This window comes from Pseudomonas sp. MYb60 (assembly GCF_002979555.1).
Lineage (GTDB): Bacteria > Pseudomonadota > Gammaproteobacteria > Pseudomonadales > Pseudomonadaceae > Aquipseudomonas.
Window position 1 is genome coordinate 1 of record NZ_PCOZ01000024.1, and the last position, 46,752, is coordinate 46,752.

The 46,752-nt window shown below is 61.0% G+C and carries 42 protein-coding genes; 24 read left to right on the forward strand and 18 right to left on the reverse strand.

Annotated elements, in window-relative coordinates:
• The first annotated feature begins 51 nt into the window (after positions 1-51).
• Together CQ041_RS23930 and CQ041_RS23935 are read left to right on the forward strand one after the other, a co-directional pair.
• Positions 52-744: an ImmA/IrrE family metallo-endopeptidase gene (locus CQ041_RS23930; protein ID WP_177429419.1), complete on the forward strand. Its 693-nt coding sequence runs from the start codon at positions 52-54 to the stop codon at positions 742-744.
• Positions 737-1,804, forward strand: a complete 1,068-nt coding sequence (locus CQ041_RS23935) for a beta family protein (RefSeq protein WP_105524958.1) — start codon at positions 737-739, stop codon at positions 1,802-1,804. Before CQ041_RS23930 ends, CQ041_RS23935 begins: the two co-directional genes overlap by 8 nt.
• On the opposite strand, the gene CQ041_RS26260 is transcribed toward CQ041_RS23935, so the two are convergent.
• On the reverse strand, positions 1,785-2,402 hold the full coding sequence (locus tag CQ041_RS26260; protein ID WP_146116093.1) for a sce7726 family protein: 618 nt from the start codon (positions 2,400-2,402) through the stop codon (positions 1,785-1,787). The genes CQ041_RS23935 and CQ041_RS26260 overlap by 20 nt on opposite strands.
• A 695-nt stretch (positions 2,403-3,097) precedes the next feature.
• Between CQ041_RS26260 and CQ041_RS23940 the strand changes: the two genes are divergently transcribed.
• The 9 genes from CQ041_RS23940 to pqqE all read left to right on the forward strand — a co-directional run bounded on the left by CQ041_RS23940 (position 3,098) and on the right by pqqE (position 12,064).
• Entirely contained in the window at positions 3,098-3,544 is a 447-nt protein-coding gene (locus CQ041_RS23940) for an Lrp/AsnC family transcriptional regulator (RefSeq protein WP_105524959.1), read from the forward strand.
• A 146-nt stretch (positions 3,545-3,690) separates the two neighbouring features.
• Positions 3,691-5,382, forward strand: a complete 1,692-nt coding sequence (locus tag CQ041_RS23945) for an NAD(P)/FAD-dependent oxidoreductase (protein WP_105524960.1) — start codon at positions 3,691-3,693, stop codon at positions 5,380-5,382.
• A gap of 11 nt (positions 5,383-5,393) precedes the next feature.
• On the forward strand, positions 5,394-6,188 hold the full coding sequence (locus CQ041_RS23950) for a carbon-nitrogen hydrolase family protein (RefSeq protein WP_105524961.1): 795 nt from the start codon (positions 5,394-5,396) through the stop codon (positions 6,186-6,188).
• Between the two features lie 59 nt (positions 6,189-6,247).
• On the forward strand, positions 6,248-8,599 hold the full coding sequence (gene pqqF, locus CQ041_RS23955; protein ID WP_105524962.1) for a pyrroloquinoline quinone biosynthesis protein PqqF: 2,352 nt from the start codon (positions 6,248-6,250) through the stop codon (positions 8,597-8,599).
• 159 nt (positions 8,600-8,758) lie between these two features.
• Positions 8,759-8,833 carry a pyrroloquinoline quinone precursor peptide PqqA gene (gene pqqA / locus CQ041_RS23960; protein WP_003194766.1) on the forward strand — a complete coding sequence of 25 codons (75 nt, stop codon included), beginning with the start codon at positions 8,759-8,761 and terminating at the stop codon, positions 8,831-8,833.
• A gap of 66 nt (positions 8,834-8,899) precedes the next feature.
• Positions 8,900-9,811: a pyrroloquinoline quinone biosynthesis protein PqqB gene (gene pqqB / locus CQ041_RS23965; RefSeq protein ID WP_105524963.1), complete on the forward strand. Its 912-nt coding sequence runs from the start codon at positions 8,900-8,902 to the stop codon at positions 9,809-9,811.
• A 120-nt stretch (positions 9,812-9,931) separates the two neighbouring features.
• Positions 9,932-10,669 carry a pyrroloquinoline-quinone synthase PqqC gene (gene pqqC / locus CQ041_RS23970; RefSeq protein WP_163001960.1) on the forward strand — a complete coding sequence of 246 codons (738 nt, stop codon included), beginning with the start codon at positions 9,932-9,934 and terminating at the stop codon, positions 10,667-10,669.
• Positions 10,666-10,941: a pyrroloquinoline quinone biosynthesis peptide chaperone PqqD gene (gene pqqD, locus CQ041_RS23975; RefSeq protein ID WP_003194772.1), complete on the forward strand. Its 276-nt coding sequence runs from the start codon at positions 10,666-10,668 to the stop codon at positions 10,939-10,941. The genes pqqC and pqqD overlap by 4 nt, the downstream gene beginning before the upstream one ends.
• Positions 10,934-12,064, forward strand: a complete 1,131-nt coding sequence (gene pqqE / locus CQ041_RS23980) for a pyrroloquinoline quinone biosynthesis protein PqqE (protein WP_105524965.1) — start codon at positions 10,934-10,936, stop codon at positions 12,062-12,064. The genes pqqD and pqqE overlap by 8 nt, the downstream gene beginning before the upstream one ends.
• A 5-nt stretch (positions 12,065-12,069) precedes the next feature.
• Here the strand turns inward: pqqE and CQ041_RS23985 are convergent, their stop codons facing one another.
• From CQ041_RS23985 to CQ041_RS24000, 4 genes are all read right to left on the reverse strand, one after another.
• On the reverse strand, positions 12,070-12,228 hold the full coding sequence (locus tag CQ041_RS23985) for a YqaE/Pmp3 family membrane protein (RefSeq protein WP_003228885.1): 159 nt from the start codon (positions 12,226-12,228) through the stop codon (positions 12,070-12,072).
• A 95-nt stretch (positions 12,229-12,323) separates the two neighbouring features.
• Complete coding sequence (locus CQ041_RS23990) at positions 12,324-12,644, reverse strand: DNA-binding transcriptional regulator (RefSeq protein WP_105524966.1); 321 nt, start codon at positions 12,642-12,644, stop codon at positions 12,324-12,326.
• Positions 12,628-12,993, reverse strand: coding sequence for a type II toxin-antitoxin system RelE/ParE family toxin (locus CQ041_RS23995; protein WP_105524992.1), 366 nt, complete (start codon positions 12,991-12,993; stop codon positions 12,628-12,630). Before CQ041_RS23995 ends, CQ041_RS23990 begins: the two co-directional genes overlap by 17 nt.
• 236 nt (positions 12,994-13,229) lie before the next feature.
• Positions 13,230-14,498 carry an aspartate aminotransferase family protein gene (locus CQ041_RS24000; protein WP_105524967.1) on the reverse strand — a complete coding sequence of 423 codons (1,269 nt, stop codon included), beginning with the start codon at positions 14,496-14,498 and terminating at the stop codon, positions 13,230-13,232.
• A gap of 208 nt (positions 14,499-14,706) precedes the next feature.
• Here CQ041_RS24000 and CQ041_RS24005 point away from each other — a divergent pair, with 208 nt between their 5' ends.
• Entirely contained in the window at positions 14,707-15,606 is a 900-nt protein-coding gene (locus tag CQ041_RS24005; RefSeq protein WP_105524968.1) for a LysR family transcriptional regulator, read from the forward strand.
• Between the two features lie 227 nt (positions 15,607-15,833).
• On the opposite strand, the gene CQ041_RS24010 is transcribed toward CQ041_RS24005, so the two are convergent.
• The 10 genes from CQ041_RS24010 to bioB form a co-directional block, all read right to left on the reverse strand.
• Complete coding sequence (locus CQ041_RS24010; RefSeq protein WP_105524969.1) at positions 15,834-17,612, reverse strand: acyl-CoA dehydrogenase C-terminal domain-containing protein; 1,779 nt, start codon at positions 17,610-17,612, stop codon at positions 15,834-15,836.
• Between the two features lie 119 nt (positions 17,613-17,731).
• Positions 17,732-19,504, reverse strand: a complete 1,773-nt coding sequence (locus CQ041_RS24015; RefSeq protein WP_105524970.1) for an acyl-CoA dehydrogenase C-terminal domain-containing protein — start codon at positions 19,502-19,504, stop codon at positions 17,732-17,734.
• A gap of 90 nt (positions 19,505-19,594) precedes the next feature.
• The gene (locus CQ041_RS24020) at positions 19,595-20,887 is read right to left on the reverse strand and encodes a diguanylate cyclase (RefSeq protein ID WP_105524971.1); all 1,293 of its coding nucleotides are present in this window, start codon (positions 20,885-20,887) and stop codon (positions 19,595-19,597) included.
• 219 nt (positions 20,888-21,106) lie between these two features.
• On the reverse strand, positions 21,107-22,912 hold the full coding sequence (locus CQ041_RS24025; protein ID WP_105524972.1) for a phenylacyl-CoA dehydrogenase: 1,806 nt from the start codon (positions 22,910-22,912) through the stop codon (positions 21,107-21,109).
• Positions 22,913-23,243: 331 nt separating this feature from the next.
• Positions 23,244-23,525, reverse strand: coding sequence for a pyrroloquinoline quinone biosynthesis protein PqqE (locus CQ041_RS24030; RefSeq protein ID WP_105524973.1), 282 nt, complete (start codon positions 23,523-23,525; stop codon positions 23,244-23,246).
• A gap of 106 nt (positions 23,526-23,631) precedes the next feature.
• The gene (gene bioD, locus CQ041_RS24035; protein ID WP_105524974.1) at positions 23,632-24,312 is read right to left on the reverse strand and encodes a dethiobiotin synthase; all 681 of its coding nucleotides are present in this window, start codon (positions 24,310-24,312) and stop codon (positions 23,632-23,634) included.
• Entirely contained in the window at positions 24,309-25,121 is an 813-nt protein-coding gene (gene bioC, locus CQ041_RS24040) for a malonyl-ACP O-methyltransferase BioC (protein WP_105524975.1), read from the reverse strand. Before bioC ends, bioD begins: the two co-directional genes overlap by 4 nt.
• Positions 25,114-25,845, reverse strand: a complete 732-nt coding sequence (locus CQ041_RS24045; RefSeq protein ID WP_105524976.1) for an alpha/beta fold hydrolase — start codon at positions 25,843-25,845, stop codon at positions 25,114-25,116. Before CQ041_RS24045 ends, bioC begins: the two co-directional genes overlap by 8 nt.
• Positions 25,838-27,019, reverse strand: a complete 1,182-nt coding sequence (bioF, locus tag CQ041_RS24050; protein WP_105524977.1) for an 8-amino-7-oxononanoate synthase — start codon at positions 27,017-27,019, stop codon at positions 25,838-25,840. The genes CQ041_RS24045 and bioF overlap by 8 nt, the downstream gene beginning before the upstream one ends.
• Before the next feature lie 174 nt (positions 27,020-27,193).
• Positions 27,194-28,249: a biotin synthase BioB gene (gene bioB, locus CQ041_RS24055; RefSeq protein ID WP_016977842.1), complete on the reverse strand. Its 1,056-nt coding sequence runs from the start codon at positions 28,247-28,249 to the stop codon at positions 27,194-27,196.
• A gap of 92 nt (positions 28,250-28,341) precedes the next feature.
• Between bioB and CQ041_RS24060 the strand changes: the two genes are divergently transcribed.
• From CQ041_RS24060 to rarD, 5 genes are all read left to right on the forward strand, one after another.
• Positions 28,342-29,079: a ComF family protein gene (locus tag CQ041_RS24060; RefSeq protein ID WP_105524978.1), complete on the forward strand. Its 738-nt coding sequence runs from the start codon at positions 28,342-28,344 to the stop codon at positions 29,077-29,079.
• 58 nt (positions 29,080-29,137) lie between these two features.
• Positions 29,138-29,902, forward strand: a complete 765-nt coding sequence (locus CQ041_RS24065) for a TOBE domain-containing protein (protein ID WP_105524979.1) — start codon at positions 29,138-29,140, stop codon at positions 29,900-29,902.
• A 79-nt stretch (positions 29,903-29,981) separates the two neighbouring features.
• Positions 29,982-31,880 (forward strand): PhoX family phosphatase, encoded by a 1,899-nt coding sequence (locus CQ041_RS24070; RefSeq protein ID WP_105524980.1) that lies wholly within the window; start codon positions 29,982-29,984, stop codon positions 31,878-31,880.
• 168 nt (positions 31,881-32,048) lie between these two features.
• Complete coding sequence (locus CQ041_RS24075; RefSeq protein WP_105524981.1) at positions 32,049-33,023, forward strand: serine/threonine protein kinase; 975 nt, start codon at positions 32,049-32,051, stop codon at positions 33,021-33,023.
• A gap of 77 nt (positions 33,024-33,100) precedes the next feature.
• Entirely contained in the window at positions 33,101-33,985 is an 885-nt protein-coding gene (gene rarD, locus CQ041_RS24080) for an EamA family transporter RarD (RefSeq protein ID WP_105524982.1), read from the forward strand.
• A gap of 223 nt (positions 33,986-34,208) precedes the next feature.
• Here rarD and CQ041_RS24085 read toward each other — a convergent pair whose 3' ends face one another.
• Positions 34,209-34,721 (reverse strand): glycine cleavage system protein R, encoded by a 513-nt coding sequence (locus CQ041_RS24085; protein WP_105524983.1) that lies wholly within the window; start codon positions 34,719-34,721, stop codon positions 34,209-34,211.
• A 267-nt stretch (positions 34,722-34,988) separates the two neighbouring features.
• Between CQ041_RS24085 and CQ041_RS24090 the strand changes: the two genes are divergently transcribed.
• Positions 34,989-37,166 (forward strand): malate synthase G, encoded by a 2,178-nt coding sequence (locus CQ041_RS24090; RefSeq protein ID WP_105524984.1) that lies wholly within the window; start codon positions 34,989-34,991, stop codon positions 37,164-37,166.
• Between the two features lie 51 nt (positions 37,167-37,217).
• Here the strand turns inward: CQ041_RS24090 and CQ041_RS24095 are convergent, their stop codons facing one another.
• Positions 37,218-37,685, reverse strand: a complete 468-nt coding sequence (locus CQ041_RS24095; protein WP_105524985.1) for a hypothetical protein — start codon at positions 37,683-37,685, stop codon at positions 37,218-37,220.
• 351 nt (positions 37,686-38,036) lie between these two features.
• Entirely contained in the window at positions 38,037-38,483 is a 447-nt protein-coding gene (locus CQ041_RS24100; RefSeq protein ID WP_105524986.1) for a response regulator, read from the reverse strand.
• 246 nt (positions 38,484-38,729) lie between these two features.
• Between CQ041_RS24100 and CQ041_RS24105 the strand changes: the two genes are divergently transcribed.
• From CQ041_RS24105 to CQ041_RS24130, 6 genes are all read left to right on the forward strand, one after another.
• Complete coding sequence (locus CQ041_RS24105; RefSeq protein WP_305888144.1) at positions 38,730-40,652, forward strand: putative nucleotidyltransferase substrate binding domain-containing protein; 1,923 nt, start codon at positions 38,730-38,732, stop codon at positions 40,650-40,652.
• Positions 40,649-41,356 carry a PolC-type DNA polymerase III gene (locus CQ041_RS24110; RefSeq protein ID WP_105524987.1) on the forward strand — a complete coding sequence of 236 codons (708 nt, stop codon included), beginning with the start codon at positions 40,649-40,651 and terminating at the stop codon, positions 41,354-41,356. Before CQ041_RS24105 ends, CQ041_RS24110 begins: the two co-directional genes overlap by 4 nt.
• 100 nt (positions 41,357-41,456) lie before the next feature.
• Complete coding sequence (locus CQ041_RS24115; RefSeq protein WP_105524988.1) at positions 41,457-41,975, forward strand: RNA polymerase sigma factor; 519 nt, start codon at positions 41,457-41,459, stop codon at positions 41,973-41,975.
• The gene (locus CQ041_RS24120; RefSeq protein ID WP_105524989.1) at positions 41,972-42,940 is read left to right on the forward strand and encodes a FecR domain-containing protein; all 969 of its coding nucleotides are present in this window, start codon (positions 41,972-41,974) and stop codon (positions 42,938-42,940) included. The genes CQ041_RS24115 and CQ041_RS24120 overlap by 4 nt, the downstream gene beginning before the upstream one ends.
• 135 nt (positions 42,941-43,075) lie before the next feature.
• The gene (locus tag CQ041_RS24125) at positions 43,076-45,508 is read left to right on the forward strand and encodes a TonB-dependent siderophore receptor (RefSeq protein ID WP_105524990.1); all 2,433 of its coding nucleotides are present in this window, start codon (positions 43,076-43,078) and stop codon (positions 45,506-45,508) included.
• A gap of 64 nt (positions 45,509-45,572) precedes the next feature.
• Positions 45,573-46,667, forward strand: coding sequence for a PepSY domain-containing protein (locus CQ041_RS24130; protein ID WP_105524991.1), 1,095 nt, complete (start codon positions 45,573-45,575; stop codon positions 46,665-46,667).
• The last annotated feature ends 85 nt before the right edge of the window (positions 46,668-46,752 follow it).

Sequence of the window (46,752 nt, forward strand, 5' to 3'; positions counted from 1 at the left end):
ATCAGCTGTCACCGGTAGAGTTTGAAAAGCGTTACGCAGCGAGCCTGGAGAGTGTCTAGAAAACCCGGGGCGATTCATAACGCATTATTCAGGCGTAGTGATACAGGCAAAGAAACTGAGGTATTCTGCTGGCTTTCACAGGTTCAGCGCTATGCTGAAATTGTCGTTTCTACTGGGAAAGTTAAGCGATTCGAAGGTCTTGATAAAGACACCTTGAAAAATATATGCAGACTATCTCTGGACAGCAAAAACACCAAAAATATATCTAGTTCTCTATGGGCGCTTGGTATAGTTCTGATTTATCTGCCTCAAACCGCAGGAATGAAAACTGACGGAGTATTCTTCAAACTCGAAGGTGGCACCCCTGTAATAGGCATGACACTCAGATATGATCGATATGACTATTTCTGGTTCACACTAATGCACGAGCTATCCCACATTTCAATGCACTATGATCGATTTGAGGGTGCGCACTTCGATTCCCTTGAGGATATTGGCGAAGATATCACCGAGCTAGAAGCAAACCAGCTTGCTAAAGAATCATTAATTAGCCGTAGCGATTGGCGATCTGCCTCTGCTCGCAGGCATCGTAATGAAGAAGAACTATATAAAGACGCAGAAAAACTTTCGATACACCCTGCAATCCTCGCAGGCCTTATAAGGCACGAATCAGGGAATTTCTCTCTGTTCAGCAGAATTATTCACGAGATTAGCGTCACAAGGATGATAAGTGAAGATGCCTAAGTACATTCCGTTTCTCAAAGCCAAAGCTAATGAGTTTGGAGCAGTCAAATCTCTTAGCAAAGAAAGAAAACAGCTAATAGTCCCTTTTTTCGATCTTCCTCTGAAAAAAGATATGGATGCGACAAGTTTGACGAAAAACATAGAGACAGTTTCTCGAAAATTCTGCCTAAACACAAAGGGCATACCTGAGTATTTCGTAGACGATTACGATATCCCGGATTCGATCCTTATAGGAGGCCGCCCCAGCTATGAATATTTCGCCGCTCGCATGCACGCGCAGGGCCTCAGCTTCAACCCCGTTGTTGGCGTAGATCGCACCGTCGACCGAAATGCCTGCGTTTTCACGCCAGCGATCACTAAGGCTGGAAAAAACAGACGTATTGCTTTAAGAGTCTCTAGTGAAGACTTGATCAGCTACAACCTCATTAGAACAGACATTCTGCATCTCATAGCGATGGGGCAAGGTATCTACGATCACTGGGTACTTGTCATTGATAATAGAGTTTGCAAAGGGGTCGACGCGACAGTTCGGGCAGCTCAGATCAAGGCGTTTTGCCTCGCTGCCGCTTTAGATCACGCATATGAGGCCATCGTAATTACTGGGTCTAGTCTTCCACCCGCCATCGGTGGGATACTTTCAACCAACAATGAGATACACCTTTTACGCAACGAGACGGTCATTTACAAGACCTCTATTATAGGCCTCAATGGTCATAAGGTAATCTTTGGTGACTACACCATTGTAAGCCCCGACTACTCCGACTCTGACATCGACCCACGCAACATGTTAAACGTTACCGCCCCCAAGGTCGTCTATTCTTATGATGATAGGCATTACATTGTGCGCGGAGGGGGTATCAAGACGCATCCGAGAGGATTCAAACAATATAATGACATTGCAGCCACTATAGTAGCGAAGACTTTTTTTCGACACGGAAACTCGGAGGGTGACCTGTATTTGGTTCAGAAGGCGGCGGGGCTTGGATCAACAGTTATGCCAGGGAGTATTTTGAAGCCTACAATAAACTCGCACATTGCATTCATGCTTGATGTTTTATAAGACTTCTTAGCACAAGAGCCTGGCCTATCGTAAGGCTGAGCTCTTGGGTCCCATAAGCTTGAGAAATCAAAAATGACAGGGCATTTCTATTTATCTTAGCTTGCACTTTTTCTTCGATCTTACTAGCAATATCAAAAAGCTCATCTCGCCAGAGCGTTAGCAAGGCCACCTGCTTATCAAACGAAGGATTTTTTAAAGCTTGGCGAACAGGTTTGAAAACGACAACTCCTTTAGAGTTGCATTTTGCCTCAAGCACACCCCAGTGATCGGGCGCGATTTTGATTGCTTTGGACATATGTTTAGAGGTAGTCACTAAAGTGACTTTTCGGAAAGCGAGGTTATAGTAAACTCCTTGCTGAGCAATTCTTTCAACCTTGTCACCATCCCCCTTGATCTCATAGCAATGAGCCTCTGTATGGATCGCAACTACATCTGCAATAGCATTGCCATTATGAATACGCAGTTCTTCAATAACAGCTTTAGGCTGTGGGTATGCATTTCTCAGCCTACTTACCAACGCGGCACGGATCAATGGGTCATTTAACATAGCAGGCAACACACTCACAACATTATCATCGCTTAATAGTACATTGCGCACGAGTACCGATCATAGGCCATGCCACAGAAAGCCAAAGCCAGAAGCAATTGTATCATTGACGTGCGGGAGGCGCGTCAGTCCAGGTGCTGGAATATCTTAATCCCACGCTTGCTGCCAGCCAGTCTGACGCATCGGTAGCTCAGGCGCGCGCTCGTGCAGATGCACTGATCGACGTAGCCCCACTTCAACCAGTCTTCAGCTTCCTAGAGGTCATTGGTAGCAGGTATCTGTCCGATGTGCTGCGGAGGTATCAGAGACCTTCCCGACTCTGAGCCGACCATGAGTCGCATGACTGTGATCGCATACGATCTCTAAGCTTCAAAAATCGGTACACTCAAGGTACGGTAACCAGCTTTAGCAACCTTCTCAAAACTACGCTCAACACCACGTGTCACAGGGCCCTCAGCTATGCCAACCTACATTTACCTACGACAGCTTTCTCTAGGCATACCTGCTCGCCCAGCAACTCATAATCCTTTGGTCCACGGTTCAAGTCCGTGTGGGCCCACCAAACATGAAAGCCGCGCATTGCGCGGCTTTTGCGTTTCTGGCACCTACCCATACCTTTGCAAACCGCTGGCCAGTACCCCGGACGTTTCAATTCGAGCGCATTGCCGCAGGGTTCGAACAGGTACTACGTGGCCTGTAAGCCTGTAACATGCGATTGCACCGCACCCCGCACCGGAGTCTTTGCCTTGCCTGTCCTAGATGAAATCGACCGCCAACTGATCGCCGCCTTGCAGATCAATGCCCGCGAGAGCGTGGCCATGCTGGCACGGCAGTTGGGTATCGCGCGCACTACGGTGACGTCTCGCCTGGCGCGCCTGGAAAAAACCCAGGTGATCACCGGCTACGGCGTGCGGCTTGGACAGCGTGTGGTGGACGGCGGGTTGCAGGCCTACGTGGGCATTACCGTGCAGGCACGCTCGGGCAAGGACGTGCTGCGCAAGCTGAGTGCGATGGCTCAGGTCCAGCAGTTGTGTGCGGTGAGTGGCGAGTTTGATTACGTCGCGTGGTTGCGCACCGACTCACCGGAACAACTGGACCAATTGCTCGACCAGATCGGCAGCGTGGACGGCGTCGAGAAAACCACCACCTCGATCATCCTCAGCAGCAAATTGGACCGTGGTCAGCCAGTCTGACCACCCACTTCGTCATTCTGACTGAAACTAATCCAATTCGACGACACTTTGCGTCTTATTAACGAACGCTGTGGTGCCTAAACTGGCTGGCATCTTTTCCTATACTCAGCGGGTCGAGCCCCGCCGGGTAGCCAGCAAGGTCAGCCATGAAGACTCCAGACAAAAACAATCGCCACCCTGCAGACGGTAAAAAACCCATCACCGTCTTCGGCCCGGACTTTCCGTTCGCCTTCGATGACTGGATCGAACACCCGGCAGGCCTGGGCAGCATTCCCGCCGCCAGCCATGGCGCCGAAGTGGCGATTGTCGGCGCGGGGATCGCTGGCCTCGTGGCGGCCTACGAGCTGATGAAGCTGGGGCTCAAGCCCGTGGTGTACGAAGCCTCGAAAATGGGTGGGCGCCTGCGTTCCCAGGCATTTGAAGGCGCAGAGGGCATCATCGCCGAGTTGGGTGGCATGCGTTTTCCGGTGTCGTCCACCGCGTTTTACCACTATGTCGACAAGCTTGGGCTGGAAACCAAACCGTTCCCTAACCCGCTCACCCCGGCCTCCGGCAGCACGGTGATCGACCTCGAAGGCCAGACCCATTACGCACAAAAACTCGCGGACCTGCCGGCGCTGTTCCAGGAAGTCGCCGACGCCTGGGCCGATGCGCTGGAGGCCGGCTCGCAGTTCGGCGATATCCAGCAGGCTATCCGCGACCGCGACGTCCCGCGCCTCAAAACGTTATGGAACACATTGGTACCGCTGTGGGACGACCGCACGTTCTACGACTTCGTCGCCACGTCCAAAGCGTTTGCCAAATTGTCGTTCCTGCACCGCGAAGTGTTTGGCCAGGTAGGGTTCGGCACCGGCGGCTGGGACTCCGACTTCCCCAACTCCATGCTGGAAATCTTTCGCGTGGTGATGACCAACTGCGACGACCACCAGCACCTGGTGGTCGGCGGCGTCGCCCAGGTGCCCATGGGTATCTGGCGACACGTGCCGGAGCGCTGCGCACACTGGCCAGCCGGCACCAGCCTGAGTTCCCTGCATCGCGGTGCACCACGGGCCGGGGTGAAACGCATTGCCCATGCGGCCGATGGCCGTTTTGCGGTCACCGACAACTACGGCGATACCCGCGAATACGCAGCGGTGCTCACCACCTGCCAAAGCTGGTTGCTCACCACCCAGATCGAATGCGACGAAACCCTGTTCTCGCAAAAGATGTGGATGGCCCTGGACCGCACGCGCTACATGCAATCGTCGAAGACCTTCGTGATGGTCGACCGCCCGTTCTGGAAAGACAAAGACCCGGAAACCGGCCGCGACCTGATGAGCATGACCCTCACCGACCGCCTGACCCGTGGCACCTACCTGTTCGACAACGGCGACGACAAGCCGGGCGTGATCTGCCTGTCCTACTCGTGGATGAGCGACGCGCTGAAGATGCTGCCCCAGCCCATCGACAAACGCGTGAAGCTGGCCCTGGACGCGCTGAAGAAGATCTACCCGAAAGTCGATATCAAGGCGCGCATCATCGGCGATCCGATCACCGTGTCGTGGGAAGCCGACCCGCATTTCCTTGGGGCCTTCAAGGGTGCGCTGCCTGGCCACTACCGCTACAACCAGCGTATGTACGCGCACTTCATGCAGAAGGACATGCCCGCCGAACAACGTGGGATCTTTATCGCCGGCGATGATGTTTCCTGGACCCCGGCCTGGGTCGAAGGCGCAGTGCAAACCTCGCTGAATGCGGTTTGGGGCATCATGACCCACTTCGGCGGCAGCACCCACCCAGAAAACCCGGGGCCCGGCGATGTGTTCGATGAAATCGGCCCGATTGCCCTGGCCGAATAAGGAGTAAAACCATGCGTGTCGCCCTGTACCAATGCCAACCGCTGCCGCTGGATGTGGCCGGCAACCTCAAGCGTCTGCACCAGTTGGCACACGAAGCCGGCGGCGCGGATGTGCTGGTGCTGCCGGAGATGTTTCTCACCGGCTACAACATCGGTGCCGAGGCCGTGGGCGCCTTGGCCGAGGCACAGGATGGCGTGTCGGCGCAGGCCATTGCCGAGGTGGCGAAAAGCGCAGGGCTGGCAATCGTGTATGGCTACCCGGAACGGGGCGCAGACGGGCATATCTACAACGCTGTGCAAGTGATCGACGCCCACGGCCAGCGCTTGTGCAACTACCGCAAGACCCACCTGTTCGGTGACCTGGACCGCTCGATGTTCAGCGCCGGCGATGATGATTTCCCGCTGGTGGAACTCAACGGCTGGAAACTCGGCTTCCTGATCTGCTACGACCTGGAATTCCCGGAAAACACCCGGCGCCTGGCCCTGGCCGGCGCCGAGCTGATCCTGGTGCCCACCGCCAACATGGAGCCGTTCGACTTCGTGGCACAGGTGACCGTCCGCGCGCGGGCCTTCGAAAACCAGTGCTATGTGGCCTACGCCAACTATTGCGGCAGCGAAGGCGAGATTCGCTACTGCGGACAAAGCAGCATCGCCGCGCCCGACGGCCACTGCATCGCCCAGGCCGGCCTGGATGAGGCGCTGATTGTCGGTACGCTGGAGCGCCAGTCGATACTGGACGCTCGCGCTGCCAACCACTATCTGCAAGACCGTCGGCCGGAGTTGTATGGCACGCTGCACAAGCCCTGATCCTGCGGGTTTGCCAGCGGTTTGTTAGCATAGCCTCTTCCCTCGTTTCGGAAGTGCCCATGCCTGCGCCGGCCCACCCTCATCATCGTCACCTGACCCTGGCCAATGGCCTGCGTGTATCCCTGCGCCACGCGCCACGCTTGAAGCGCAGTGCCGCCGTACTGCGCGTGGCTGCCGGCAGCCATGACGTGCCCTTGGCCTGGCCGGGATTGGCGCACTTCCTTGAGCATCTGCTGTTTCTGGGGACCGAGCGCTTTCCCACAAATGAAGGGTTGATGGCCTACGTGCAACGCCAGGGTGGCCAGGTCAACGCCAGCACCCGCGAGCGCACCACAGACTTCTTCTTCGAACTGCCGGTACCGACATTCAGCGGCGGCCTGGACCGTCTGGCGGACATGCTGACCCACCCGCGCCTGGCGCTGGAAGATCAACTGCGCGAACGCGAGGTGCTGCAGGCAGAATTTGTCGCCTGGTCCCAGGATGCCAAGGCGCAGCAGCGGGTAGCGCTGCTGGAAGCCTTGGCCGCTGACCATCCGCTGCGCGGTTTTCACGCCGGTAACCGTGACAGCCTGCCGGTGGAGCGTGAGACTTTTCAGCTGGCACTGAGGGAATTCCACCAGCAGTTCTACCAGAGCGGGCAAATGAGCCTTAGCCTTGCCGGTCCGCAGTCGCTGGAAGAACTCGAGACCCTGGCGCAATACTTCAGCCAGGCACTGACGTCGGGGCCTTGGCGCCCACAGGCTGAACCACCCGCACTGATGAATGGCCAAGCCCAACGCTACCAACATCTTGCCAGTCACCATGTGCATCAGGTCATGACCGTCAACGCGCCCCGCGACGCCCTGGATTTCCTCTGCTTTGTACTCAATGCCTCGGCACCCGGCGGACTCGTGGCTGAACTGAAAGCACAGCATCTGGCCAGCGACCTTCAGGCCTCAGTGCTGTACCACTTCGCCGGGCAAGCGCTGCTGGATATCGATTTTACCCTCGGGAGCCAAGGCGACTCGGCGACGAGGATCGAGGCATTGCTGCACGACTGGCTGAGCTTTTTCGCACACAGCGACTGGACTTCACTGCGGGAAGAGTTCGCCCTGCTGGCCGCTCGCCAACTGCAGACTCAAGGCGCCCTGGCGTTGGCGCAGAATGACCGCGAGGACCTGTCAGAACAGGCCGTCACCGCCCTGAAAGCCCTGCTTGAGGCCCTGCCGCTGGCGCCGTCCCGACACGCCTGGCAAATGCCGCCGAACAATCCGTTCCTGCGCCCGTCGGTGAAAGAAGAACGTGCCGGCCTGATTCGCGGCCAGACGAGCGCCCACCGGGGCTTGCGCACTTTTGCGCAGGACCGCTCTCGAGGACGCAAGGACGCCGCGGCGCTGACCTTTAGCCAGGCATTGGCGAAGGATAGCGATGAAGGCGCGCTGTACCTGCAGTGGCGATACGCGCCCACCGGACTGGAACCCGCGTTGCAGCCGCTGCGCGAGCAGGCGCGGCAAGCGGGGGTCGACATTTCCTTCGAGACCGTAGGCAATGACTGGCAGGTGAAAATGAGCGGTCTGCACGAGCCGATGCCCGCCATCGTGGAGGCGCTGGCCCAAGGTCTGAATCAAGCGCAAGAAACACCCGTCGCCCCGGCCCCCCTGATCGCCATCCGCGAACTGCTCAAGGCGCTGCCAGCCTGCTGCGCCGGCCTCACCCCCAAAAGCGACGCGGCATCCTGGACGACCGCGCGCTGGCAGGGTCTGGCCCTCGGCCTGCCCGCCGCATGCGAAGCCATGATCAAGAGCGCGGCGCTACGCCTGCCCGGACAACCCGCCATGCTTGAACGCCAACCCGCAGACGTGGCCGGTCAACGTGTATGGCACGCTGTACACACCGACTCGGTTGAGGCCGCCGTGCTGCTGTTTTGCCCGACGCCAAGCCAAACACTGGCCGATGAAGCTGCATGGCGACTGCTCGGCCACCTGCTCCAGGGCCCGTTCTACCAGCGTCTTAGGGTAGAACTGCAAATCGGCTACGCAGTGTTCAGCGGCGTCCGACAGCTCAACGGGCAAACCGGACTGCTGATGGGTGTGCAATCCCCCAGCGTCTCGCTGGAAGGCATCGTCGATCACCTGCAACGTTTCCTCACACAATTACCGCAGTGGATCAGTGCTCAAGACGTGGGCAACCAGACCCTGGCCCAGCAGTTCTCGACCCAGGCGCTGCCGGTCGCCCAAGCCGCCGAGCTGCTCTGGCACGCGCATTTGGCAGGCCATGGCCCGCGTTACCTCGACGACCTGCAACATCTGATCTCAACGGCGACGCACGAAGACGTGCAGCGAGCAGCCTGCCAACTGAACGACGCCAGCGGCGGCTGGCACTACGTCGCCAACGGCCCGTGCACGGCCAATGCCGCCGCGCGGCCGGGGTGATCGTTGCTAACTCTGCAACAGGCTTTTTCGATCAAGACAGCGCCATCTCGGCCAGAACTAAGTATTATTCCTACGCACCTACCTGAACATCTCCGACTGGAGGTGGACTAAATGTATTACTTGGTAGTGAAAGTCCCATCCCTTCGTAGGAGTAAGAATATGACCTGGTCCAAACCTGCTTACACTGATCTGCGTATCGGTTTCGAAGTCACCATGTACTTCGCCAGCCGTTAATCCGCTGGGTAATACAACGCCTCGGCTTGCCCGGGGCGTTTTTGTTTTGAGCTTGATGGAGCAACCATGTTCGTCCAGATTCTAGGTTCCGCCGCCGGCGGTGGTTTCCCCCAATGGAACTGCAACTGCGTGAACTGCGCTGGTTTTCGTGATGGCAGCCTGCGGGCCCACGCGCGTACCCAATCGTCCATCGCGATCTCCGACGACGGCGTGAACTGGGTGCTGTGCAACGCCTCGCCGGACATCCGCGCGCAATTGCAAAGCTTTGCGCCGATGCAACCCGGCCGCGCCCTGCGCGACACCGGCATCAGCGCGATCATCCTGATGGACAGCCAGATCGACCACACCACCGGCCTCTTGAGCTTGCGCGAAGGTTGCCCGCACCAGGTGTGGTGCACCGACATGGTCCATGAGGACCTGAGCACTGGTTTTCCGCTGTTCACCATGCTCACCCACTGGAACGGTGGCCTGGCCTGGAACCGCATCGAGTTGGACACCTGCTTTACCGTCCCGGCCTGCCCCAACCTGCGTTTCACCCCACTGCCGCTGCGCAGCGCCGCGCCGCCCTACTCGCCGCACCGCTTCGACCCGCACCCAGGCGACAACATCGGCCTGATCGTCGAAGACCTGCGCACCGGCGGCAAACTGTTCTACGCCCCCGGCCTGGGCAAAGTCGACGCGCCGCTGCTGGAGATCATGGCGGGCAGCGACTGCCTGCTGGTGGACGGCACCATGTGGGACGACGATGAAATGCAGCTCCGTGGCGTCGGCACCCGCACCGGCCGCGAAATGGGCCACCTGGCGCAGAACGGCCCCGGCGGCATGCTCGAAGTGCTGGAACAGTTGCCCAAGCAGCGCAAAGTACTTATCCACATCAACAACACCAACCCGATCCTCGACGAAGACTCCGCCGAGCGAGCGGAATTGGTACGGCGTAATGTCGAAGTGGCCTACGACGGCATGAGCATCGAATTGTAGGAGCGAGCTTGCTCGCGAAAAACGCTAGCGCACCACGCGCTATCAGACGCACCCGTAATCGTTGACGACCTTCGCGAGCACCCTCGCGCCTACAGGAGACTTCAAGTGACTGATACACCGATGAACACTGAAGCATTCGAAGCCGCCCTGCGCGCCAAAGGTGCCTTCTACCACATCCATCACCCGTATCACGTGGCGATGTATGAAGGCCGCGCCACCCGCGAACAGATCCAGGGCTGGGTTGCCAACCGTTTCTACTATCAGGTGAACATCCCCCTGAAAGACGCCGCGATCCTCGCCAACTGCCCGGACCGCGAGGTCCGCCGCGAGTGGATCCAGCGCCTGCTCGACCATGACGGCGCCCCCGGAGAAGACGGCGGCATCGAAGCGTGGCTGCGCCTGGGCCAGGCAGTCGGTCTGGATCCCGACCAACTGCGTTCGCAGGAATTGGTGCTGCCCGGCGTAAGATTTGCGGTAGATGCCTACGTCAACTTCGCCCGTCGTACCAGTTGGCAAGAAGCCGCCAGCAGCTCGCTGACCGAACTGTTCGCGCCGCAGATCCACCAGTCGCGCCTCGACAGCTGGCCGCAGCATTACCCGTGGATCGACCCCGCCGGCTACGAATACTTCCGCACTCGCCTGGGCCAGGCCCGCCGCGACGTGGAACACGGCCTGGCGATCACCTTGCAGCACTACACCACCCGCGAAGGCCAGGAACGTATGCTGGAAATTCTCCAGTTCAAACTGGATATTTTGTGGAGCATGCTGGACGCCATGAGCATGGCTTACGAACTGAAACGCCCGCCGTACCACAGCGTCACCGACCAGCGGGTATGGCATAAAGGGATCGCCCTATGAGCTTTGATCGCAGCAAAAAACCGACCTGGCGCCAGGGTTACCGCTACCAGTACGAGCCCGCGCAAAAAGGCCATGTGTTGCTCTACCCGGAGGGCATGATCAAGCTCAACGACAGCGCCGCGTTAATTGGCGGCCTGATCGACGGCGAGCGGGACGTGGCGGCAATCATCGCCGAGCTGGACAAGCAGTTTCCCGGTGTCCCTGAGCTGGGTGACGACATCGAGCAATTCATGGAGGTCGCCCGTGCTGAGCACTGGATCACCCTTGCCTGAGAAACCGCCGGTCGGCCTGCCGCTGTGGCTGCTGGCCGAGCTGACCTATCGCTGCCCGCTGCAATGCCCGTATTGCTCCAACCCGCTGGACTTTGCCGAGCAGGGCAAGGAGCTGAGCACCGAGCAGTGGTTCAAGGTGTTTCGCGAAGCACGGGAAATGGGCGCGGCGCAGCTGGGGTTTTCCGGCGGTGAACCGCTCGTGCGCCAGGACCTGGCCGAACTGATCGCCGAAGCGCGCAAGCTGGGTTTCTATACCAACCTGATCACCTCTGGCATTGGCCTGACCGAGCAGAAGATCAGCGATTTCAAAAAAGCTGGCCTGGACCATATCCAGATCAGCTTCCAGGCCAGCGACGAGCAGGTAAACAACCTGCTGGCCGGTTCGAAAAAAGCCTTCGCGCAAAAGCTGGAAATGGCCCGCGCGGTGAAGGCCCACGGCTACCCGATGGTGCTGAACTTTGTCACCCATCGGCACAATATCGACAAGATCGACCGCATTATCGAGCTGTGCATCGCATTGGAGGCAGACTTCGTCGAGCTTGCCACCTGCCAGTTCTATGGCTGGGCCCAACTCAACCGTGTCGGACTGTTGCCGACCCAGGAACAGTTGGTACGCGCCGAACGCATCACCAACAAATATCGCGCCAAGCTGGAAGCCGAAGGCCATCCCTGCAAGCTGATTTTCGTCACTCCGGATTACTACGAGGAACGCCCGAAAGCCTGCATGAACGGCTGGGGCAGTATCTTTCTTACCGTGACACCGGACGGAACGGCCCTGCCCTGCCATGGCGCCCGACAGATGCCGGTGCAATTTCCCAACGTGCGCGACCACAGCATGCAGCACATCTGGTATGACTCATTTGGCTTCAACCGCTTCCGCGGCTACGACTGGATGCCTGAGCCGTGCCGTTCATGCGATGAAAAGGAAAAAGACTTCGGCGGCTGCCGCTGCCAGGCGTTCATGCTCACGGGAGACGCCAGCAATGCCGACCCGGTGTGCAGCAAGTCCGAGCAGCACGGGATCATTCTTCAAGCGCGGGAAGAAGCCGAACACGCCACCCAGACCATCGAGCAACTGGCCTTTCGCAACGAGCGCAACTCAAAGCTCATTGCAAAAGGCTGAAGGCCTCAGCGCTTGGCGATGATGTACACCGCGTGCACGATGCCCGGGATGTAGCCGCACAGGGTCAGCAGGATATTCAGCCAGAACGCACCGCCGAAACCCACTTGCAGGAACACACCCAGTGGCGGCAACAGAATGGCGATGATGATACGAATGAAGTCCATGGGTTCAGCTCCAGAAAATCGGCTCGTGTGAGCCGTGTAGCTAATCGACCTTGGGCGTTCGTGAGGGTTCAGTGGGATCTGGCGTTGGGCCACTGTCAGGCGAGAATCTCCAGACCGTGCTTCTTAACGATGCTCAGCAACTTGAGCGCCATGCCGCTGGGTCGTTTCTCGCCGCTTTCCCACTTTTTCACGGTGGACGCGCTGGTATTCAGGTAGCGGGCGAACACAGGTTGGCTGACATGGCTGCTTTCACGCAGCTGCTTGATTTGTGCGGCCGGGATTTGCTCAGGGACGGCTGACAGGCATCCCTCGTCATATTCACGAAGCGTGGTTTTGCTGATGGCACCAATTGCGTACAGTGCCATGGCTGACTGATGAACAGACTCAAGTACTTCGCTTTCATATTTTTTGGTCATGATGTATCTCCACAAAATCCTTGGCATCCAGAAGGCGCCGGAGCTGCTCTTCGCTTAGGTTTTCATAGACCTTAGCCAACGCTCGAAGCCTATCCAATTCCTTAGGACTGATATTGCTCTGTCTCTGCTTATCAAAAAGAAATTGATAAACCCAGTAATGTCGACCCTTTGCCAACACAATTGAACGGTGCCGGTTCTCCTTCAGGCGCTTCTTCCAAACTCCACCTCCCAGATTATGCGCTTGGCCCTTGAGCAATTCGCCAAACGCTTCCCGTAACTCAGAATCACAGATCCAGGCTCTACTCGCTGCATCAGCGAAATTACGGGTTTTGAACAACCTAAGCCGCATGGACATCCCTTCCCACAAACATACCACCCAGTGGTACAGATTAAAAATGAAGCACGCTAAAACGCTCCGCGCTCCATCGGCATTCCTTGCCGACGCGCATAAAAAAGCCATGATTCTCACAAGCCCTCAATCAACATGTTCAATCCAAAAATGACACGCACAAAAAAACGCCCCCAGCCGAAAGAATCAGGCCGGGGGCGCCGCGGATACCGCGAGACGGTTCAGGAAAACAGGGTCTAAACAGCGATGCCTTTGCGGCATTGCAGTTGCGCGGTGCGCACACGCGAGAAGGCGCGCGCCAGGCGCAGGAGCATTTCGTCGATGTTGCTTTTGCTTACCGTGAGCGCCGGGGTGAAGCGCAGGCAGTTGGCTTGCGGGGCGTTGAGGATCAGTCCCTCGTGCAGCGCTGCCTTTACGACAGCATCCGCAGAATCATCTGACAACGTCAGGCCCCACATCAGGCCGTGGCCACGCAGTTGGCCGTGATCGTAGCGGTAGGCCAGGCGGGCCAGGCCTTCGCCCAGGTACAGGCCGGCTTCACGCACCTGGTCCATGAAGCCGTGTTCCAGCACAGCGTTGAGTACCGCCAGCCCGGCCGACGCCATCAGCGCGTTACCATGGTGGCTGCCTTGCAGCTCGCCCACTTCGAAGCAACAGGCCTTGCCACGTGCCAGTAGCGCTGCAAGGGGCACGCCGCCGCCCAGGCCCTTGCCGAGGGTGACGATGTCGGCGCGCACGCCGTATTGCTGTTCGGCGAGCAACGTGCCGCAACGCCCGAGACCGGTTTGCACTTCGTCGAGGATCAACAGGATGCCGAGTTCCCGGCACAGGCGTTCGACACCCTTGAGGTAGTGCTCGGTCGCGGGAATCACGCCGGCTTCGCCCTGGATCGGTTCAAGCATGATCGCGACGGTTTGCGCATCCACGGCGGCGTGCAGGGCCGGTAGGTCGTTGAACGGCACGTGGCTGAAGCCCGGCAATTGCGGTTCGAAGCGGTTTGCACTGGCACTGGCCGAAGCCGCCATCGCGGCGAAGCTGTGGCCATGACAGCCGTTGCTCGCGCTGATGATGCGATAGGCGCCACCGCGATGCAGTTGGCCCCACTTGCGAGCCAGCTTGATCGCCGCTTCACAGGCTTCCGCGCCGCTATTGAGCAGGTACGCCTGATCGCTGCCCGTGCGCTGGCACAAACGGTCGACAAGGTTCAGTTGCACAGGGTTGTTCAGGCCCATGCCAGGGTTGATCAGCGCGTGGGTCTGTTCAGCCAAGGCATTGATCAACACCTGCGGGCTGTGGCCCAGGCTATTGGCGGCGTTGCCCTGGCTGAAATCCAGGTAGGCACGCTCGTCGCTGTCCCACAGCCAGGAGCCTTGGCCGCGCACGAAAACCTGCGCGGGCCTGGCGACCGTCGGCATCAGGGATTCACTGGAAAGCACTTCGCGCGACTCATCCAGAATCAAGTCGTCCAGGCTCGGCATCGGGCGGCGCAAGCTAAACAAGTTCACAGGTCACCCCCGATTGCAACTGCACCTTAGCCCGCACACCTGCCATTGCTGGCTTGAGGTTTTTTGCCTTGCCTATGTAAACGCTATCTGAATAAACGCTGTTCATTGCCCGATCTGGCCCTGTAAGCCTTGCGAATAGGCGCTAGACTAGGCGCCTCGGGGCCCAAGGGCCATTTCGATTTTCCAGCTTTTTCGATAAGCAAACCTTATGGATTTCAAGCAACTGCGTTATTTCGTCGCGGTGTACGAAGAAGGTCACGTGGGCCGTGCCGCCGAGCGTCTTTCGATCTCCCAACCGGCGCTGTCCCAGCAGATTCGCCAGTTGGAACAGAACCTGGATGTCAGCCTGTTCGAACGCAGCAGCAAGCGCCTGTTACCGACCCTGGCCGCCCATACGCTGTACAACCACGCACTGCCGTTGATCGACGGCATGCAGCAGGCCGTCGAGGCATTGCGCAACTTCAAGGGCCAGGCGTTGCGCACCCTGGCCATCGGCGTGCTGCAAACCGTGCACACCAGCCTGGTGCCGCAAATGCTTGAGCGCGTACGCAAGGCACAGCCGCATCTGGTCGTGCAGATCTATGAATTGACGGGGCTGGAGATCGAGCGGCGACTGCTTAATGGCTCGCTGGACATCGGCATCAGCTACCTGCCACCGCGTCAGCCGGGATTGCACGGCGTATTGCTGTACGAAGATGAGCTGAAGGTGGTCATCCCCGAGGATCATCCCCTGCGGGAATTCAAGAAGGTCTCGTTGAAACAGGCAGCGGAACTGCCGATGTTGCTGCTGGGGGAGGAGTTTCAGGTACGGCAGATCTGGCAGGGCCAACTGTCCAACCTCGGCCGACGGCCGCAAGTGCAGGCCGAGCTCAATACCATGGTGGGGATTCTCGACAGCCTGCCCCACACCAAACTGGCAACCGTATTGCCCGGCCGCTCCCAGGACGAACACAACAGCAAGGCGCTGCTGTGGAAACCCTTGAGTGAACCCAGGGTGCCGTTGAAAGTGGGCCTGGTGTGCCGCGATGCGCAGCGCCAGCAGGCGACAGTGGCGTTGCTGCGCACCTTGCTGGAAGACGTGATGAATGCCCCGCAGGCAAGCGCCTGACTTTTTCGCGGGCAAAAGAAAACCCCGCCGAAGCGGGGCTTTGCAGACTGTTTCCCTTGACATCCATTTCACTCCGCCTTCCTGGCAGAATCCTACGTGTCCGTGTTTTTGCTTTGCGCTTCCTGCGCGACGTCCATGTGAAGTAGATTATCTGTGGATCCAATTTGGCGATAGAGGACGAATAGCAGTACGTCGTGTAAGAGAATGCTTACAAAGCCTCCAATCCCTTAGAACAGTGCCTCATCCAGCAGGAACAACGATTCGCTACCGGCTTTTACCGACGCACTCAGCGAATGGATACGCGGCAACAGGCGTGCAAAGTAGAAACGCGCCGTGCCCAGCTTGCTGGCGTAGAAGTCTTCTTCGGCCTCTTTGCCCCAGGCGGCCTTGGCCATGCGCGCCCACATGTAGGCGTAGGCCATGTAACCGAAGGCGTGCAGGTACTCTACCGACGCCGCGCCGATTTCATTCGGGTTGGCCTTGGCGCGATCCAGCACCCACGCGGTCAATTCATCCAGATTATCCACCGCCGCCGCCAGCGGCTTGGTGAACTCGGCCAACTCAGGCGCTGCGCCGTCGATGAACTGGCGGATCTCATCGGCAAACAGGGTGTAGAACGCCCCGCCGCTGCCAACGATCTTGCGCCCCATCAAGTCCAGCGCCTGGATGCCGTTGGTGCCTTCGTAGATCTGTGTGATGCGCACGTCACGCACCAACTGCTCCTGGCCCCACTCGCGAATGTAGCCGTGGCCGCCGAACACCTGCTGGCCGAGCACGGTGGTTTCCAGGCCCAGATCACTGAGGAACGCCTTGGCAACCGGGGTCAGCAGCGCCACGAGGTTGTCGGCGCGCTCACGGGCGGCGGCGTCTTCGCTGAACTTGGCGATATCGAGTTGCGTTGCCACATAAGTGGAGAACGCACGGCCGCCTTCGTTGGCTGCCTTCATGGTCAGCAGCATGCGTCGCACGTCAGGATGGACAATGATCGGGTCGGCAACTTTGTCTTTGGCCTGGGCGCCCAGCGGGGAACGGCTCTGCAGGCGATCGCGCGCGTACTCGATAGCGTTCTGGTATGAACGCTCACCGGAAGCGAGTCCCTGGATACCCACCCCCAGACGCTCGTAGTTCATCATGGTGAACATCGCCGCCAGACCCCGGTTGGGCTCGCCCACCAGATAACCCACGGCTTCATCGAAGTTCATCACACAGGTGGCGGATGCCTGGATGCCCATCTTGTGCTCGATCGAACCACAACTCACCGGGTTGCGTGTGCCCAGGCTACCGTCGGCGTTGACCATGAACTTCGGCACCAGGAACAACGAAATGCCCTTGGGACCCGCCGGCGCATCCGGCAACTTGGCCAGCACCAGGTGGATAATGTTTTCGGTGAGGTCGTGCTCACCGCCGGTGATGAAGATCTTGGTCCCGCTGACCTTGTAGGAACCGTCCGCCTGCGGTTCGGCCTTGGTGCGGATAATCCCCAGGTCGGTGCCAGCATGGGCTTCGGTCAGGCACATGGAACCGGCCCACTCGCCGGAGTACATTTTCGGCAGGTAGGTGGCCTTGAGTTCCTCGCTGGCGTGGGTGTTGATCGACACGCAGGCGCCCGAGGTCAGCATCGGGTAGAGGCCGAACGCCAGGCTGGAGGAATTGATCATTTCTTCGACCTGAGCCGACACCGCCTTGGGCATGCCCATGCCACCGAACGCCGGATCACCGCCCACGCCCACCCAGCCGCCCTCGGCGTAGGTCTTGTAGGCCTGTGGATAACCTTCGGGGGTTAACACGGCGGTGTCTTCCCAGCGGCAGCCCTGTTCATCGCCGCCACGGCTGATGGGGGCGATGGATTTGGCAGTGACCTTGCCGGCTTCTTCGAGGATGGCCTCTACGGTTTCGGCATCAACGGTGTCTGCCAACGCCGGCAATTGGGCCCAAGTGGTGGCGACCTCGAAGACTTCATTGAGGACGAAGCGCATATCACGCAGCGGCGCTTTGTAATCAGCCATGGCAAACCTCGTGAGAACGTGAAAAATGATTCGGTAAGATCGGTTTTACAGGCTTTGAGTGTACCCGAACAACTTTTCAGACACATAGGGTCCCGTTGTGACTGATTGGTATTTTTAAGTCACGATAGCGCAAAGGCTCCCGCAGGCAGACTCATCAGGCACTCGCTACCCGCCTCCACCGCTGCGCGATGGGCGGCGGTGCGTGGTAACAGGCGCTTGAAATAGAAGTCGCAGGTGGCCAACTTGGCGCCGGCCAACTCGGCATCCGGTTGCCCAAGGGCCGCGATCGCCATGCGCAGCCATAGGTAGGCCAGCACCACGTAGCCGCTGTACATCAGGTAATCCACCGCCGCCGCGCCCACTTCGTCGGGGTTTTTCATCGCCGCCATCCCGACCTGGGTGGTCAGTTCGCCCCACTCCTGGTTAAGCTGATTGAGTTGCGCCACGTAGGCCTTGAGCTGCGCATGCTCGGCATTCGCCGCGCAGAACTTATGCACGATCCTGGTAAAACCACGCAGCAACTTGCCCTGGCTGCCCAGTACTTTACGCCCCAGCAGGTCGAGGGCCTGGATGCCGTTGGTGCCCTCGTATATCGGCGCAATCCGCGCATCACGGGCCAATTGCTCCATGCCCCATTCGCGGATGTAGCCATGGCCGCCGAAGATCTGCATGCCGTGGTTGGTCACTTCCAGCCCGGTGTCGGTCATAAAGGCTTTGCAGATGGGCGTGAGGAAGGCCAGCAGGTCTTCGGCGTCCTGGCGCTGGGCAGCGTCACTGCTCAAGTGCGCGGTGTCGAGCAATTGCGCGGTGAAATAGGTCAGCGCCCGGTTGCCTTCGTTGAACGCCTTCATGGTCAACAACATGCGGCGCACATCGGGGTGCACGATGATCGGGTCGGCGGCTTTGTCCGGCGCCTTGGCCCCGGTCAGCGAGCGCATCTGCAGGCGATCGTTGGCGTATTTGATCGCGCCCTGGAAGCTCGCTTCACCGTTGCACAACCCCTGCATGCCGGTGCCCAGGCGCGCGTGGTTCATCATGGTGAACATGCAGTTGAGGCCTTTGTTCGCCTCGCCGATCAAAAAGCCCTTGGCCCCATCGAAGTTCAGCACGCAGGTGGCCGAAGCCTTGATGCCCATCTTGTGTTCGATGGAGCCGCAGTGCACCGCGTTGCGCTCGCCCGAGTCCGCATGGAACTTGGGCACGATGAACAAGGAGATGCCCTTCGTGCCTGCCGGTGCGTCCGGCAGCTTGGCCAGTACCAGGTGGACGATATTGGCACTCATGTCGTGCTCGCCGGCCGAGATGAAGATCTTGCTGCCGGTCACTGCATAACTGCCGTCCGCCTGTGGCACGGCGCGGGTCTTGATCAGGCCCAGGTCGGTGCCGCAGTGGGCTTCGGTCAGGCACATGGTGCCGGTCCATTCGCCGCTAGTGAGCTTGCTGAGGAACGTCTCTTTCTGCTCCGCGGTGCCGTGGGCATGGATCGCCGACATCGCGCCGTGGGTCAGCCCTGGGTACATGCCCCAGGAGGTATTGCTCGAACCGATCATCTCGCTCAGCACCAGGCCCAGGGACTGCGGCAAGCCCTGGCCACCGTAGGCCGGGTCTGCCGCCACGCCGTGCCAGCCGCCCTCCACGTAGTGGGCGAAGGCTTCCTTGAAGCCCTTGGGCGTGGTGACCACGCCATTGTCGAAATGGCAGCCTTCTTCATCACCGCTGCGGTTGAGCGGCGCGAGCACGTTCTCGCAGAATTTTGCGCCCTCTTCGAGGATCGCGCTGACCATGTCCGGGCTGGCGTCAGTGGCGCCGAGCGCGGCGTAGTGGCCGTGGAAATCGAACACGTTGTCGATCAGAAAGCGCATGTCGCGCAGGGGAGCTTTGTAGTCAGGCATGGCAATGTCTCCGGCAGCAGATGCCCTCAACCTACTGCCGGCGAACGCCCCGGACAATCACTGTAGAGCCGCTGAATACAGCACCATCACTCAACCGGCAGCCGCCTCCATGCGCACCGCGCCACGCCGGGTTTGCCCATGCGCCACCACGCAGTTACGCCCCGCGCCCTTGGCGGCATAAAGCGCCTGGTCGGCGGACTTGAGCACCTCCTCCGGCGTACGCTGCTCGGCCTGGCGCTCGGCCACGCCAATGCTGATGGTCACCGACACGCTCGTCGCCCCGGTTACCGAGCGTCGCTGGCGGCCCTGCTGATCATCCTGGGGGCGGCTGTCCTGGTTGCGCAGCTTGATGTCGTAGTTGGCGATGATCTCGCGGATCTCCTCCAGCGCCGGCATGCACTCGTCCAGGGTCTTGCCGGCGAACACCACGGCAAATTCTTCACCGCCATAACGATAGGCGCGGCCGCCGCCGTTGATCTTCGACAGCTTGCTCGCCACCAGCCGCAATACCTGATCGCCGACGTCGTGGCCGTGGGTGTCGTTGAAGCGCTTGAAATGATCGACGTCGCTCATCGCCAGCACATAGTTGCGTCCCAACCGCTGCATGCGTTCGTTGAGGGCACGGCGCCCGGGGATGCCGGTCAACTCGTCGCGGAAGGCCATCTGATAGGCCTCGTGGGCCACGCCGGCGGCGATCATCAGCATCACCTGGCTGCACATGATGTTGAGCGTGAACGGCAGGATGAACGTTTGCGGCAACATCCAGAACATCCCCAGCAACCCCACCAGTTGCGCGGCATGCAACGGCCGCGGCTGGTACCAGTACTGCGCAGCCAGGGTGAGGAAACCAATCAGGAACATCGGGTACGACAGCTGGATCAGGCTCATCCATCGGCCATGCAACATCGGCCAGCGGATTTCTGCCAGCCAGTTCAGCACCGCCTCCGGGTAACTCTGCTCCAGCGCCAGCGCGACACTGCCCACCGCCAGCAGTACCGCGCCCCGTGCGACAAAGTCGCGAAACAGGTGGGTCTTTTCCTGCCACAGCGCATAGATGCTGAACAGCAACGGCAGCAGCACGCAACACAGGTGGAACACCACGGCGGCGTCTTCGCGCACGCGGCCATGGTCGCGATAGAAATCGGTCTGGGTATCGAGCAGGAAGTAGGCGATGTACACCGTGATCATCAGGAACAGCTCGCGCTGGCGCCGATACACCGCGCAGTAAGCGCCGCCGAGCAACAGCACCAGGGTGGGCAGCACATTGAACAGCGAGGTGAAGAACACGCTGAGGTCCTTGACGTACGCCGCACAGAGCCCGGCCAGCAAGAGCAGCAACGAAGGAAGAAAATGACTGAAACGTACAGCGGACACGCGCGACAAGGGTAAACTCCGACCCGCAAAAAAGATGATGGCACTATGCCTCTACCCGTACAGTTAAGCACAACCTGCCGAGCGTGTATCACATTGCCATCACTTTAACGGCAGCCTTCACCAATCCCTGAGCGCCGCGCGGTGGTTTTTTATCCCGCGCCTGCAGGGGAAATAAAAAAGCCGCTGCTCCGGGGGAGCAGCGGCTGTTTGAAGCGAAACCGGTAAGGCTTAGTAAGCCAGGCCGAAGTCGTCTTCTTTCATGTCCATCAGGTTGTTGGCACCCGACAACATGGTGGCTTTATGGGCCAGGGTGCGCGGCAGGATGCGCTGGAAGTAGAAGCGCGCGGTCTGCAGCTTGGCGGTGTAGAACGCTTCTTCCGTGGTGCCGGCCGCGAGTTTCTCGGCCGCCAGGCGTGCCATGTCGGCCCAGAAGTAAGCCAGGCAGGCGTAACCGGAGTACATCAGGTAGTCCACCGAAGCGGCGCCGACTTCTTCACGGTCTTTCATCGCGGCCATGCCGACCTTCATGGTCAACTCGCCCCACTCTTTGTTCAGTGCAGCCAGCGGTGCGACGAATTCCTTGACGGCTTCGTTGCCTTCGTTGGCCTGGCAGAACTTGTGCACGATCTTGGTGAAACCCTTGAGCGCTTCGCCCTGGGTCATCAGCACTTTACGGCCCAGCAGGTCGAGGGCCTGGATGCCGGTGGTGCCTTCGTACAGCATCGAAATGCGGCTGTCGCGCACGTTCTGCTCCATGCCCCACTCGGCGATGAAACCGTGGCCGCCGTAGATCTGCACGCCGTGGTTGGCGGATTCGAAACCCACTTCGGTCATGAACGCCTTGGCGATCGGGGTCATGAACGCCAGCAGGCCGTCGGCCTGTTTCTTGGCCTCGTCGTCGGTGCCGTACTTGACGATGTCCACTTGCTTGGCGGTGAAGTACACCATCGCACGGTTGCCTTCGGCGAAGGCTTTCATGGTCAGCAGCATGCGACGCACGTCAGGGTGCACGATGATCGGGTCAGCGGCCTTGTCCGGGGCTTTCGGGCCGGTCAGGGAACGCATTTGCAGGCGGTCACGCGCATATTTCAAGCCGCCCTGGAAGCCGATCTCGGCGTGGGACAGGCCCTGCAATGCAGTGCCCAGGCGCGCAGTGTTCATGAAGGTGAACATGCAGTTCAGGCCTTTGTTCGCCGGGCCGATCAGGAAACCGGTGGCCGCGTCGAAGTTCATCACGCAGGTGGCGTTGCCGTGAATGCCCATCTTGTGTTCCAGCGAGCCACAGCTCACGGCGTTGCGCGCGCCAATCGAACCGTCGGCGTTCGGCAGGAACTTCGGCACGATGAACAGCGAGATGCCTTTGGTGCCAGCCGGTGCGTCCGGCAGGCGCGCCAGTACGATGTGGACGATGTTGTCGGCCATGTCGTGTTCACCGGCCGAGATGAAGATCTTGGTGCCGGAGACTGCGTAGGAGCCGTCAGCCTGAGGCTCGGCCTTGGTGCGCAGCATGCCCAGGTCAGTGCCGCAGTGCGGCTCGGTCAGGCACATGGTGCCGGTCCATTCGCCCGACACCAGTTTGGTCAGGTAAGCGTCTTGCTGCTCGGGGGTGCCGTGCTCGGAGATGGTGTTCATCGCACCGTGGGACAGGCCCGGGTACATGCCCCACGACCAGTTGGCCGCGCCAACCATTTCGCTCACGGCCAGGCCCAGGGATTCCGGCAGGCCTTGGCCACCGTGCTCAACGTCATGAGCCAGACTTGGCCAGCCGCCTTCGACGAATTGTTTGTAGGCTTCTTTGAAACCGGTCGGGGTTTTAACGCCAGACTCACTCCAGGTACACCCTTCGATGTCGCCCACACGGTTCAGCGGTGCCAGCACTTGCTCACAGAACTTGGCGCCTTCTTCGAGAATGGCGTCAACCATGTCCGGGGTAGCGTCCTGGCAAGCCGGCAGGCTCTGATAGTGCGCTTCATAGCCGAGCAGTTCGTCACGAACGAAGCGAATATCACGCAAGGGGGCCTTGTAGTCAGGCATAGCGATAAACCTCTGCTGATGTATCTGGAATGAACAACCGCGTGGATTTGTTATGGCGGTCAAACAGGTGTTTGAAACATACGTTTACGACCTAGGGATGTCAAGACGCCGTTTGTCATGCCGCAAAACAATGGCGCGCACGGGGACGCTTGCGGCGGGTTGCCACATCATTGTCAGAGAATAGGAGTTGGTCAGCACACCGCAGAACAAATGTGGGAGGGGGCTTGCCCCCCAATGGCGGTGTATCAGTCGGAGAATAGGTTGACTGACACTATGCCATCGGGGGCAAGCCCCCTCCCACACACGAGCCGGCCTGCAGAGAGACGAGGGATTAAGCGTAGGTATCGATCAACGTGCCGAGCATCTCATCGGAAGCCTTGGCGACTTTGACGCCCAGCTCCACTTGAAATTTGCCTTCGGCCATTGCGACCATATTGCTCGCCGAATTCGACGGCTGGGCACGATCATTGGCGCGCAGGCGATCAACCTGTGCGTCCGAGGGCTGGGTCGTTGCGGCGCTGGCAATTTTGCCGGCAGCCTGGTCGACACGGTTCTGCCCGGTCTGAATCGTGCTCAGGCCCGAATAAAACGCGCTGCTTCCAGAGATTTCCATGGCGTAAGCCTGCCTTGAGAGAATCGTGAACCGTGATTGAAGCAGAGAACCGGGCAAAACACCCGTCAAAAACACTAATGGCACAATGCCTTAGCGATAGCCAAAATCAGTCAAGCAGGTCCAACTGTAGATGCTGCGCCACGGCTTCAGCCCCAGCCTGCTTGAGTTTGGGCACACGCCCCAGGCATGGCGCGGGCAAGCGCTCGGCCAGGGTTGCGAGGTTTTCTTCCAGACGGGACGTCTTCGGATCAATGATGTTGGCGACCCAACCCGCCAACTGCAAACCGTCCCGCGCAATCGCCTCGGCAGTGAGCAGTGCATGGCTGATGCACCCCAGTCGCACGCCCACCACCAGGATCACCGGCAGTTTGAGCGCCATGGCCAGGTCCGACAGGTTGGCCTGGTCAGCCAACGGCACACGCCAGCCACCCGCACCTTCGATCAACGTGAAGTCGGCCTGTCGCGCCAGGATCTGCTGCATCGGCTTGAGCAGCGACTGTACCGTGAGCGACACCCCCGCCTCGCGCGCCGCCAGGTGCGGTGCAATCGCGGGCTCGAACGCCACCGGGTTGACCTCAGCGTAACTCAACGGCAGCGAACATTCCGCCAGCAGCGCCAACGCATCGGCATTGCGCAGTCCCTTGGGGGTTACTTGGCAGCCGGAGGCCACCGGCTTACCGGCGGCGGTACTTTTTCCGGCGAGTCGCGCGGCATGCAACAGCCCGGCGGCGACGGTAGTCTTGCCGACATCGGTGTCGGTGCCCGTGATGAAATAGGCGGCGCTCATAGCGGTTTCTCCAGTACGGCGTACACCACTTGGTACGTGGCGGGCAGGCCCTGGGCCTGACGGAACTGCTCGTAAGCGTCCACCAGTGCAACAATCCGCGCGCGCCCCGTCAACCCTCCCGGCCGACCGGGGTTCAGGTTGTGCGCGCCCAACGCCTTCAACTCATGGGTCAGGCTGCGTACATCCGGGTAATGGAGCACGTGCGGGCGCCGCTCCAGGCTCACCACCCGCAGGCCGCTGGCCGCACACAAGCGCTGGTATGTCTCGAAGGTGCGGAAGCGATTGACGTGCACCAGGCCATCCGCCGCGCGCCAGCTTTCGCGCAGCTCATCCAGCGTACCTGCGCACAGGCTGGCAAACGCCAGCACGCCGCCGGGTTGCAACACCCGGTAAGCCTCGTTGAGCACTGCCTCGAAGTTTGCACACCATTGCACGGCGAGAGAGGTGAACAGCAGTCCCACGCTGTCGGCTTTAAGCGGCAAGCGCTCGGCGTCGCCTGCGATAAAGTGCTGCGCGCCACCCAGAGGCCGCGCGTGATTGAGCATGCCTTCGGCGATGTCCAGCGCAATGCCTTGGCTGGCGGGCAAGCGCTCGCCCAGCATACGGCTGAAATACCCGGTGCCGCAGCCCATGTCCAGCCAGCGTTGCGGCGCAAGGTCGGCCGGCAGGCGCGACAGCATTTGAGTCCCGACGGCGCGCTGCAACTCGGCAACGCTGTCGTAGCTGGCCGCTGCGCGGGAGAACGACGCCGCCACCTGGCGCTTGTCCGGCAGCGCGCCTGGCAACGGAGGGTGGGAAAGATCAGTCATCAACGTACTCATGCAAAAAAGCCTGGATCGCCCCCGCCACACCGTGGGGGTCCTCCAGAAGAAAAGCGTGGCCGGCCTGTTCAATCAGGCCGATTTCAACGTCGGGCAGCAGGTTCAATAGCGCGCTGGCCGCTTCGGCGGGCACCAGTTCGTCCAGGCCGCCAAACAAGTGCAATTGCGGGCCGCGGTAGGCCTGCAATGCGCTGCGGGTGTCCAGTTGCGCGAGCAGCTCAAGGCCCGGCATCAGCAGGCTCGACGGCGAGTTCGGCGCGCCACTGACCAGCAGGCGCGACAGCCCGCGCGGGTCCTCGGCGCCCTTGGCACACAACAGGCCGAAGCGCTTGAGGGTGACCTGGGAGTCGGCATGGCAACCGGCGAGAAACGCGTCGAAGGTCTCGGCTGGCATCGCTGTCGGCCAGCCCTCATGGGCGACGAAACACGGGTTGCTCGCCAGGGTGAGCAGGCCGCAGCAGCGCTCGCCGCGCCGCGCTGCCAGCTCCGACGCAAGCATGCCGCCCAGGGACCAGCCGCCCAGCCAGGCATTGTCGGGCAGTGTGGCGTCGAGTTCGTCGAGCCATTCATCGAGGTTGCTGGAAACCAGCGCCGGCAAGGGTTCGATGTGCACCCGCAGGTGATCGTCCAGGCCCTGCAAGGCGGCGGCCAAAGGCTCCAGCGGCGAAACGCCGAGGCCCCAGCCGGGCAGCAATATCAGTCGATCACGCATGGTTGGGCTCCGTGGCGCCTAACAAGCGGAAACACTCTTCCAATCCGTTTAACAATAGCTGCACCTGCGCCTCGGTGTGAGCGGCCGTCAATGTCACGCGCAAACGCGCACTGCCGGCCGGCACGGTGGGCGGGCGGATCGCTGTGACCATCAGGCCGCGCTCGCACAGCATCTGCGACAGGCGCACGGCCCGGGCGCTGTCACCGATCAGGATCGGCTGGATCGGCGTAAAACTGTCCATCAGGTCCAGGCCCAGTTGCTCGGCGCCTTGGCGGAACTGGCGGATCAGCCCATTGAGGTGCTCGCGGCGCCAATGCTCGGTGCGCAGCAGTTCCAGGCTTTTCAGCGTGGCGCAGGCCAGCGCCGGCGGTTGGCTGGTGGTGTAGATGTAGGGCCGGGCGAACTGGATGAGGCTTTCGACCAGTTCTTCGCTGCCGGCCACAAACGCGCCGGCGGTGCCAAAGGCTTTGCCCAGGGTGCCGACGAGGACGGGCACATCCTCCTGGCTCATGCCGAAATGCTCGACGATCCCGCCGCCGTTGGCGCCCAACGGCCCAAATCCATGGGCGTCGTCCACCATCAGCCAGGCGCCTTTGGCACGCGCTTCGCGGGCCAGCGCGGGCAGGTTGGCGAGGTTGCCGTCCATGCTGAACACACCGTCGGTGACCACCAGCGTATTGCCCACGGCTTTTTCCAGGCGCTTGGCCAGGCTTTCGGCATCGTTGTGCAAATAGCGATTGAAACGCGCGCCGGACAACAGGCCCGCATCCAGCAGCGAGGCATGGTTGAGGCGGTCTTCCAGCACCGTATCGCCCTGCCCTACCAACGCCGTGACGGCACCGAGGTTAGCCATGTAGCCCGTGGTAAACAGCAGCGCACGCGGCCGCCCGGTCAGGTCGGCCAGGGCTTCTTCCAACTCATGGTGCGGCGTGGCATGCCCGACCACCAGGTGCGAGGCGCCGCCGCCGACACCCCAACGGGACGCGCCGGCGCGCCAGGCTTCGATCACGTGCGGGTGATTGGCCAGCCCCAGGTAATCGTTGTTGCAGAACGCCAGCAGCGGCTGGCCGTCCACCACCACTTCCGGGCCTTGCGGGCTCGCAAGTAACGGGCGTTGGCGATACAGGTGTTCGGCACGGCGGGCAGCGAGGCGCGCGGAAAGATCGAAAGACATGCAGGCCTCGGATTTCAAGGGGAACGCCGTCAAACAGGCGGTAAAGGACCCAACGTGGGAGGGGGCTTGCCCCCGATGAGGTGTATCAGTCGACGCAGCAGTGACCGGTCTACCGCCATCGGGGGCAAGCCCCCTCCCACACAAGCCCTCTGCCAAACTCGGGCTGAATTTCAATCACACAACAGCGTTGTAGAACTGCTCGCTGCTTTTTTGCTCCACCAACGCCTGCTCGATCGCCGCCTGATGCACTTCATCGGCATGCTCTTCACGGGCTTCCGGAAGAATGCCCAGGCGTGAGAACAGCTGCATGTCCTTGTCAGCCTGCGGGTTGGCGGTGGTCAGCAGCTTGTCGCCGTAGAAGATCGAGTTCGCACCGGCAAAGAACGCCAGGGCCTGCATCTGCTCGTTCATCGCCTCACGGCCGGCAGACAGGCGCACGTGGGACTGCGGCATCAGGATGCGCGCCACGGCAAGCATGCGGATAAAGTCGAACGGGTCGATGTCCTCGGCGTTCTCCAGCGGCGTACCGGCGACTTTCACCAGCATGTTGATCGGCACCGACTCCGGGTGCTCCGGCAGGTTGGCCAGTTGGATCAGCAGGTTGGCACGGTCATCGAGAGACTCGCCCATGCCGAGGATGCCACCGGAGCAGATCTTCATCCCCGAATCACGCACGTAAGCCAGGGTTTGCAGGCGTTCGCTGTAGGTGCGGGTGGTGATGATGCTCCCGTAGAACTCCGGCGAGGTGTCCAGGTTGTGGTTGTAGTAGTCCAGGCCGGCCTGGGCCAGGGCTTCGGTCTGGTCCTGGTCGAGGCGCCCCAGGGTCATGCAGGTTTCCAGGCCCATGGCCTTCACGCCTTTGACCATCTGCAGCACGTAGGGCATGTCTTTGGCCGACGGGTGCTTCCAGGCCGCGCCCATACAGAAACGGGTCGAGCCGATGGCCTTGGCGCGAGCAGCCTCTTCGAGGACCTTCTGCACCTCCATCAGCTTTTCTTTTTCCAGGCCAGTGTTGTAGTGGCCCGACTGCGGACAATATTTGCAATCTTCCGGGCAGGCACCGGTCTTGATCGACAACAGCGTCGACACCTGCACACGGTTGGCGTCGAAATGCGCGCGGTGCACGGTCTGCGCCTGAAACAGCAGGTCATTGAACGGCTGTACGAACAGCGCTTTGACTTCGGCGAGGGACCAATCGTGACGCAGAGTGGCGGTGGTGCTGGCGCTCATGGGCGATTCCTTGATTATGCTTTGGCAAGCGCTGCGGGAAGGGCAATACCCACAGGCACGACACGGATGCTCGGCATATTTAAGGAAGATTCATGCACTGTCAACCTGACCACAAACACCAAGTTTACATCTGGTTAAAAAACGAACAAACCTGCTTGATCTGCGACGAAGTGACGGAATCCGTCGATTGTGTGTGCAACGTCTGCGAAATCGAACTGCCCTGGTTAATGGAACAGTGCGACAGATGCGCCCTGCCCCTGCCCATGGACGGCCTGACGTGCGGCCAATGTTTGAAACGGCCCCCCGCGTTTAAACAGGTGATCGCTCCCTGGTCCTACAGTTTCCCCGTCGACAGCCTGATCAGCCGCTTCAAGCATCAGGCGCGCTGGCCGCTGGGGCGTATGCTTGCCGGCTTGCTCGGCCAACACCTGCAACACCGCTTCGACAACGCCGAGCTCAGCCGTCCCGACTGCCTGCTGCCGGTGCCGATGGCGCGCAAACGCCTGCGCGAGCGCGGTTATAATCAGGCGCTGTTGCTGACGAAATGGCTTGGCACCCACCTCGACATACCGCTGAACGACCACCTGCTGTTACGCCCCCAGGACACCGTCGCTCAACAAGACCTCGATGCCAAGACCCGCAAACGCAACCTGCGCGACGCCTTCACCCTGGCGTGCGACACGCCGATAAACGGCCGCCACTTCGCGCTGGTGGACGATGTGCTCACCACCGGCGCCACCGCCCACAGCCTTGCTCGCCTGTTGATCAACGCCGGGGCACGGCAAGTCGACGTGTACTGCCTGGCCCGCACGCCCAAACCCGGCGGCTGACTTGACTCCAACCGGCCTTGCCCGCACCGTTCGGCTTATGTCCTCCAAGCGTACGCCCATGTCCCTGCCAGCCTCCCTCAGCCAACACATCATCCGCCGGCCCCAGCGCATTGCGTTGCTGGGGCATATCGCCGAGCAAGGCTCGATCACCCGCGCGGCCAAAAGTGCCGGGCTGAGCTACAAGGCCGCCTGGGACGCCATCGACGAACTGAACAATTTGGCGCAAAAGCCGCTGGTGGAGCGCAGCGTCGGCGGCAAAGGCGGCGGTGGTGCCAGGCTCACGGTCGAAGGTGAACGGGTGTTGCGCCTCTATCACCGCTTGCAAGTCCTGCAGGCCGAGGTATTGGGCAGCGATGAGGCCGCCAGCGACTTCAACCTGCTGGGCCGCCTGATGTTGCGCACCAGTGCGCGCAACCAGTTGCACGGTCAGGTCATCGCGATAGACAGCCACGGCCGCAATGACCTGATTCGCCTGCAACTGGCCGGCGGGCTGAACCTGGAGGCGCAAATCACCCACGACAGCACCCAGCGCCTGGAACTGGAAGCGGGGGTGGAAGTGGTCGCGCTGATCAAGGCAGGATGGCTGGACGTGCTCGGCGCCGAGCAAGCAGCAACACCTGGACACAATTGCATGAGCGGCACAATCGACGCGATTCTGCAGGCCGACGACGGGCCCAGCGAAGTCCGTATCGCCCTGCCCAGCGGCCAGGTTCTCTGCGCCCTGGCGCCGCCGGATGCACTCAAGGCGCTGGGGGCCGCAGAGGGCAAGCCGATCCGAGTGCAATTCGCGCCGAGCAATGTGCTGCTGGGAACGCCGGCGTAACCAACCCGCTTCTTTTTACTGCAACAATTTCGTCATGCCCGCTCCTTATGGTGTCTGCAAAAACCACAGGGAGCCCGTGATGAGCCTATTAGAAGAAAACCAAGCCACCGACCTCGAACAGATGGTCGGCCTCACTCGTCGCCGCTTCATCGGTGCTGGCGCCCTGTGCGGTGCCGCAATGTTCCTCGGCGGCAACCTGCTGACCCGCAGCGCCATGGCCGTAAATGCCGCGTCCGCCAGCCCGCTGCTGGGTTTCGCCAGCATCGCGGCCGCCACCAGCGACGCCATTAGCTTGCCGCCGGGCTACAGCGCGTCAGTGTTGATCAGTTGGGGCCAGCCGCTGAATAAACAGGCGCCGGCCTTCGACCCTTCGGGCAACGGCACCGCCGAGGCCCAGGAACAGCAATTCGGCGACCACAACGATGGCATGAGCCTGTTCGCCTTCCCCGGCGATGAAAACCGCGCGCTCATGGCGATCAACAACGAATACACCAACTACCGCTACCTCTTCCCCCACGGCGGCGCGCCGCAATCAGCCGAAGAAGTGCGCAAGGCTTTGGCCAGTGAAGGCGTGTCGGTGATCGAAGTGCAGCGCAAGGGCGACACCTGGCAATTCGTGCAGGACTCGCGCTACAACCGGCGCATCCACGGCAACTCGCCGATCCGTCTCAGCGGCCCCGCGGCAGGCCACGACTGGCTGAAAACCAGCGCCGACCAGACTGGCACCCACGCCCTCGGCACGTTCCAGAACTGCGCCAATGGCATGACCCCTTGGGGCACCTACCTGACGTGCGAAGAAAACTTCACCGACTGTTTTGGCAGCAGCAACCCACAACAGACCTTCGACGCCGGGCAAAAACGCTACGGCGTGGTGGCTGCCAGTAAAGAGATCAACTGGCACCCCCATGACCCGCGCTTCGACATGGCCAAGAACCCCAACGAGCTCAACCGTCACGGCTGGGTGGTGGAAATCGACCCGTTCGACCCCACATCCACGCCGTCCAAGCGCACCGCCCTGGGCCGCTTCAAGCACGAAAACGCCGCACTCGCCGAGACCCAGGACGGCCGTGCCGTGGTGTACATGGGCGACGATGAACGCGGTGAGTTCATCTACAAATTCGTCAGCCGCGACAAGATCGACCACAAGAACCCCAAGGCCAACAAAGACCTGCTCGACCACGGCACCTTGTTTGTGGCGATCTTTGACGCCGGCGATGGCAACGCCGACCACCCCAAGGGCAAGGGCCAATGGGTTGAACTGACCCATGGCAAAAACGGCATCGACGCCAGCACCGGCTTCAACAGTCAGGCTGAAGTGTTGATCCACGCGCGCCTGGCGGCCAGCGTAGTGAAAGCCACGCGCATGGACCGTCCGGAATGGATCGTGGTCAGCCCCTCCGATGGCCAGGTGTATTGCACCCTCACCAACAACGCCAAGCGCGGTGAAGAAGGCCAGCCGGTGGGCGGGCCAAATCCGCGTGAGAAGAATGTCTACGGCCAGATCCTGCGCTGGAAGGCCGATGCCGATAACCATGGCGCCTCGACCTTTACCTGGGACCTGTTCGTGGTCGCCGGCAACCCCGGCGTGCACGCCGGTACGCCGAAGGGCGGCTCGTCCAACATCAACCCGCAGAACATGTTCAACAGCCCGGACGGCCTGGGCTTCGACAAGGCCGGACGCCTGTGGATCCTGACGGATGGGGACTACAGCAACGCCGGGGATTTCGCCGGCATGGGCAACAACCAGATGCTCTGCGCCGACCCGTCCACGGGGGAAATCCGCCGCTTCATGGTCGGACCGGTGGCGTGCGAAGTGACAGGCATCAGCTTCTCACCGGATCAGAAAACATTGTTCGTGGGCATCCAGCACCCAGGGGAAACCGGCGGCTCGACCTGGCCAGAGCACCTGCCGAATGGCAAACCGAGGTCGTCGGTGGTGGCGATTCGACGGGATGATGGCGGCATCGTCGGCGCCTGACAGGGCCTCATCGGGGGCAAGCCCTTTCCCACATTTTGACCGCGCCGCCAATCACGTGTGGGAGGGGGGCTTGCCCCCGATAGCTATGGCACAGAGACCACCTATCCCAAGCCTTGTGCGTTACCATACCCGGCCGGACGCGGCGCCCTGCTGCGCGCAGGAGTTCGCATGGCCCACCCGTTTGAAACACTCACCCCCGACCTGGTTCTCGACGCTGTCGAAAGCATCGGTTTCCTCAGCGACGCGCGTGTGTTGGCGCTCAACAGCTACGAAAACCGCGTCTACCAGGTGGGCATCGAAGACTGCGAACCGCTGATCGCCAAGTTCTACCGCCCGCAGCGCTGGACCAACGAAGCCATCCTCGAAGAACACCGCTTCACCTTCGAACTGGCCGACTGCGAAGTGCCGGTGGTCGCGCCACTGATCCACAATGGCGAAAGCCTGTTCGAACACGCCGGTTTCCGTTTCACCCTGTTCCCCCGCCGTGGCGGCCGCGCGCCAGAGCCCGGCAACCTCGACCAACTCTATCGCCTCGGGCAACTGCTCGGTCGTTTGCACGCCGTGGGTTCCACCCGCCCGTTCGAGCACCGCGAAGCCCTGGGCGTGAAGAACTTCGGGCACGACTCCCTCAACACCCTGCTCGACGGCAATTTCATTCCCAAGAGCCTGCTGCCAGCCTACGAGTCCGTGGCCCGCGACCTGCTCAAGCGTGTGGAAGACGTCTACGCCGCCACGCCGCACAAGAACATCCGCATGCACGGCGATTGCCACCCCGGCAACATGATGTGCCGCGACGAAATGTTCCACATCGTCGACCTCGATGACTGCCGCATGGGCCCGGCGGTGCAGGACCTGTGGATGATGCTCGCTGGAGATCGCCAGGAATGCCTGGGGCAGTTGTCGGAATTGATGGACGGCTACCAGGAATTTCACGACTTCGACCCGCGCGAACTGGCGTTGATCGAACCCCTGCGCGCGTTGCGCCTGATGCACTACAGCGCCTGGCTGGCACGGCGATGGGATGACCCGGCCTTCCCCCATAGCTTCCCGTGGTTTGGCAGCGAGCGGTACTGGGGCGATCAGGTGTTGGCGTTGCGCGAGCAGTTATCGGCCCTGAATGAAGAGCCCCTGAAACTGTTTTAACTGCTTTTAGGTGGGAGGGGAGCTTGCCCCCTCCCACAAAGAGCAGGCCACATACACACCTAGCAAGGATTTTTGCAATGCACGCCGCCAACCCCCGCAAGGGTTACATCCTGGGCCTGAGCGCCTATGTCATCTGGGGCCTGTTCCCGCTCTATTTCAAAGCCATCGCCAGTGTGCCCGCCGCCGAAATCATCGTGCACCGCGTGTTGTGGTCGGCGCTGTTCGGCGGTTTGCTGTTGATGGTGTGGAAGCACCCCGGCTGGTTCCGCGAACTGCGCGACAACCCCAAGCGTCTGGCGATCCTGGCGCTGAGCGGAGCGTTGATTGCGGCTAACTGGCTGACCTACGTGTGGTCGGTGAACACCGGGCGCATGCTCGAGGCGAGCCTCGGTTACTACATCAACCCGCTGGTGAACGTGGTGCTGGGCATGCTGATCCTGGGCGAGCGCCTGCGTCGCCTGCAGTGGGTCGCCGTCGGACTCGCCGCCGTGGGCGTAGCGCAACAGGTGTGGCAGGTAGGCAGTTTGCCGTGGGTGTCGCTGGTGCTGGCGCTGACCTTCGGGTTCTACGGGCTGATTCGCAAGCAGGCGCCGGTCAAGGCACTGCCGGGGCTGGTGGTGGAAACCTGGATGCTGGTGCCGATTGCCATCGCGTGGTTGTTGTTCAACCCCACGGCCCACAGTGCACAACTTGAATTCTGGAGCACGTCCGAAGCCTGGTGGCTGGTGGCCGCCGGGCCGGTGACGTTGATCCCACTGGTGTGTTTCAACGCCGCTGCACGGCATCTGCCCTACACCGCTCTGGGCTTTTTGCAGTACGTGGCGCCCACCTTGGTGCTGCTGGAAGCCGTGCTGCTGTTCGGCGAACACCTGGCGCCGAGCACGCTGACCGCCTTCGCCTTTATCTGGGCCGGCCTGGTGGTGTACAGCGTGGATATCTGGCTGAGCGTGCGCAAACGCTGATCAAATAACGTACAAACCGCTGCAAGCCACAGCCGGCGTGGCTTGCAGACATCCACCCCAAGGTTATCCACAACCTGATCCCCGCCATTTGTGCACAAGCTTTTGAAATTGCTCGTTTTTTGCTCAAAAGGCGCAAAGCCCCGGCCGGCTTGGGCTGGCGCTGGGTCTCTACAGGTTATCCACAGGCCCATGCAAGATTTCCATGCATAACCTTGTGGGCAGATTATTCCTCGTTGTGCAGTTCCACCATCAGGTCATCCGCCAGGGTTTCCAGGGATTGCTGCAAGTCGTCCAAGGATAACGCGGCCGGCACCTGCAACAGCGCTTCGGCCGTAAACAACGGATCACCGCTCATGGGCGCCGGGCGCACAGCCGTGCTCAGGCTCTCCAGGTTCACACCCTGCTGGCTCAGCAACGCCGTGATCTCGCGCACGATGCCAGACCGGTCGTTGCCCACCAGCGTCATCATGATCGATTTGGACGCCGAGGCCTGCCCGCTGCTGCCCTCGCCCACCAATACGCGGATGCCGTGTGTGGATAAGTCCTCCAGCGCCCCTACCAAGGCCTGACGGTTTTCCGCCGGCACGCTGACCCGCAGGATCCCGGCGAATTGCCCGGCCATATGGGCCATGCGGCTTTCCAGCCAGTTGCCGCCATGGGTGGCGATATTCTGCGCGATACGCTCCACCAGCCCGGGTTTGTCGGCGGCGATAATTGTGAGTACAAGATGGTCCATGGCGATGCCCTCTGGAATTCAATCTACAAGGTGGACGCAGGCGCCCTCGAAAACAAATCGTGTACCATTTTTATATTTATCTGGAACAATCCAATAGTTTTTTGAGAACATCCGGTTCTCCGCTGTGACCGCACGACCAAAGTGGGTCGCTAAACGACGTATTTAGTCTGATTTTCACAACCGCAAGTCATCATGTAGTATGCCCAACCGTGCACTACATAATGAAAATCTGAAAAAGCGCATAAGCTCCGTAGAGTGAGGCAAGCAATGACTGAACACGTTCAAGTCGGTGGCCTGCAGGTCGCCAAAGTCCTGTTCGACTTCGTAAACAACGAAGCCATTCCCGGCACCGGCATTACTGCCGACCAGTTCTGGGCCGGTGCCGACAAGGTCATCCATGACCTGGCCCCGAAGAACAAAGCCCTGCTCGCCAAACGCGATGATTTCCAGGCGCGGATCGACACCTGGCACCAGACCCACGCCGGCCAGGCCCATGACCCGGTGGCCTACAAAGCCTTCCTGCACGATATTGGATACCTGCTGCCAGAAGCCGCAGACTTCCAGGCCACGACCCAAAACGTCGACGACGAGATCGCCCGCATGGCCGGCCCCCAGCTGGTGGTGCCGGTGATGAACGCCCGCTTCGCCCTCAACGCCTCGAATGCGCGTTGGGGCTCGCTGTATGACGCGCTGTATGGCACAGACGCCATCAGCGAAGCCGACGGCGCCGAAAAGGGCCAGGGCTACAACAAGGTCCGCGGTGACAAGGTCATCGCCTTCGCCCGCGCCTTCCTCGATGAGGCCGCGCCGCTGACCGCTGGCAGCCATGTCGAGTCCACCGGCTACAAGATCGTCGATGGCACGCTGATCGTCAGCCTCAAGGGCGGCAGCAACAGCGGCCTGCGCGACGACGCCCAGTTGATCGGTTTCCAGGGCCCTGCGGCGCAGCCGATCGCGATCCTGCTGAAGCACAACGGCCTGCACTTCGAAATCCAGATCGACGCCAGTACCCCGGTCGGCCAGACCGACGCCGCCGGCGTCAAAGACGTGCTGATGGAAGCCGCACTCACCACCATCATGGACTGCGAAGACTCCGTCGCCGCCGTCGATGCCGATGACAAAGTGGTGATCTACCGCAACTGGCTCGGCCTGATGAAGGGCGACCTGGCCGAAGAAGTGGCCAAGGGCGGCAAGACCTTCACCCGCACCATGAACGCCGACCGCGTCTACACCGGTGTGGATGGCCAGGACGTGACCCTGCACGGTCGTTCGCTGCTGTTCGTGCGCAACGTCGGTCACCTGATGACCATCGATGCGATCCTCGACAAAGACGGCAACGAAGTACCGGAAGGCATCCTCGATGGCCTGGTCACCAGCCTCGCCGCGACCCACAGCCTCAACGGCAACAACAGCCGCAAGAACAGCCGCACCGGCTCCGTGTACATCGTTAAACCGAAGATGCACGGCCCGGAAGAAGCCGCGTTCACCAACGAGCTGTTCGGTCGCATCGAAGACGTGTTGAACCTGCCGCGCAACACCCTCAAAGTCGGGATCATGGACGAGGAACGCCGCACCACGGTGAACCTCAAGGCGTGTATCAAGGCCGCCAGCGAGCGCGTGGTGTTTATCAACACCGGCTTCCTCGACCGCACCGGCGACGAAATCCACACCTCCATGGAAGCCGGCGCGATGGTGCGCAAGGCGGCGATGAAGGCGGAGAAATGGATCGGCGCCTACGAGAACTGGAACGTTGATATCGGCTTGAGCACCGGCCTGCAAGGCCGTGCGCAAATCGGTAAAGGCATGTGGGCGATGCCCGACCTGATGGCGGCGATGCTCGAACAGAAAATCGCCCACCCCCTGGCCGGCGCCAACACCGCCTGGGTCCCTTCGCCAACCGCCGCTGCGCTGCATGCGTTGCACTACCACAAGGTCGACGTGTTCGCCCGCCAGGCCGAGCTGGCCAAGCGCGAACGCGCCTCGGTGGACGACATCCTGACCATTCCTCTGGCAACCAATACGGATTGGTCCGACGAAGAAATCCGTAATGAGCTGGACAACAACGCCCAGGGCATCCTGGGTTATGTGGTGCGCTGGATCGACCAGGGCGTCGGTTGCTCCAAGGTGCCGGACATCAACGATGTGGGCCTGATGGAAGACCGCGCCACCCTGCGCATCTCCAGCCAGCACATCGCCAACTGGCTGCGCCACGGGATCGTCAACGAGGCCCAGGTACTGGAAAGCCTCAAGCGCATGGCGCCAGTGGTAGACCGTCAGAATGCCGGGGATAAGTTGTACAACCCGCTGGCACCGGACTTCGACAGCAACATCGCGTTCCAGGCTGCAGTGGAGTTGGTGATTGAAGGCACCAAGCAGCCTAACGGCTATACCGAGCCGGTGTTGCACCGTCGGCGTCGGGAGTTCAAGGCTAAAAACGGCCTGTAAATAAGCGCTGCAAATAAAAAAGGCCCTGATTGAGAAATCAGGGCCTTTTTTTCAAAGGTTGGAGCGGTCAGGAAAGATGTAATCGAACGTTCCCCAACATTTAACCTGATCAGTGCCGCCTTTGCTGACTACTGCATCCGTTATCGTTCCTGTAATCGTGGCAATTTCATCATTTCCTGTTCCGGAAAATACAACCGAAACCTCTACAGTGCCTGATTGAGGAACTGTGTAAGTGTCAAAGGCATTTAAGTAAAACGCGACTTGACTTAAATCTTTGAGAGAAAACTCATTCCGTCCCTCCTTGAGCTCGCCCGGGTAGTGCAAGGCCAGAGCTGCCTCCGTCCCCCCGAAATCGGATATCAGTGTTCTAATTAGGCTATCACTCACTCTGGGGGCTAAGAAGGCTTTCTGCTCCCCGTTAAAAGAGTATTGAATCGTTGCGGAGCCTTTTCCACCTTTCACCTTGGCATGACGTTCTTTGAGCGCTTCTCTAGTCAAGTTTCCGTTCGGCAAGTTCATGATGAGTCTCCTGCTCATGGGTCGAAGCATGGGTCAACGTTTAAGTGACCAGTAAATACTCCGCATTACGTCGCCGCCACTGTGAGAAATGACAGTATCAATGATTGATCGACCAACGGCTTCTATCTCGACCTTCTGATTCGAGAACTCAAAGCGATGAATGATCATGTGAATGAAAAAGCCCCGGTCGAGAGACCGGGGCTTTTTCTTTGGGTTCTGTGGTGACTGTGCGGGCCTCATCGGGGGCAAGCCCCCTCCCACATTTACTGTGCATACACATTGTGATTTGTGAACACAGTCAAAGGTGGGAGGGGGCTTGCCCCCGATGAGGCCCTCAAGGCTGCCACAAGATCAGGAAGCCATCCCCAACTCCCGCTTCACCAGCTTCGCCAACTTCACGCTATCGATCGGCTTGAGCAAAAAATCCACCACACTCAAATGCATCGCATCGATCACGTCAGGCGCCTCGGCGTCCCCCGACATGATGATGATCGGCAGCGCAGCCCGTGTGGATTCACGCACCTGGCGGATCAATTCCAAACCATTGCTGGGGGCCATGCGCAGGTCGGTGATGAGCAACCCGATGGAGCTGCTGGACTGCAACAACGCCCACGCCGCTTCGCCACTGTCGGCGGTCATGCAGCGAATACCGTCCAGCCCCAGGATTTCCGCCAGCAGTTCACGCGCGTCCTTGTCGTCGTCGACGATCAACACCCGTTGCGGCGGTAAATCAGGCTCCAGCATCACGGCGCTCAGCGCCTCGCGCTCGGCATCACTCAAAATATCGTGGTCGGACATACGGTTCTCAGCAGTTCTCATCAATCTCCCAGCACACTCGTCAGACATCTGCGGAAGGGCGAACAATGTGCACTTCGTCGGAAAGTTTGACTAGTGGGTGTTCTACGGGTTTTTGCCGATAGTGATGTAGGGTTTTTCCCTAGGTTTAGCCCATTTGTATCGACCTAGACTTACGTCCAATGGGCACCTGCGGCGCAGGAGCCGACCATGCAGACCGATAACGACAAAAACAATGCGGTCATGGTTATGAGTAAAGCTGATGCCTTCGCCCAGGCGGGGAAAACTGCTGTGTTGCAAAACATCCACGGCACCTTGCAGTTCCTGCAACGCTTCCCGCCGTTCAACCAGATGGAAAACGCCCACCTGGCGTTTCTGGTGGAGCAGTGCCAACTGCGTTTTTTCGGCCCCGGCGAGAGCATCCTCAAGCCGTCGGGGGGGCCGGTCGAGCATTTTTATATCGTCAAGCAGGGCCGCGTGGTGGGTGAACGGCCCGATTCAACCCAAACCACCTTCGAAATCACCACCGGCGAGTGTTTCCCCCTCGCCGCGCTGCTGGGTGAACGAGCGACCCGCACCGAACACAAGGCCGCCGAAGACACCTTCTGCCTGCAACTGAACAAGCCGGCGTTCATCAAACTGTTCGCACTCTCCAGCCCGTTTCGCGACTTTGCCCTGCGCGGCGTCAGCAGCCTGCTGGACCAGGTCAACCAGCAAGTGCAGCAAAAAGCCGTGGAAACCCTCGGCACCCAGTACTCCCTGAACACCCGCCTGGGTGAGCTGGCCATGCGTCATCCGGTCACCTGCAGCCCGCAGACCCCGCTGCGTGAAGCCGTGACGCTGATGCATGAACAGCAGGTCGGCAGCATTGTCATCGTCGATGAACACAAGGCGCCCCTGGGGATTTTCACCCTGCGCGACCTGCGGCACGTGGTGGCCGACGGTGTCAGTGATTTCAGCCTGGCCATCGACGGCCACATGACCCAGGCCCCGTTCTTCCTGACTCCGGACCACAGCGCCTTCGACGCCGCCATCGCCATGACCGAACGCCACATCGCCCACGTGTGCCTGGTCAAGGACCAGCGCCTGTGCGGCGTGGTGTCCGAGCGCGATCTGTTTTCCCTGCAACGGGTGGACCTGGTGCACCTGGCCCGAACGATCCGCAATGCGCCTCGGGTAGACAACCTGGTGGCAATCCGCGGCGAGATCGGCCAGTTGGTGGAGCGCATGCTGGCCCACGGCGCGTCCTCCACGCAGATCACCCACATCATTACCCTGCTCAACGATCACACCGTGTGCCGGGTGATCGAATTGACCCTCGCGGAAAAAGGCGACCCCGGCGTGCCCTTCAGCTGGCTGTGCTTCGGCAGCGAAGGCCGCCGCGAGCAGACGCTGTTCACTGACCAGGACAACGGCATCCTGTTCGACGCCAGGGACGCCGCCGAAGCCGCGACTATCCGTGCCCGGCTGTTGCCGTTGGCGCAGCAGATCAACCAGAGCCTGGCGCTCTGCGGGTTCAGCCTGTGCAAGGGCAACATCATGGCCGGCAACCCTGAGCTGTGCTTGTCCCGCGCCGAATGGGCGCGGCGCTTCGCGGCGTTTATCCGCGAGGCGACCCCGGAGAATCTGCTGGGCTCGAGTATCTATTTCGACCTGCGGGTGGTGTGGGGCGATGAACGTGGCTGCGAACAACTGCGCCAGGGCATTCTCGATCAAGTCGCGGACAACCGGCTGTTCCAGCGCATGTTGGCCGAGAATGCCTTGCGCCAGCGACCGCCTGTAGGACGCTTCCGCGAGTTTGTGCTCAGCCGCAAAGGCGCTGAAAAAGCCACGCTGGACCTCAAGGTGCAAGGCCTCACGCCCTTCGTGGACGGTGCCCGCCTGCTGGCCCTGGCCAATGGCATCCACGCCAACAACACCCTGGAGCGCCTGCGCCAACTGGTGGTCAAGGAGGTGATCGAGCCGTTGGACGGCGCCGCCTATGAAGAGGCGTACCACTTTATCCAGCAGACCCGCATGCAACAGCACCAATTGCAGACCCGCGAGAACCAGCCCTATTCCAACCGCGTCGACCCCGACAGCCTCAATCACTTGGACCGGCGCATCCTGCGCGAATCCCTGCGCCAGGCCCAACGCCTGCAAAGCAGCCTGACGTTGCGGTATCAGCTGTGAGCCTATTCAGCTGGCTACGCACGAAAAAACCCGGGTTGAACGCCGCGCAACAGCAGCGGCTCGCCCAACTGCCCCCACCCGCCGCGCTGGGCAACGACGCCTTGCGCGCCCAGCGCTGGGTAGTGGTCGACCTGGAAACCAGCGGGCTGAACCTCAATCGCGACCAGGTGCTGTCGATTGGCGCGGTGGTGATCGAAGACGGTGCCGTGGATTTTGCGCAGATGTTCGAACGCACCCTGCAACGCGCCGAAACCAAGCTCAGCCCCAGCGTGCTGATCCACGGCCTGGGGCCCAGCGCCATCGCCGCCGGTAGCGATCCAGTGGAAGCGCTGCTGGACTTCATGACGTTTGTCGGCGACAGCCCGCTGCTGGCCTTCCACGCGCCGTTCGACCAGCACATGCTGGGCCGGGCACTCAAGGACAGCCTGGGTTATCGCCTGGCTCACCCGTTCCTGGACGTGGCCGACATCGCCCCGCTGCTGTGCCCCGAGGGGAATATCCGCGAAGCCGGATTGGATGACTGGATCGAGCATTTCCACCTGCACGTGGGCGAACGCCATCACGCCAGCGCCGACGCCCTGGCCACGGCCGAGCTGATGCTTATCCTGTTCAGCCGCGCGCGCCAGCAGCTCATCGACACGCCCCATGCCTTGCAGGAGCGTTTGAACCAATGGAAACGGCGTAACCAGGCGCCATCGTTTTAGCGCCACCACCCGACAGACGCCAATTGCGCCTACCCCACGGCTCTGACACAATCGCGAATAATTATCGTTAGTTTAAACACCCAGTTTATTCGGTGATGCCTTGTCGTCAGTCCAGAATCCCCACAGTGAGCTTGTTGGCGCGTTGTACCGCGACCATCGCGGCTGGCTGCTGGCCTGGCTTCGACGCAACGTCGCCTGCCCGAGCCGCGCCGAGGACCTGAGCCAGGACACGTTCATGCGCCTGCTGGGCCGCGATGAGTTACGTGAGCCCCGCGAGCCACGGGCGTTCCTGGTCGCCATCGCCAAGGGCCTGCTGTTCGACTACTTCCGCCGCGCCGCGCTGGAACAGGCCTACCTCACCGAACTGATGCTGATCCCGGAAAGTGAACACCCCTCGCCGGAAGAACAGCAACTGATCCTCGAAGACCTCAAGGCCATCGACCGCCTGCTCGGCAAGCTCTCGAGCAAGGCCCGCGCAGCCTTCCTCTACAACCGTCTCGATGGCATGGGCCACGCAGACATCGCCCAACGCCTGGGGGTGTCCGTGCCCCGCGTGCGCCAGTACCTCGCCCAAGGCATTCGCCAGTGCTACGTCGCACTGTATGGCGAGCCGCAGTGAGCCTGGTCAGTTCCAGACCCGTTTCGTCCCGCGTGCTGGACGCCGCGATTGCCTGGCAACTGTCCCTGGATTCGGGCGACGGCAGCCCGGTCGAGCGTGAAGAGTTCGACAAGTGGCTGGCCAGCAACGATGAGCACGCTCGCGCGTGGCGCCAACTGGGCATGCTCGACCAGCGTTTCAGCGCGGCCTCGGGCCCGGCCCGCGTGGCGCTGATGCAGTCGCGCGACGGCATTCGCCAGCGCGTGCGCAAGCTGGGCAGCGGCCTGGCCAGCATCGCACTGGTGATTGGCCTGGGGCTGTTTGCGGGCGAGCGCTACGTGCCGATCCACTACTGGCTGGCCGACCAGCGCACCGCCACCGGCGAACAACGCACGGTGAAACTGGCCGACGGCACGCTGATCAACCTCAATACCCACAGCGCCATCGACGTGAAGTTCGATGAACAACGCCGGCTGATCGTGTTGCAGGAGGGCGAAATCCTCGTCGAAACCGGCCACAACGATGCGCGCCCGTTCTACGTGCAGACCCGCGACGGCAGCCTGCGGGCGCTGGGAACGCGGTTTATCGTCAGGCGCGAAGACGACGCCACGCGCCTGAGCGTGCTGCAATCGGCCGTCGGCGCGCAGCCCGGGACGACGCAGCAGGAACAGATCTTCAAGGCCGGCCAGCAAGTGCTGATGCGCAGCGACGGCCTCGGCCCCGCGCTGGCCGTCACCCCGGCCACCGACGCGTGGACACGCGGCATGCTGGTGGTAGACAACGCACGGCTGGGGGACGTGGTGGCGGAACTCAGCCGCTATCGCACCGGGCATCTGGGCGTGGACAAGGACGTGGCAGACCTGCGGATCACCGGCAGCTTCCCGCTGCGTGACACCACACTGGCGCTGAATGCGCTGCTGCCGACGTTGCCGGTGCAGATCGAGCAGCATACGCCGTGGTGGGTGACTGTTAAGGGCAAGCCTTGAGCTTTGGACTGCCTTTGCCTGCGATGAGGCCCTGAAGAACGGCCCGGAAAAAATAGTTTCATCCTGCCCTATCACTTTTTGATTCTCGTTCGGCTCCTAGGCAATTGCGAAATATTTCCATTCAGGAGCCGCCTCATGTCCCGCACGCTCGACACCCTGTTGCGCCCCAGCCTGTTAGCCATGGCCATCGCCCTCAGCGCCCCGCTGGTCAGCCCGGTGCTGATCGCTGCCGAGCAGGCGTCCAGCGTGCGCGCCTACAACCTGCCAGCCGCGCCGCTGGCCAGCACGTTGAACCAGATCGCCAGCCAGGCCGGCATCGCGCTGACCCTCAGCCCGGCACTCGCCGCCGGCAAGACCTCGGCGCCGGTCCAGGGCCAGTTCGACGCCCCGGGCGCACTGCGTGAAGCCCTGCGCGGCACCGGCCTGCAGCTGGAACAGAGCAGCGCGGGCAGCTACACCCTGGTGGCGGTGCCGGAAGGCGTGATGGCGCTGCCGGTGACCAACATCACCGGCCAGGAAGGCAACCTGGAAAGTGCCTGGGGCCCCGTGGAAGGCTACCTGGCCACGCGCACCGCCGCCGGCACCAAGACCGACACCGCGCTGGTCGAGGCGCCGCGCTCGATCTCCGTCGCCACCCGCCAGCAGATGCAGGACCGCAACGTGCAGAACCTGGATGACGCGGTGAAGTACATGCCCGGCATCGTGTCCGCCAGTTACGGCAGCGACACCCGCTACGACTGGATGCGTGTCCGCGGCTTTGAACCGACCCAGTTCCTCGACGGCCTGCCGCTGCCGCGCGGTGTGTACGCCAATCCCAAGGCCGAGACCTGGAACCTCGACCGCATCGCCCTGCTGCGTGGTCCGGCGTCTTCGGTGTACGGCCAGACCCCGCCGGGCGGCCTGCTGGACATGGTCAGCCGCCGCCCCAGCGAAGAGTCCAGCCACGCCATCCAGGCGCAGTATGGCAGTGACAACCATCGCCAGATCAGCTTCGCCAGCACCGGCAAGATCGACGATGACGGCCAGTTTCTCTATGGCGTCAGCGGCGTGGTGCGTGACTCCGGTACGCAGGTCGATCACATTGACAACAAACGCTACAACATCGCGCCGAGCCTGACCTGGAACATCGACACTGATACCAAGCTCACACTGCTGTCGCAGTTCACGCGGGACGATACCGGCACGACCAGCCAGTTCATGCCGATCCAAGGCACCAAGATCAAGTCGCCGCTGGGTGACATTTCCCACCACAAGAACCTCGGCGACCCGGACTACGAGTTCTACGACCGCACTTACTACGCGCTGGGCTATGCGTTCGAACACCGTTTCAACGACACCTGGCAGTTCAAGCAGAACCTGCGTTACACCAAGTCGGAACTGGACTTCCGGCAGTTGACCGTGGGGTCTTATGCATTCTCCCCAGCGAATGCCGCGGGCGACATCAGCCGCTCGACCACCAACGTCAACGAAAGCATCGGCCAGTTCGCCGTGGATAACAACTTCCAGGCCGACTTCGCCACGGGCGACGTGATCCACACCCTGCTGCTGGGGCTGGACCACCAACGCACCGATACCTCTTTCCGTACCATCTACGGCACCGCGTCGAGCATCAACATCTTCAACCCGGTCAACACCACACCGACACTGCGCCCGGTTGGCGTCACGCCGTATTACGACTACAACCAGAAAACCGTGCAGACCGGCCTGTACGCACAAGACCAGATGGCGCTGGACAACTGGCGCCTGACCCTGGGCGGCCGTGAAGACTGGGTGCACCAGGGCACCACCTACTTCAACAAGCAGGACGCCACCAACACCGACCGCAGCAAGAACTTCAGCGGCAACGCGGCCTTGAGCTATGTGTTCGACTCCGGTTTTGTGCCCTACCTGTCCTACGCCGAGTCGTTCCAGCCGGCGAGCAATGCCAGCGTCGACCCGCTGTTGTCGTACAAGCCCACCGAGGGCAAACAGTGGGAACTGGGGATCAAGTACCAGCCGCCAGGCTCCAGCACGCTGTTGAGTGCCGCGGTGTATGACCTCACTCAGAAAAACGTGCTGGTCACCAGCTTCTTGCCCGCTGGCGGTTCCGTCACCGACCAGACCGGCGAAGTCAAGGTCAAGGGCCTGGAGTTGGAAGCCGTGTCGGACGTGACCGAGAACCTCAAGGTAATCGCCTCCTACACCCTGGCCAAGACCGAAGTGCAAAAAGGCCAATACAAGGGCAACCGCCTGCAATTGATCCCCAACCAGCAAGCGGCGCTCTGGACCGACTACACCTGGCACACCGGCATTCTCGACGGTTTCGGCATCGGCTTCGGCGCGCGCTACACCGGCAACACCTATGGCGACCAAGCCAACACCTGGGCTGGCAAAGCCAACGCCTACACCGTGTTCGACGGTGCCGTGCATTACGACCTCGGCCGCCTCGACAACGCGCTCAAGGGCGCCTCGCTCAAAGTCAACGCCACCAACCTGTTCAACAAGGATTACCTGTCTACCTGTGACGGTTCCTACTGCTACTTTGGCGACGAGCGCAGCGTGGTGGCCAGCGCCACCTACCAGTGGTAATCGGCTGAGTTAACCGCCAGGCCGCCCCCGGTGGGCGGCTTTGGTGTGTCTGAAGGTTGAAAAAATGAAAAGCAAAACCATCCGCCGCTGGTCCTTCGTCCACACCTGGACCAGCCTGGTGTGCACGGTGTTCCTGCTGCTGCTCGCGCTGACCGGCTTGCCGCTGGTGTTCCATCACGAAATCGACCACCTGTTGGGCAATGAGCCGCAACTGGCGCAGATGCCCGCCGACACGCCCCGGCTCAACCTGGAACAGTTGGTGGCCAAAGCCCAGGCCCATCGCCCCGGCGAAGCCATGCAGTACCTGGCGTGGGACGAGGATGACCAGAACGGCGTGATCGCGATCATGGCCGCCACCGCCGGCACCGAGCCCAACCTGTCCCACACCTTCATGCTCGACGCGCGCAACGGGGAGGCGGTGGAGATGCCATCCGCGAATGGCGGCTTCACCCTGTTCCTGCTGCGCCTGCACGTGGACATGTTCGCCGGCCTGCCCGGCAAGTTGCTGCTGGCGTTCATGGGCATTCTGTTCGTCGTGGCGATCATCTCGGGCACGGTGCTGTACCTGCCGTTCATGCGTCGCCAGACGTTCGCCACCGTGCGCCAGGACAAATCCACGCGCCTGCGCTGGCTCGACCTGCATAACCTGATCGGCGTGGTCACCCTGACCTGGGCACTGGTGGTGGGCGTGACCGGCGTGATCAGCGCCTGTGCCGACCTGATTATCGCCGCCTGGCGCCAGGACAGCCTCAGCGCCATGATCGAGCCCTACAGGAACGCCCCGCCCTTGACCCAGCGCGCGCCGGCAACTGAACTGCTGAGCATCGCCGCCAAGGCCGCGCCGGGCATGGAGCCGGACTTCATCGCCTTCCCCGGCACGCGGTTTTCCAGCGAACACCATTACGCGGTGTTCATGAAAGGCAGCACCCACCTGACCTCCCACCTGCTCACCCCGGTGCTGATCGACGCCAGCACCCTGGCCGTCACCGCGATCGCCGAACGGCCGTGGTACATGGACGCCATGGGCATGTCCCAGCCGCTGCACTTCGGTGACTACGGCGGCATGCCGATGAAGATCTTGTGGGCGGTGCTGGATGTGCTGACCATCATCGTGTTGGTCAGCGGGATTTACCTGTGGATCGTCAGGCGCAGAACATGAAGCCAAGGCAGTCGAGTTTCTGGAAGGTGTTTGCGATTCCGCTGGGGATTGGCGTGCTCAGTGCGGCGGGGTTGTTTGCGGCGTT

Coding starts and splice junctions, on each gene's coding strand:
- CQ041_RS23945 (WP_105524960.1), top strand. CDS start 3,691: ATGAAGACTCCAGACAAAAACAATCGCCACCCTGCAGACGGTAAAAAA.
- CQ041_RS24130 (WP_105524991.1), top strand. CDS start 45,573: ATGAAAAGCAAAACCATCCGCCGCTGGTCCTTCGTCCACACCTGGACC.
- CQ041_RS24045 (WP_105524976.1), bottom strand. CDS start 25,845: ATGCGTGATCGACTGATATTGCTGCCCGGCTGGGGCCTCGGCGTTTCG.
- bioB (WP_016977842.1), bottom strand. CDS start 28,249: ATGAGCGCCAGCACCACCGCCACTCTGCGTCACGATTGGTCCCTCGCC.
- CQ041_RS24015 (WP_105524970.1), bottom strand. CDS start 19,504: ATGCCTGACTACAAAGCTCCCCTGCGCGACATGCGCTTTCTGATCGAC.
- CQ041_RS23990 (WP_105524966.1), bottom strand. CDS start 12,644: ATGACCAAAAAATATGAAAGCGAAGTACTTGAGTCTGTTCATCAGTCA.
- CQ041_RS24010 (WP_105524969.1), bottom strand. CDS start 17,612: ATGGCTGATTACAAAGCGCCGCTGCGTGATATGCGCTTCGTCCTCAAT.
- CQ041_RS24060 (WP_105524978.1), top strand. CDS start 28,342: ATGCACTGTCAACCTGACCACAAACACCAAGTTTACATCTGGTTAAAA.
- CQ041_RS24005 (WP_105524968.1), top strand. CDS start 14,707: ATGGATTTCAAGCAACTGCGTTATTTCGTCGCGGTGTACGAAGAAGGT.
- CQ041_RS24090 (WP_105524984.1), top strand. CDS start 34,989: ATGACTGAACACGTTCAAGTCGGTGGCCTGCAGGTCGCCAAAGTCCTG.
- CQ041_RS24105 (WP_305888144.1), top strand. CDS start 38,730: ATGAGTAAAGCTGATGCCTTCGCCCAGGCGGGGAAAACTGCTGTGTTG.
- pqqD (WP_003194772.1), top strand. CDS start 10,666: ATGAGCTTTGATCGCAGCAAAAAACCGACCTGGCGCCAGGGTTACCGC.
- bioC (WP_105524975.1), bottom strand. CDS start 25,121: ATGACTGATCTTTCCCACCCTCCGTTGCCAGGCGCGCTGCCGGACAAG.
- CQ041_RS24075 (WP_105524981.1), top strand. CDS start 32,049: ATGGCCCACCCGTTTGAAACACTCACCCCCGACCTGGTTCTCGACGCT.
- CQ041_RS24025 (WP_105524972.1), bottom strand. CDS start 22,912: ATGCCTGACTACAAGGCCCCCTTGCGTGATATTCGCTTCGTTCGTGAC.
- CQ041_RS23950 (WP_105524961.1), top strand. CDS start 5,394: ATGCGTGTCGCCCTGTACCAATGCCAACCGCTGCCGCTGGATGTGGCC.
- CQ041_RS24100 (WP_105524986.1), bottom strand. CDS start 38,483: ATGTCCGACCACGATATTTTGAGTGATGCCGAGCGCGAGGCGCTGAGC.
- pqqB (WP_105524963.1), top strand. CDS start 8,900: ATGTTCGTCCAGATTCTAGGTTCCGCCGCCGGCGGTGGTTTCCCCCAA.
- CQ041_RS24065 (WP_105524979.1), top strand. CDS start 29,138: ATGTCCCTGCCAGCCTCCCTCAGCCAACACATCATCCGCCGGCCCCAG.
- pqqC (WP_163001960.1), top strand. CDS start 9,932: ATGAACACTGAAGCATTCGAAGCCGCCCTGCGCGCCAAAGGTGCCTTC.
- rarD (WP_105524982.1), top strand. CDS start 33,101: ATGCACGCCGCCAACCCCCGCAAGGGTTACATCCTGGGCCTGAGCGCC.
- pqqF (WP_105524962.1), top strand. CDS start 6,248: ATGCCTGCGCCGGCCCACCCTCATCATCGTCACCTGACCCTGGCCAAT.
- bioD (WP_105524974.1), bottom strand. CDS start 24,312: ATGAGCGCCGCCTATTTCATCACGGGCACCGACACCGATGTCGGCAAG.
- CQ041_RS24030 (WP_105524973.1), bottom strand. CDS start 23,525: ATGGAAATCTCTGGAAGCAGCGCGTTTTATTCGGGCCTGAGCACGATT.
- CQ041_RS23985 (WP_003228885.1), bottom strand. CDS start 12,228: ATGGACTTCATTCGTATCATCATCGCCATTCTGTTGCCGCCACTGGGT.
- CQ041_RS24125 (WP_105524990.1), top strand. CDS start 43,076: ATGTCCCGCACGCTCGACACCCTGTTGCGCCCCAGCCTGTTAGCCATG.
- CQ041_RS24095 (WP_105524985.1), bottom strand. CDS start 37,685: ATGAACTTGCCGAACGGAAACTTGACTAGAGAAGCGCTCAAAGAACGT.
- CQ041_RS23995 (WP_105524992.1), bottom strand. CDS start 12,993: ATGCGGCTTAGGTTGTTCAAAACCCGTAATTTCGCTGATGCAGCGAGT.
- CQ041_RS24085 (WP_105524983.1), bottom strand. CDS start 34,721: ATGGACCATCTTGTACTCACAATTATCGCCGCCGACAAACCCGGGCTG.
- bioF (WP_105524977.1), bottom strand. CDS start 27,019: ATGTCTTTCGATCTTTCCGCGCGCCTCGCTGCCCGCCGTGCCGAACAC.
- CQ041_RS23935 (WP_105524958.1), top strand. CDS start 737: ATGCCTAAGTACATTCCGTTTCTCAAAGCCAAAGCTAATGAGTTTGGA.
- CQ041_RS24070 (WP_105524980.1), top strand. CDS start 29,982: ATGAGCCTATTAGAAGAAAACCAAGCCACCGACCTCGAACAGATGGTC.